At 72.6% G+C, this 57,671-nt stretch carries 47 protein-coding genes and 1 tRNA gene (2 of these 48 only partly in view); 22 read left to right on the top strand and 26 right to left on the bottom strand.

Going from position 1 to position 57,671, the window contains the following annotated elements; all coding sequences use genetic code 11:
* The 10 genes from prfA to B082_RS0101380 all read right to left on the bottom strand — a co-directional run.
* Positions 1-847, bottom strand: the 5' portion of a protein-coding gene (prfA, locus tag B082_RS0101425; protein WP_018550034.1) for a peptide chain release factor 1. Its footprint begins 230 nt before the window's first position; the window shows 847 of its 1,077 coding nt (coding positions 1-847); its start codon is at positions 845-847; the stop codon falls past the left edge of the window.
* A gap of 150 nt (positions 848-997) precedes the next feature.
* Positions 998-1,219: a 50S ribosomal protein L31 gene (rpmE, locus tag B082_RS0101420; RefSeq protein ID WP_018550033.1), complete on the bottom strand. Its 222-nt coding sequence runs from the start codon at positions 1,217-1,219 to the stop codon at positions 998-1,000.
* A 143-nt stretch (positions 1,220-1,362) separates the two neighbouring features.
* Positions 1,363-2,460: an LCP family protein gene (locus B082_RS0101415; RefSeq protein WP_018550032.1), complete on the bottom strand. Its 1,098-nt coding sequence runs from the start codon at positions 2,458-2,460 to the stop codon at positions 1,363-1,365.
* 355 nt (positions 2,461-2,815) lie between these two features.
* Positions 2,816-4,864, bottom strand: coding sequence for a transcription termination factor Rho (gene rho / locus B082_RS0101410; RefSeq protein WP_018550031.1), 2,049 nt, complete (start codon positions 4,862-4,864; stop codon positions 2,816-2,818).
* A gap of 404 nt (positions 4,865-5,268) precedes the next feature.
* Entirely contained in the window at positions 5,269-6,186 is a 918-nt protein-coding gene (thrB, locus tag B082_RS0101405; protein WP_018550030.1) for a homoserine kinase, read from the bottom strand.
* A gap of 306 nt (positions 6,187-6,492) precedes the next feature.
* Positions 6,493-7,563 carry a threonine synthase gene (thrC, locus tag B082_RS0101400; RefSeq protein ID WP_018550029.1) on the bottom strand — a complete coding sequence of 357 codons (1,071 nt, stop codon included), beginning with the start codon at positions 7,561-7,563 and terminating at the stop codon, positions 6,493-6,495.
* A 6-nt stretch (positions 7,564-7,569) separates the two neighbouring features.
* Positions 7,570-8,880 (bottom strand): homoserine dehydrogenase, encoded by a 1,311-nt coding sequence (locus B082_RS0101395; protein ID WP_018550028.1) that lies wholly within the window; start codon positions 8,878-8,880, stop codon positions 7,570-7,572.
* A 125-nt stretch (positions 8,881-9,005) separates the two neighbouring features.
* On the bottom strand, positions 9,006-10,397 hold the full coding sequence (gene lysA, locus B082_RS0101390; RefSeq protein WP_026249310.1) for a diaminopimelate decarboxylase: 1,392 nt from the start codon (positions 10,395-10,397) through the stop codon (positions 9,006-9,008).
* Positions 10,398-10,422: 25 nt separating this feature from the next.
* Positions 10,423-11,619, bottom strand: a complete 1,197-nt coding sequence (gene nrtL / locus B082_RS0101385; protein ID WP_018550026.1) for an ArgS-related anticodon-binding protein NrtL — start codon at positions 11,617-11,619, stop codon at positions 10,423-10,425.
* Positions 11,620-11,717: 98 nt separating this feature from the next.
* Positions 11,718-12,131 (bottom strand): response regulator transcription factor, encoded by a 414-nt coding sequence (locus B082_RS0101380; RefSeq protein ID WP_018550025.1) that lies wholly within the window; start codon positions 12,129-12,131, stop codon positions 11,718-11,720.
* Between the two features lie 216 nt (positions 12,132-12,347).
* On the opposite strand from B082_RS0101380, the gene B082_RS0101375 reads away from it, so the two are divergent.
* A tRNA-Arg gene (locus B082_RS0101375) sits at positions 12,348-12,419 on the top strand.
* A 102-nt stretch (positions 12,420-12,521) separates the two neighbouring features.
* Here B082_RS0101375 and B082_RS0101370 read toward each other — a convergent pair.
* From B082_RS0101370 to B082_RS0101355, 4 genes are all read right to left on the bottom strand, one after another.
* Positions 12,522-13,955 (bottom strand): ATP-binding protein, encoded by a 1,434-nt coding sequence (locus B082_RS0101370; RefSeq protein ID WP_018550024.1) that lies wholly within the window; start codon positions 13,953-13,955, stop codon positions 12,522-12,524.
* A gap of 177 nt (positions 13,956-14,132) precedes the next feature.
* Entirely contained in the window at positions 14,133-14,585 is a 453-nt protein-coding gene (locus tag B082_RS0101365) for an ATP-binding protein (RefSeq protein ID WP_026249309.1), read from the bottom strand.
* Between the two features lie 71 nt (positions 14,586-14,656).
* Complete coding sequence (locus tag B082_RS0101360; protein ID WP_018550022.1) at positions 14,657-15,595, bottom strand: hypothetical protein; 939 nt, start codon at positions 15,593-15,595, stop codon at positions 14,657-14,659.
* A gap of 316 nt (positions 15,596-15,911) precedes the next feature.
* A complete protein-coding gene (locus B082_RS0101355; protein WP_086023897.1) occupies positions 15,912-16,763 on the bottom strand; it encodes an EcsC family protein in 852 nt (283 codons plus the stop codon).
* A 197-nt stretch (positions 16,764-16,960) separates the two neighbouring features.
* On the opposite strand from B082_RS0101355, the gene B082_RS0101350 reads away from it, so the two are divergent.
* Both B082_RS0101350 and B082_RS0101345 read left to right on the top strand, forming a co-directional pair.
* Entirely contained in the window at positions 16,961-17,824 is an 864-nt protein-coding gene (locus tag B082_RS0101350; protein WP_018550020.1) for a helix-turn-helix domain-containing protein, read from the top strand.
* Positions 17,821-18,126 carry a DUF397 domain-containing protein gene (locus B082_RS0101345; protein ID WP_018550019.1) on the top strand — a complete coding sequence of 102 codons (306 nt, stop codon included), beginning with the start codon at positions 17,821-17,823 and terminating at the stop codon, positions 18,124-18,126. The genes B082_RS0101350 and B082_RS0101345 overlap by 4 nt, the downstream gene beginning before the upstream one ends.
* Positions 18,127-18,186: 60 nt before the next feature.
* Here B082_RS0101345 and glyA read toward each other — a convergent pair whose 3' ends face one another.
* The gene (gene glyA / locus B082_RS0101340) at positions 18,187-19,470 is read right to left on the bottom strand and encodes a serine hydroxymethyltransferase (RefSeq protein ID WP_018550018.1); all 1,284 of its coding nucleotides are present in this window, start codon (positions 19,468-19,470) and stop codon (positions 18,187-18,189) included.
* Positions 19,471-19,867: 397 nt separating this feature from the next.
* Between glyA and B082_RS0101335 the strand changes: the two genes are divergently transcribed.
* On the top strand, positions 19,868-22,102 hold the full coding sequence (locus B082_RS0101335; RefSeq protein WP_018550017.1) for an ATP-binding protein: 2,235 nt from the start codon (positions 19,868-19,870) through the stop codon (positions 22,100-22,102).
* Between the two features lie 463 nt (positions 22,103-22,565).
* Here the strand turns inward: B082_RS0101335 and B082_RS0101325 are convergent, their stop codons facing one another.
* Positions 22,566-23,813 (bottom strand): hypothetical protein, encoded by a 1,248-nt coding sequence (locus tag B082_RS0101325; protein ID WP_026249306.1) that lies wholly within the window; start codon positions 23,811-23,813, stop codon positions 22,566-22,568.
* A 272-nt stretch (positions 23,814-24,085) separates the two neighbouring features.
* Between B082_RS0101325 and B082_RS0101320 the strand changes: the two genes are divergently transcribed.
* Complete coding sequence (locus tag B082_RS0101320; RefSeq protein WP_026249305.1) at positions 24,086-27,313, top strand: AfsR/SARP family transcriptional regulator; 3,228 nt, start codon at positions 24,086-24,088, stop codon at positions 27,311-27,313.
* A gap of 369 nt (positions 27,314-27,682) precedes the next feature.
* Here B082_RS0101320 and B082_RS0101315 read toward each other — a convergent pair whose 3' ends face one another.
* Positions 27,683-28,840, bottom strand: a complete 1,158-nt coding sequence (locus tag B082_RS0101315; RefSeq protein ID WP_018550014.1) for a Ku protein — start codon at positions 28,838-28,840, stop codon at positions 27,683-27,685.
* A 61-nt stretch (positions 28,841-28,901) separates the two neighbouring features.
* Between B082_RS0101315 and ligD the strand changes: the two genes are divergently transcribed.
* From ligD to B082_RS0101270, 9 genes are all read left to right on the top strand, one after another.
* On the top strand, positions 28,902-29,798 hold the full coding sequence (gene ligD, locus B082_RS0101310; protein WP_018550013.1) for a non-homologous end-joining DNA ligase: 897 nt from the start codon (positions 28,902-28,904) through the stop codon (positions 29,796-29,798).
* Between the two features lie 148 nt (positions 29,799-29,946).
* Positions 29,947-32,061, top strand: coding sequence for a HEAT repeat domain-containing protein (locus tag B082_RS0101305; protein ID WP_018550012.1), 2,115 nt, complete (start codon positions 29,947-29,949; stop codon positions 32,059-32,061).
* The gene (locus tag B082_RS0101300; RefSeq protein ID WP_018550011.1) at positions 32,058-32,390 is read left to right on the top strand and encodes a zinc-ribbon domain-containing protein; all 333 of its coding nucleotides are present in this window, start codon (positions 32,058-32,060) and stop codon (positions 32,388-32,390) included. The genes B082_RS0101305 and B082_RS0101300 overlap by 4 nt, the downstream gene beginning before the upstream one ends.
* Before the next feature lie 127 nt (positions 32,391-32,517).
* Positions 32,518-33,255 carry a hypothetical protein gene (locus tag B082_RS0101295; RefSeq protein WP_018550010.1) on the top strand — a complete coding sequence of 246 codons (738 nt, stop codon included), beginning with the start codon at positions 32,518-32,520 and terminating at the stop codon, positions 33,253-33,255.
* Complete coding sequence (locus tag B082_RS0101290) at positions 33,252-34,565, top strand: sensor histidine kinase (RefSeq protein WP_018550009.1); 1,314 nt, start codon at positions 33,252-33,254, stop codon at positions 34,563-34,565. The genes B082_RS0101295 and B082_RS0101290 overlap by 4 nt, the downstream gene beginning before the upstream one ends.
* 70 nt (positions 34,566-34,635) lie before the next feature.
* A complete protein-coding gene (locus B082_RS0101285; protein WP_018550008.1) occupies positions 34,636-36,024 on the top strand; it encodes an FtsW/RodA/SpoVE family cell cycle protein in 1,389 nt (462 codons plus the stop codon).
* Positions 36,021-37,478 (top strand): penicillin-binding transpeptidase domain-containing protein, encoded by a 1,458-nt coding sequence (locus B082_RS0101280; protein WP_018550007.1) that lies wholly within the window; start codon positions 36,021-36,023, stop codon positions 37,476-37,478. The genes B082_RS0101285 and B082_RS0101280 overlap by 4 nt, the downstream gene beginning before the upstream one ends.
* 229 nt (positions 37,479-37,707) lie before the next feature.
* The gene (locus B082_RS35375; protein ID WP_018550006.1) at positions 37,708-38,727 is read left to right on the top strand and encodes an amidase family protein; all 1,020 of its coding nucleotides are present in this window, start codon (positions 37,708-37,710) and stop codon (positions 38,725-38,727) included.
* A gap of 119 nt (positions 38,728-38,846) precedes the next feature.
* Complete coding sequence (locus tag B082_RS0101270; protein WP_018550005.1) at positions 38,847-39,155, top strand: SCO0607 family lipoprotein; 309 nt, start codon at positions 38,847-38,849, stop codon at positions 39,153-39,155.
* 30 nt (positions 39,156-39,185) lie between these two features.
* Here the strand turns inward: B082_RS0101270 and B082_RS0101265 are convergent, their stop codons facing one another.
* The 3 genes from B082_RS0101265 to B082_RS0101255 are packed head-to-tail and all read right to left on the bottom strand — an operon-like array spanning position 39,186 to position 42,259.
* Positions 39,186-40,061, bottom strand: a complete 876-nt coding sequence (locus tag B082_RS0101265; protein WP_018550004.1) for a hypothetical protein — start codon at positions 40,059-40,061, stop codon at positions 39,186-39,188.
* A 46-nt stretch (positions 40,062-40,107) separates the two neighbouring features.
* Complete coding sequence (locus tag B082_RS0101260) at positions 40,108-41,157, bottom strand: hypothetical protein (RefSeq protein ID WP_018550003.1); 1,050 nt, start codon at positions 41,155-41,157, stop codon at positions 40,108-40,110.
* On the bottom strand, positions 41,141-42,259 hold the full coding sequence (locus tag B082_RS0101255) for a ferritin-like domain-containing protein (protein WP_018550002.1): 1,119 nt from the start codon (positions 42,257-42,259) through the stop codon (positions 41,141-41,143). The genes B082_RS0101260 and B082_RS0101255 overlap by 17 nt, the downstream gene beginning before the upstream one ends.
* Positions 42,260-42,436: 177 nt before the next feature.
* Between B082_RS0101255 and B082_RS0101250 the strand changes: the two genes are divergently transcribed.
* The 5 genes from B082_RS0101250 to B082_RS0101230 all read left to right on the top strand — a co-directional run bounded on the left by B082_RS0101250 (position 42,437) and on the right by B082_RS0101230 (position 48,550).
* Positions 42,437-43,372, top strand: a complete 936-nt coding sequence (locus B082_RS0101250) for an AurF N-oxygenase family protein (RefSeq protein WP_018550001.1) — start codon at positions 42,437-42,439, stop codon at positions 43,370-43,372.
* Positions 43,373-43,398: 26 nt separating this feature from the next.
* Entirely contained in the window at positions 43,399-44,148 is a 750-nt protein-coding gene (locus tag B082_RS0101245; protein ID WP_018550000.1) for a TetR/AcrR family transcriptional regulator, read from the top strand.
* Between the two features lie 17 nt (positions 44,149-44,165).
* Positions 44,166-44,468 (top strand): hypothetical protein, encoded by a 303-nt coding sequence (locus tag B082_RS0101240; RefSeq protein WP_018549999.1) that lies wholly within the window; start codon positions 44,166-44,168, stop codon positions 44,466-44,468.
* A gap of 52 nt (positions 44,469-44,520) precedes the next feature.
* Positions 44,521-47,223, top strand: a complete 2,703-nt coding sequence (locus B082_RS0101235) for a PQQ-binding-like beta-propeller repeat protein (RefSeq protein WP_018549998.1) — start codon at positions 44,521-44,523, stop codon at positions 47,221-47,223.
* A 169-nt stretch (positions 47,224-47,392) separates the two neighbouring features.
* Entirely contained in the window at positions 47,393-48,550 is a 1,158-nt protein-coding gene (locus tag B082_RS0101230) for a C40 family peptidase (protein ID WP_018549997.1), read from the top strand.
* Positions 48,551-48,581: 31 nt separating this feature from the next.
* Here B082_RS0101230 and B082_RS0101225 read toward each other — a convergent pair whose 3' ends face one another.
* Genes B082_RS0101225 through B082_RS0101205 form a run of 5 tightly spaced genes read right to left on the bottom strand, consistent with a single transcriptional unit; the run spans position 48,582 to position 54,506 of the window.
* The gene (locus tag B082_RS0101225) at positions 48,582-49,823 is read right to left on the bottom strand and encodes a styrene monooxygenase/indole monooxygenase family protein (RefSeq protein ID WP_018549996.1); all 1,242 of its coding nucleotides are present in this window, start codon (positions 49,821-49,823) and stop codon (positions 48,582-48,584) included.
* 28 nt (positions 49,824-49,851) lie between these two features.
* On the bottom strand, positions 49,852-50,502 hold the full coding sequence (locus tag B082_RS0101220; RefSeq protein ID WP_018549995.1) for a GTP-binding protein: 651 nt from the start codon (positions 50,500-50,502) through the stop codon (positions 49,852-49,854).
* Positions 50,483-50,899 carry a DUF742 domain-containing protein gene (locus B082_RS0101215; RefSeq protein WP_018549994.1) on the bottom strand — a complete coding sequence of 139 codons (417 nt, stop codon included), beginning with the start codon at positions 50,897-50,899 and terminating at the stop codon, positions 50,483-50,485. The genes B082_RS0101220 and B082_RS0101215 overlap by 20 nt, the downstream gene beginning before the upstream one ends.
* Positions 50,896-51,375 (bottom strand): roadblock/LC7 domain-containing protein, encoded by a 480-nt coding sequence (locus B082_RS0101210; protein ID WP_026249303.1) that lies wholly within the window; start codon positions 51,373-51,375, stop codon positions 50,896-50,898. Before B082_RS0101210 ends, B082_RS0101215 begins: the two co-directional genes overlap by 4 nt.
* Complete coding sequence (locus B082_RS0101205) at positions 51,372-54,506, bottom strand: nitrate- and nitrite sensing domain-containing protein (RefSeq protein ID WP_018549992.1); 3,135 nt, start codon at positions 54,504-54,506, stop codon at positions 51,372-51,374. Before B082_RS0101205 ends, B082_RS0101210 begins: the two co-directional genes overlap by 4 nt.
* 364 nt (positions 54,507-54,870) lie before the next feature.
* Between B082_RS0101205 and B082_RS0101200 the strand changes: the two genes are divergently transcribed.
* On the top strand, positions 54,871-55,656 hold the full coding sequence (locus B082_RS0101200; protein WP_018549991.1) for a protein phosphatase 2C domain-containing protein: 786 nt from the start codon (positions 54,871-54,873) through the stop codon (positions 55,654-55,656).
* Positions 55,657-55,693: 37 nt separating this feature from the next.
* Here B082_RS0101200 and B082_RS0101195 read toward each other — a convergent pair whose 3' ends face one another.
* On the bottom strand, positions 55,694-56,191 hold the full coding sequence (locus B082_RS0101195; protein ID WP_202453320.1) for a MarR family winged helix-turn-helix transcriptional regulator: 498 nt from the start codon (positions 56,189-56,191) through the stop codon (positions 55,694-55,696).
* Positions 56,192-56,417: 226 nt separating this feature from the next.
* Here B082_RS0101195 and B082_RS0101190 point away from each other — a divergent pair, with 226 nt between their 5' ends.
* Together B082_RS0101190 and B082_RS0101185 are read left to right on the top strand one after the other, a co-directional pair.
* Positions 56,418-57,260, top strand: coding sequence for a lysozyme (locus B082_RS0101190; RefSeq protein WP_018549989.1), 843 nt, complete (start codon positions 56,418-56,420; stop codon positions 57,258-57,260).
* A 274-nt stretch (positions 57,261-57,534) separates the two neighbouring features.
* A protein-coding gene (locus B082_RS0101185; protein ID WP_018549987.1) for a polysaccharide deacetylase family protein crosses the window boundary here: on the top strand, positions 57,535-57,671 show its 5' end (the start). Its footprint extends 544 nt past the window's final position; the window shows 137 of its 681 coding nt (coding positions 1-137); it begins with the start codon at positions 57,535-57,537; its stop codon lies off the right edge, out of view.

Below are 57,671 nucleotides of genomic sequence, written 5' to 3'. Positions count from 1 at the left end.
CGGCCAGCAGGCGGGAGCGCAGGATGCGCATGGCCTGCTCCTTGTTCTGGAGCTGGCTCTTCTCGTTCTGGCAGGAGGCGACGACGCCGGTCGGCAGGTGCGTGATGCGGACGGCGGAGTCGGTCGTGTTGACGGACTGGCCGCCGGGGCCCGACGAGCGGTAGACGTCGACGCGCAGGTCGTTGGCGTGGATCTCGACGTCCACCTCCTCGGCCTCGGGCGTCACGAGGACGCCGGCGGCGGAGGTGTGGATGCGGCCCTGGGACTCGGTGGAGGGCACGCGCTGCACGCGGTGCACACCGCCCTCGTACTTCATCCGGGCCCACACGCCTTGGCCGGGTTCGGTGGCCCCGTTGCCGCCCTTGGTCTTCACGGCGACCTGGACGTCCTTGTAGCCGCCGAGCTCGGACTCGGTGGAGTCGATGATCTCGGTCTTCCAGCCGACGCGCTCGGCGTAGCGCAGGTACATGCGCAGCAGATCGCCGGCGAACAGCGCGGACTCGTCGCCGCCCGCCCCGGCCTTGATCTCCAGGAGCACGTCCTTGTCGTCGCTGGGGTCCCGGGGTACGAGCAGGAGGCGGAGCTTCTCGGTGAGGTCCTCGCGCTCCTTCTCCAGGTCCTTCACCTCGGCGGCGAAGTCCGGGTCGTCGGCGGCGAGCTCGCGGGCGGTCTCGATGTCGTCACCGGTCTGCTTCCAGGAGCGGTACGTGGCGACGATCGGGGTCAGCTCGGCGTAGCGCTTGTTGAGCTTGCGCGCGTTTGCCTGGTCCGCGTGGACCGCCGGGTCCGCGAGCTGCTTCTCGAGATCGGCGTGCTCACCGATCAGTTCCTCGACCGCCTCGAACATTTTCGGGCTCCTGGTTCCTTCGCTGGTCGTACCTGCCGGCCGGCGGTTGCCTGCCGGGCGGGACGCGGAGGGTTCCGTGCCCCGGCCGGAAAAAACGCCGGCCACGGCGCCCCCGGGAAGAGGGCGCCGCGGACCGGCGCGGACGGCTCGCTACTTGCTGGCGGTGGCGGTCTTGCCGAAGCGGGCCTCGAAGCGGGCCACGCGGCCACCGGTGTCGAGGATCTTCTGCTTGCCCGTGTAGAACGGGTGGCACTCGGAGCAGACGTCGGCACGGATGGCGCCGCTGTCCAGCGTGGACCGGGTGGTGAACGACGCGCCACAGGTGCAGCTGACCTGCGTCTCGACGTACTGGGGGTGGATGTCGCGCTTCAAGGGTTTCTCCTAGGTTCGGGAGGGCGCCGGGTCGTACGCGCGGATTGCGCGTCCGTGAACCGGGGCCGACGTACCAGTCTGCCAGGACCGGCCGTATCTCCCAAAACCGGGGTGGACGGCCGGGTATTCCCCGGCCGTCCCGGTCACTGCACGATCTGCCCCGCGTCGCCCTTGTCGCCGGCCGACTGCTCGGTGGCGGACGCGGGAATCGGCCGGTCCCGGCGCAGCGCGTCCCACACCTGTTCGCCGGCCTTCTCCAGCGGGACGACGCGGTTGGGGTCGGCGGGGTCGTACTCCACGGGCAGGGTCACCATGTGGACGTCGTCGGAGCCGAGCCCCTTGAGACCGGTCGCGAAGCGCGCCAGCTCGGTGACCGAGCCGAGGTCGGAGTCGGTCGTGATGGCCTTGGTGGCGGTGTCGGCGATGCCGTAGAGCTTGGTGCCGTTGAGCAGTCCCACGCTCTTGGCCTGCTGCATCAGCGCCTTGATGAAGGCCTGCTGGAGCTGGATGCGGCCGAGGTCGCTGCCGTCGCCGACGCTCTTGCGGGTGCGGACCAGGCCGAGGGACTGCTCGCCGTCCAGGGTGTGGGTGCCGGGTTCGAGGTCCAGATGGCTCGCCGGGTCGTTGATCGCCCGCTTGGTGGTGATCTCGACGCCGCCGAGCTTGTCGACGAGCTTCTTGAAGCCGGTGAAGTCGACCTCGATGTAGTGGTCCATGCGGATGCCGGACATCGATTCCACGGTCTTGACCGCGCAGGCCGGTCCGCCGACCTCGTACGCCGTGTTGAACATCGCCCGCCGCTGTCCGGCGACGGGTTCGCCGCTCTCGTCGCCCGTGCAGTCGGGCCGGGTGACGAGGGTGTCGCGCGGGATGGAGACCACACTCGCGGACTTGTGGCCCTTGTTGACGTGGACGACCATCGCGGTGTCCGAGCGGGCCGCGCCCTCGTCGGTGCCGTACTCGCCGTTGGCGCCGGAGCGGGAGTCGGAGCCGAGGACGAGGATGTCCTCGGAGCCGTTGTCGACGTTGCTGGGGCGGTCCTTGCCGAGCGCGGTGTTGATGTCGACGGCCTGGAGGTTGCCGTTGAGGTGGACGTAGGCGTATCCGAGCCCCGCTCCGCCCACGACGACCACGCCGGCCAGGCCCCAGGCGGCTGTGCGGGTCGCTCTGCGGCGGCGGGAGGGCTTCTTCCGGCGCTTGCCGGTGGCCCGTATTCGGCTGCTCCCGCTCTGCTCGCTCATCCGTCTCCTCGTTCCGTCGGCTGCTTCCGGCTACCCCCTGCGGTGGCGAGCGGGCGTGTGTGCCGCTTTGTCGCTGTTGTTCGTCACTCCTGGGTACGACGCGGCGGCGACAAGAAGGGTTGCACAGCCCCCCGTGGCCTCCGGGTAAGCGCCGGACGGCCTCCGGGCGGGCCCGGACAGCCGGTGATCCCGCGTTCACCTGCGGTTTCGTGGCCGGTACAGGCAACTGTCCGGGCGCCCGGACACGGGCGGCCGTGTGGCGAAGGTCTCGGAACGGCAACGGCGTACAACACAGGGCCGCCCCCGCACCGGAGTGCGGGGGCGGCCCTGTGTGCTGCTGCCGGAGGGGCTACGACTAGTCGTTGTTGCCCGGGGCCGGCGTCGTCTTCTGGATCTGGAGCAGGAACTCCGCGTTGGACTGGGTCTTCTTCATCCGGTCCAGGAGCAGCTCGATGGCCTGCTGCTGGTCGAGCGCGTGCAGCACCCGGCGCAGCTTCCAGACGATCCCCAACTCCTCGCTGCCGAGCAGGATCTCCTCCTTGCGGGTGCTGGACGCGTCGACGTCCACCGCCGGGAAGATGCGCTTGTCGGAGAGCTTGCGGTCGAGCTTGAGCTCCATGTTGCCGGTGCCCTTGAACTCCTCGAAGATCACCTCGTCCATCCGCGAGCCGGTCTCGACCAGCGCGGTGGCCAGGATGGTCAGCGAGCCGCCGTCCTCGATGTTGCGCGCCGCACCGAAGAAGCGCTTCGGGGGGTAGAGCGCGGTCGAGTCGACACCACCGGACAGGATGCGGCCGGAGGCCGGGGCGGCGAGGTTGTACGCGCGTCCCAGACGGGTGATCGAGTCCAGCAGGACGACCACGTCGTGACCCAGCTCGACGAGGCGCTTGGCGCGCTCGATGGCCAGCTCGGCGACGGTGGTGTGGTCCTCGGCGGGACGGTCGAAGGTCGAGGAGATGACCTCGCCCTTCACCGACCGCTGCATGTCGGTGACCTCTTCCGGACGCTCGTCCACCAGGACGACCATCAGGTGGCACTCGGGGCTGTTGACCGTGATCGCGTTGGCGATGGCCTGGAGGATCATGGTCTTACCGGTCTTCGGCGGGGCCACGATCAGCCCTCGCTGGCCCTTGCCGATGGGGGCGACCAGGTCGATGATCCGCGTCGTCAGGATGTTGGAGTCGGTCTCCAGGCGGAGCCGGTCCTGCGGGTAGAGCGGCGTCAGCTTCTGGAACTCGGGACGGCCGCGGCCGGTCTCGGGCGCCATGCCGTTGACCGAGTCGAGGCGGACCAGCGCGTTGAACTTCTCGCGCCGCTCGCCGTCCTTGGGCTGGCGCACGGCACCGGTGACGTGGTCACCCTTGCGCAGGCCGTTCTTGCGGACCTGGGCCAGCGAGACGTACACGTCGTTCGGGCCCGGCAGGTAGCCGGAGGTCCGGATGAACGCGTAGTTGTCGAGGATGTCCAGGATGCCCGCGACGGGGATCAGGACGTCGTCGTCGCTGACCGGCGGGGCGTCGCCCGCGAAGTCCTCGCGCCCGCGCCGGCCGCGGCGGTCGCGGTAGCGCCCGCGCCGGCCGCGCCGGCCGCCCTCGTCGTCGAAGCCGTCGTCCTGCGGGCCGCCGCCGCCCTGGTTCTGGCTCTGGCCCTGGCCGCCGCCCTGGCGCCGGCCGCCCTGGCCGCCACCCTGGTCGTCGCCCTTGCCCCGGCGGTCGCGCTGGCGGTCACGGCGCTCGCCGCGGTCCCCCCGCTCACCGCGCTGGCCGCGCTCCTGGCGGTCCCCGCGGCGCCCCTCGGCGTTGTCCGCGGCGGCCTCCGCCTTGGGCTCGGAGCGGTGGTCGTCGGCGGGAGCCTCGTGCTTCTGCTCCTGCTTCGGCTCGTCCTGCGCCCGGTCCTTGGTCTGCGTCTGCGCCTTGGCGTCCGACTTGCTCTCCGGGCTGCCCGCCTGGGCGGTCGCGCGGCGGCGACGGCGCTCGCCCGTGGGCTGCTCGTCGCTGGCCGGCTGGCCGGGGATGTCGATCTGCTGCTGGGCCGCGGCCTTGTCGGCGGGAGCGGCGGCCGGGGTCTCGTCGCCCGCGCCGGTACGCGTCTTGGAGGTCGCGCGGCGCTTCGGCTTGGTCTCCGCCGCCTCGGCGGGGGCGGCCTTGGCCTTGGGCGCGGAGGACCCGGCGCCGGCCTGGGCCTCCTTGATGACCTCGATCAGCTGGCTCTTGCGCATCCGCGCGGTGCCCTTGATACCGAGGCCGGACGCGACCTGCTGCAGCTCGGCCAGGACCATGCCCTCAAGGCCGGTGCCGGAGCGGCGGCGCCGTGCGGTGGTGCCAGTGGCAGCACCTTCGGCGGGCGCGGCGCTGTCGACGTTCTTGTCGGCAGTCACGCCCATCAGATCGGTGGTGTCGCTCACGAAGGGTCCTTCCCTGGAGCGGACGTCGGCCTTCTGGCTCGGCGACCGGTTGTGCTGTCCGGCTTCGGTCCTCGGTGGTGCGGCCCGTGCCGGGGCGGTGGTCCGCCGGGTAGAACGGCGGAGAGATGAACGTGTGCATGGGCCCGGCGCGAGCATCCCCCTGCTCGGCCCACTCCTGGACGAGCGAGGGGTGTCGTGCCGGTTCCGGAGCGTGCTCGCAACTGCTCAGGCAGGCTGCTCAGGCAGTTGGGGAGGCTCCCGGAAGAATTGGTGGTCCCGAAGGGGACACGAAGCAACGCGCCTCATGGACGTCGATTGCAGACTTGAGGTTAACACTACCGGCTCCAACAAACATTCCCCCTCTCACTCACCGGCAATCACTTCTGGGGCAGCGGTCTCCCGCTCTAGGCCGCGAGCGGCAGGACGCTCGCACCCCGGGCGTCGAGAGTCAGCCGGTTGGCCGCCCACCCCTCGCCCGCCAGTCGGGCGACCTTGTCCGCCGCGCCGTCCCCGGCCAGGGCCAGCACCGTCGGTCCGGCACCGGAGATGACCGCGGGGACGCCCTCGGCGCGCAGCCGGCCCACGAGTTCCACGCTCTCGGGCATGGCCGGTGCGCGGTAGTCCTGGTGCAGCCGGTCCTCGGTGGCCGTGAGCAGCAGCTCGGGGCGCCTGGTCAGGGCCTCCACGAGGAGGGCGGCACGGCCCGCGTTGAAGGCGGCGTCGACGTGCGGGACGGTGCGCGGAAGCAGTCCGCGGGCGGTTTCGGTGAGCACCGGCTTGCCGGGTACGAAAACCACCGGAACGATGGAATCCGAGGGATCCATCCTGATGGCGCGGGCCGATGACCCGTCCATCCAGGCGAGCGTGAATCCGCCGAGGAGGCAGGCCGCGACGTTGTCGGGGTGACCCTCGATCTCGGTCGCGAGCTCCAGCAGGGCCGCGTCGTCCAGGCGGGTGTCGCCGCCGGTCGTCACGGCGCGGGCGGCGACGATGCCGGCGCAGATGGCGGCGGAGGAGGAGCCGAGGCCGCGGCCGTGCGGGATGCGGTTGGCGCAGACGATCTCCAGGCCGCGCGGCTGTCCGCCGAGCAGGTCGAAGGCGGTGCGCAGGGACCGTACGAGCAGGTGCTTCTCGTCGCGGGGCAGGGTGTCCGCGCCCTCACCGGCGATGTCGATGTGCAGTCCGGAGTCGGCGACGCGGACGACGACGTCGTCGTACAGGCCGAGCGACAGGCCGAGGGCGTCGAAACCGGGGCCCAGGTTGGCGCTGGTCGCGGGGACGCGCACCCGGACGGCGGCGGCTCGGAAGGCGGGACCGGCCATCGCTGTGACGACTCTCCTTGTGAGGCGGCGGGGATTCGGGGCGCTGCGACTACGGGAAATGGTTCGTGGGGAGCCGCAACGGCCCGGGGAACCCCGGCAGATGCGACGGGGCGGGTTGGGTACAGCTTATCGAAGGAAGGTTCTGTGGCGACATAGGGCGCACAGGAGGCGCACGATGCGTGTCGCACGCCCGCGATGCGCTCTCCGGCCGGGAATGGGCCGGTAGGGCGCTAATTCTGACGATGCGTTGCCACCGTCGCGCCCCGGGGCCCGTCGTGCGGACCGGGCCCCGGGTGCGCCGCGCTGTTACGCCAGGCCCAGCTTCTCGGCCGCGGTGGCCGCGTCGACCGGGACGGTGACCGGCTGCGGTGCGCCCGCGACGGCCCAGTCCGGGTCCTTGAGGCCGTTCCCGGTCACCGTGCAGACGATGCGCTGTCCGGGGTCGACCTTGCCCTCCTCGGCGGCCTTGAGCAGCCCGGCGACGGACGCGGCCGAGGCGGGCTCCACGAAGACGCCCTCCTGGGAGGCCAACAGCCGGTACGCGGAGAGGATCTGACGGTCCGTGACCTCGTCGATGAAGCCGCCCGACTCGTCCCGCGCGGCGAGCGCGTAGTTCCAGGAGGCCGGGTTGCCGATCCGGATCGCGGTGGCGATGGTCGACGGGTCCTTGACGACCTCGCCGCGCACGATGGGCGCGGAGCCGGAGGCCTGGAAGCCCCACATCCGCGGCTTGTGCGTGGAGACGCCGTCGCCCGCGTATTCGGTGTAGCCCTTCCAGTACGCGGTGATGTTGCCGGCGTTGCCGACCGGGAGGACGTGGATGTCGGGGGCGTCGCCGAGCGCGTCCACGATCTCGAACGCGGCGGTCTTCTGGCCCTCGATACGGACCGGGTTGACCGAATTGACCAGCGCCACCGGGTAGTTGTCCGAGAGCGAGCGGGCCAGCGTCAGGCAGTCGTCGAAGTTGCCGTCGACCTGGAGGATCTTGGCGCCGTGGACGAGCGCCTGGCCCATCTTGCCGAGCGCGATCTTGCCCTGCGGCACGAGGACGGCGCAGACCATCCCGGCCCGGACCGCGTACGCGGCGGCGGAGGCGGAGGTGTTGCCGGTGGAGGCGCAGATGACGGCCTGCGCGCCCTCCTCCTTGGCCCGGGTGATGGCCATGGTCATGCCGCGGTCCTTGAAGGACCCGGTGGGGTTGGCGCCCTCGACCTTGAGGTGCACCTCGCAGCCCGTGCGCTCGGAGAGGACCTGAGCGGGGACGAGCGGCGTACCACCCTCACGGAGCGTGACGACCGGCGTCGTGCTCGTGACCGGGAGACGGTCCCGGTACTCCTCGATGATGCCGCGCCACTGGTGGGTGCCCTTGGTGGTCATGGGTCCTTACTCCCCTTCAACACGCATGATGCTGGCGACACCGCGCACGGTGTCGAGCTTGCGCAGCGCCTCGACGGTCCCGGAGAGGGCGGCGTCGGGCGCGCGGTGGGTGACGACGACGAGGGAGGCCTCGCCGCCGGATTCCTGACTGTCCGGACGGCCCTTCTGACGGACCGTGTCGATGGATACGCCCTGCTCGGCGAAGACCGTGGCGACCTGGGCGAGCACGCCCGGCTTGTCGGCCACGTCGAGGCTGATGTGGTACCGCGTGACGACGTCGCCCATGGGGCTCACCGGCAGACGCGTGTACGCGGACTCACCGGGCCCGGGGGCCTCGTTGAGCTTGTTGCGGCAGACGGCGACGAGGTCGCCGAGGACCGCGGACGCGGTGGGCGCCCCGCCCGCGCCGGGACCGTAGAACATCAGCTGCCCGGCCGCCTCGGCCTCCACGAACACCGCGTTGTACGCCTCGCGGACCGAGGCCAGCGGGTGGCTGAGCGGGATCATCGCGGGGTGCACGCGGGCCGTCACGGACGCGCCGTCGGCGGCGCGCTCGCAGATGGCGAGGAGCTTGACCGTGCAGCCCATGCGGCGGGCGGAGGCGATGTCGGCGGCGGTGACCTCGGTGATGCCCTCGCGGTGCACGTCGCCGATCCGCACCCGGGTGTGGAAGGCGATGCCGGCCAGGATCGCGGCCTTGGCGGCAGCGTCGAAGCCCTCCACGTCGGCGGTGGGGTCGGCCTCCGCGTAGCCGAGGGCGGTGGCCTCGTCCAGCGCCTCGGAGTAGCCGGCGCCGCTGGTGTCCATCTTGTCGAGGATGAAGTTGGTGGTGCCGTTGACGATGCCGAGCACCCTGTTGACCTTGTCGCCGGCCAGGGACTCGCGCAGCGGGCGCACCAGCGGGATGGCTCCGGCGACGGCGGCCTCGTAGTAGAGGTCCCGGCCGTCGCGCTCGGCGGCGGCGTGCAGCGCGGCGCCGTCCTCGGCGAGCAGCGCCTTGTTGGCGGAGACGACGCTCGCGCCGTGCTCGAAGGCGGTGGTGATGAGCGTACGGGCGGGCTCGATGCCCCCGATGACCTCGATGACCACGTCGATGTCGCCCCGTTTGACCAGGGCGGTCGCGTCCGTGGTGATCAGTGCGGGGTCGATGCCCTCGCGCACCTTGGACGGGCGGCGCACGGCGACACCCGCGAGCTCCACCGGCGCGCCGATGCGTGCGGCGAGGTCGGCGGCGTGCGTCGTCATGATGCGCGCCACCTCTGAGCCGACCACTCCACAGCCCAGCAGCGCCACCTTCAGCGGACGCGTACGCATCATCCGACCTCGTTTCCTTTACATCTGTTGTACGGACCAGTCTCACTCACCGGACGGGCGTTCCCGCCACCCGTCCGGATCCTGAGATGTTTACGTGGCCCCGGTGGTACGGGCCGGGAAATACGGCATCAGCCGACATCGAGACGCAGGAGATCTTCCTCCGTCTCGCGCCGGACGATCACCCGTGCCGCGCCGTCCCGCACGGCGACGACCGGCGGGCGCAGGGCGTGGTTGTAGTTGCTCGCCATGGAACGGCAGTACGCGCCGGTGGCGGGCACGGCGATCAGGTCGCCGGGGGCCAGGTCGGACGGCAGGAAGGCGTCCTTGACCACGATGTCGCCGCTCTCGCAGTGCTTGCCGACGACCCGGACGAGCATCGGCTCGGCGTCCGAGGTGCGCGAGGCGAGCGTGACGCTGTACTCGGCGTCGTACAGCGCGGTGCGGATGTTGTCCGACATCCCGCCGTCCACGCTGACGTACGTCCGCAGCCCCTCCAGCGGCTTGATCGTGCCGACCTCGTAGAGCGTGAAGGCGGTCGGGCCGACGATGGCGCGGCCCGGCTCCACGGAGATGCGGGGGGTGGCGAGCCCGGCGGCCTCGCACTCGCGGGTGACGATGTCGCCGAGCGACTTGGCGATCTCGTGCGGCTCGCGCGGGTCGTCCTCGGAGGTGTACGCGATGCCGAGGCCGCCGCCGAGGTCGATCTCGGGCAGTTCGACGCCGTGCTCGTCGCGCACCTCGGCGAGCAGCTGCACGACGCGGCGGGCGGAGACCTCGAAGCCGGCCATGTCGAAGATCTGCGAGCCGATGTGGGAGTGGATGCCGATGAGTTCGAGCCCGTCCAGGGTGAGGGCGCGGCGCACCGCTTCGGCGGCCTGTCCCCCGGCCAGCGCGATGCCGAACTTCTGGTCCTCGTGGGCGGTGGCGATGAACTCGTGGGTGTGCGCCTCGACGCCGACGGTGACCCGGATCTGTACGGGCTGGCGCCTGCCGAGCCGCCGCGCGATGTGCGCGACGCGGACGATCTCCTGGAAGGAGTCGAGGACGATGCGCCCGACGCCCGCCCCGACGGCCCGCTCGATCTCCTCGACCGTCTTGTTGTTGCCGTGGAAGGCGATGCGCTCGGCCGGCATCCCGGCGTCCAGCGCGGTGGTCAGCTCGCCGCCCGAGCAGACGTCGAGGTTGAGCCCCTCCTCCTGGAGCCAGCGCACGACGGCCCGGGACAGGAACGCCTTGCCGGCGTAGAAGACGTCGGCGCCGGGCCCGAAGGCATCGGACCAGGCGCGGCAGCGGGCCCGGAAGTCGGCCTCGTCCAGGAAGTAGGCCGGGGTGCCGAACTCCTCGGCGAGACGGGAGACTTCGATCCCGCCGACGGTCAGGGCGCCGTGCTCGTCCCGGGTGACGGTGCTGGACCACACCTTCTCGTCCAGGGCGTTGAGGTCGTCGGCGGGGGCGGTGTAGTGGCCCTCCGACATGACGTCGGCGTGACGGGGCCCGGCGGGGTGTGCGGATCGGCTCATCGTGTGGCTCTGCTCTCTCGGGTCTTCAGAGGTGTTCGGGCGCGCTGACGCCGAGCAGGGACAGGCCGCCGGCCAGCACCGTCCCGGCGGCTTCGGCGATGGCCTGCCGGGAGCGGTGGGCGGCCGAGGGTTTCTCGTCCCCGACGGGCAGCGGTGGGGCGGCGTCGTGGAAGTCGAAGAAGGCGCCCGCGACCGCTTCGAGGTGCCGGGCGAGCCGGTCGGGCGCGCGGTGCCGGGCGGCGGCGGCGAGCACGTCGGGGTGGTCGGCGAGGAGGGCGAGGAGGGCGGCGGACGCCTCGGTGGCGTCGATGTCCTGGCTGGGCCCCGCGGCGGCCCCGGTGGCGTCGATGTCCTCGCCGTCTCCCGGGACGACGACACCGAGCCGTCCCGCCTCCCGGACCACGGCACGGGTGCGGGCGTACGCGTAGCGGACCCGGAAGAGGGCGTTGGCCTCGGTCTGCACGATCAGCTCGGGACCGAGGGGCGCGTGGTCGTGCCCGGCGGGCCGGAGCAGCCCCCAGCGGGCGGCGTCGGGGCCGAGCCGGGTGAGCAGGGTCGCGGCGGTGTCCCCTGCGGGGACGGGGCGCACCGGGACGAGCGGCGTCCCGGGGGCGTCGGGCCCGTCGGCGGCGGGCCCGTCGGCGGCGACGCCGGACGCCGGCCGGTCCGCGCCGGGCTCGGCCGGCGGCTTCCCGTACGCGTCGGTGGCGACCCCGAGCCGAGCCCAGTCCGCGTCCGGCTCCCCCTCGCAGCTGAGGCGTACGACGGCCCCCTGGGCGGTCAGCAGCCGGCGGACCGCGTCGGCGGTGACGGCGGCCCGGACCTCGCGGGCGTGGACGACGCCCAGCCGCTGTCCGGCGAGGTCGCCCCCGTACCCGTACCGCTCCCCCTCCTCCCGCACCCGACGCACGATGTCCCGGAGGGCGGCGGCGCCGGCCGAGGCGTCGAGCGTGAAGTTCAGGAAGCCGGGGCCGGTGATCTCGACGCGCGAGACGCCGGGCACTCCGGTGAGCCGGTCGCGGAGGATCTCGGCGACCTCGCGGGCGGGCAGTGCGGCGGGCCCGGCAAGTTGGAGCGCGACGGCGCTCGCGTAGTCTCCGCGACCGCCGGGCCGGGTCCTCTCCACCCGTACGCGCGCGGGCACGGGCGCGCGCAAGGCGTTCTCGCCGACCGCGCGGCGCACGGCGCGCAGCACGGTCGTGGAGAGGTCGACGGGGGTCACGGGACCAGCGTATGGGAGGAAGGGGGGCCTTTCGCGAACCGGTTTCGCCATGCGGTCAGCCATCGGGCCCGTCCGGCGGCCACGATCCCGCCGCACGGTCAGCCCGCGGCGCTCTCCGCCCGCCCGGCACCCGGCCCACCGTCCAGGACGGGCGGCCGCCCGCGCTCCATCAGCCGCCGCACGAGCCGCACCAGCTCGCTCGGTTCGAACGGCTTCGCCAGGAACGCGTCGACACCGGCCGCGACCCCGTTGTCCACCTCGTACGGCGTGCAGGCGCTGATGATCGCGAGGGGCAGATGGCCCGTGCGCGGATCGGACCGGAGTCTGGTGGCCGTCTGGAGACCGTCCAGCCGCGGCATGACGACATCGAGCGTGATCACATCGGGATGCACCCGGTGCACCAGATCCAGACACTCGACACCATCGCCCGCGGTCACGACCTCGAAGCCCTCAAGCTCAAGGTTGACCCTGATCAACTGCCGGATGACCTTGTTGTCGTCGACAACAAGCACGCGGCCGCATGCCCCTGACACCCTTCGAGAGTAGGCGTGGCGGAGGGGCTGCGTCCGGGTTTTGCCCACTTCCGTCCCCGGACACGGGGCGGCGAGGTTGGCTGGATGTGTGTGCGACGGGCGGTCGACCCCCGCGCGATGACGCGGAATACCTGTTCACGGGCACCCCGACGAAGCTGGTAGTGTTTCACCCGTCGCAGAGCAGCACAGCGATACGCCCCCGTAGCTCAGGGGATAGAGCATCGGCCTCCGGAGCCGGGTGCGCAGGTTCGAATCCTGCCGGGGGCACTTCGCGAGAAGTGCTAAAGAAGCCTCTGACCTGCAGAAATGCAAGTCAGAGGCTTTCTTGTTCCATGCCGGAGAATCCGTGGTCCCCGGCCTTTTCCCCGGCTACCGCCAGGCACGGACAAGGTCCTCCGGGCCCCAGTGCGCCGCCAGAGGCAGATCACCCTCGACACCGCAACGGGACACCGCGACCAGCGCCGTGTCCGGCCCGGCACCGGGCACGGCGAGCATGTCCCGTACCAGGGCGTCGTACTCACGACGGCCGAACGGCTGCGACTCCAGCCACTTCACCGAGCCGATGAAGTGGACCTGCCCCGCCACGGGTTCACGGTCGGCTCCGATCAGGTCGATCTCCGGGTTGTTCTGCCGGTTCCACCAGCCCCCGACCGCCTCCGTCTGCGGCCACCTCTCATCGGGCAGCAACCGCAGCAGCGACTCGCGGACGACCGGCTCGACGGCCCGGCCCCTCCAGGTCGTCCACGACCGCTCGATGCGCTCCAGCGCCAGATCACCACGGCCACGCTCGATGAGCGGGATCCCGCGCCGCAGGAAGGCCAGCCAGAACCGGAGATACGGATCGGCGATCCGGTAGCGCTTGTTCTTGCTGTCCGCCTTGACGGAGAGCGGCAGGTCAGCGGCCAGGACGCGTTTGGCCAGCAGCGTGTTCAACAACGGGGACAGCGTGCCCGAGGGCAGCGCGCCCACACCGCCGGCCTGTGCGGCGATGGTGGAAAAGGTCCGCTCGCCACTGCCGACCGCTTCCAGGATCGCGCGCGAGTGGGATGCCTCGGGAAACTCCCCCAGCAGCGACAGTTCGCCCGCCACCAACAGCGGCGAAAGCGGGTTGGACACAGCCTCGCGCAGGAAGTCTCCGGGGCCCGTCCCCGGACGCCAGGACTGAACGATCTCCGGGAACCCTCCGGTGATCAGCAGCGCGTCCACCGCTTCCGCCGCGTCAAGCCCGGTCATCGCCTGCACATCGGCCAGATGCAGCGGCTGTACGGTCATCTTCGCCGCCCGGCCGAAAAACGGGCGCCCATAGGACTGCAGCGCCTCCATCACCGACATGTCACTGCCGACCAGGATCAACAGGACGGGCTTGGCGGACAGGTGCCGGTCCCAGACCGTCTGCAGCGCCCCCTCGAACTCCCCGTCCTGCTCCACCAGCCACGGCACCTCGTCGAGCACCGCGATGCTCGGGACATCGTCCGGAACCGCGACCGCCAGGGAGCGCAGCGCCTGGTTCCAGTCGGAAGCCTGCAGCCCGGCCACCAGATCGGCCCCGGGAAGAGGGGAATGCGCCAGCGTCGCGGCGAAGTCCGCCCGCTCGGCCACGGCATTGCGTCCCCGGGTCGCTTGGAAGAGCACGTAGGGAAGCCCTGAACGGTCGCAGAACTCCTGGACCAGACGAGACTTGCCCACCCGGCGCCGGCCCGTCACGATCACAGCCTGGCCACGGGTGGCGCCCGTACCGCCGACCACCAGGCCCAGCTGCCGAGCCAGCTGATCCAGGTCGACGGACCTGCCCTTGAACTCCATCAGAGCCCCAACCCGATCTCCATGAAACATAGATTCGATATTACGTAGATTGAATCTTACTTAGACTAGCCCGCTTCTACCGCCGTCGTCGGCAGCCCCGCCGAGACGACGGGTCGGGAATCCGCGAGCACAGGGCCCCACCTCGCCGCGTGCGGCCCTCTGTCACGCAGTCCACCGTCAGAGCGGCAGGTCCAGTTCGGCCACGACCGTCTTGCCGACGCAGGCGCGGTCCAGCACCTCCCACCGGTCGGCGAGCGCGCCCACCAGGAGCAGCCCCCGGCCCTCCTCGGCGAGCGGGGCGGGCTCGGTCACGCCCCCGGCGGGCGGGCGGCGTTCGCCCCGGGCGTCGGAGACCTCGATGCGGAGGGTGCGGCCGGTGAGCCGGACGACCAGCTCGAAGTCGCGGCCGGGGACGCGGCCGTGCGTGACGGCGTTGGCGGCGAGTTCGGCAACGAGCACGGCGACGGTGTCGGATGCCGTGGTGCCGTGCGGCACGCCCCAGGCGTCGAGCTGGTGCAGGGCGAGCCGCCGGGCGAGCCGGGCACCGCGCGGGGTGGAGCTGAAGCGCTGGGTGAACACGCTTGCGGTGGCCGGAGCTTGGGGGGCGACCGCGATGGGCAGTGGTGTCATGCCACCAATCTGGCGGTACGCCCACACCGCGCACCAGTAATCAGCCGCGTACTCAGAGTGAGCGTACGCACTCAGGGTGTCCGCAGCAGTTCCCGGAGCCCGTCGACCCGGGCCGAGACCCCATGGGCGCCGTCCGGGGTCACGGACGGTGTGTGCGAGATCCGGCACGGGCGGCAGAGGCCGTCCGGGAGGGCGTCCGCCCGGCCGGGGCGGCCGCATTCGACGCACTCCACCCGGAGCCCGCTCGCGGGGCCCGTCGCGTCCGGCAGGTGCGGCGGCATCTTGTCGGCGAGGCGGCGGCGCACCAGGCCGAGCGGGTGCCTGACGGCCTCCGGCAGCCCGGCGGTGAGCGCCGACGTCAGGTGCTCGACGCCGACACCGCGTGCGAACCAGGCGGCGGCGAGCGGTTCCAGGGCGGCACAATCGGCGGCGGAGAGCGCCAGCCGGGGTTCACGGCGGCCGAGCCCGGCGAGGGCGAGGTAGGCGACGGAGAGCGGGGCGGCCGGGTCCGGCCGCGCGGGCGGCGGCTCGGGGGCGGGGCGCTCGGCGGGGCGCTCGGGGGCGGGGCGCTGCGGGGGCACGTCCACCGGGTCCGCGTCCGGGGCGGCGGCCGTGCCGGAGAGCGCGGTGATCCACCACTCGTTGTCGCGGGCGGTCCGGGACCAGTAGGTGTACGTCACCCACCGGCACGTGCCTTCCCCGTCGACCCGCCGCCGTACGCGGCGCAGGTGTCCGGCCACGGCGAGGGCGCGCAGGGCGGTGCCGATGGCCATCTGGCCGTACAGGGGGAGGTCCTTGGCCAGCGACTTGATGTCCATGGCGGCACCGTCGGGCAGGCGGTCGACGTAAGCCGCGACGTACCGCTCACGCTCGGGCAGGGCGGCGAAGTCGGCGGGTTGGGAGGGGCCTTGACCGGGGACGGCCTGCTTGCCGTAGCCGGAGTTGGCCGTGCGGTGCGGGCGCGAGGCTTCGGGCGCGGAGGGGGCGGGGCTAAAGTGCTGGGCAGCCATGAGATCGGTCTTTCATTGGGTGTCGATCTTGGGTCAGACCCCGGCCGGTGCGAGAACACCGCGTCGGGGTCGTTTCGTTGGGGGCACCGTAAGCAGTCGCGACTTTCCGCTGCAACTCGCTCACTATTAGTCATACTTGCTGGCCGTGACGGGGTCGGGAGGGTGGCAGGGTTTCCCCTTCCCGCCCTCCCCGCCGGATGGAAAACACCGCTCGGGTCTTGGATCTCGAAGCCCAAGGGCACCCCGAACACGCCGCCCGGGACCCAAGAGTCGAGACCCGAGACCCGAGAGCCAAGATCCGAGACCCGAGCGGCGATCACCCCTCGACTTCCTTCCGGCGGCGCACCAGCCGCCAGTCGCGGGCCTGCTTCGGGATGTTCACCTCGTCCGTGGCCGGCACGGTTTCACCCACGATGACCTGCCCGGTCGGCACTGCGAGTTCCAGGCTGGAAAGATGCTTCTTGAGTCTCTTCGCCATGGGGAGGAAGGTCGCCAGGGTGAACCCGCCGGACACCACGGCCCCGACGACGGGAACGGCCTTCGAGACGGACTTGGCGAACGTCTGCTTCGTCATCTTGACGCCGAGGTGTGCGGCGATCTTCTTCACGACCGGATAGACGACACCCTTGGTCAGCGCCTTCTGCGGCAACTTCTTGGCGACCTCCTTGGATATCGCCTCGGCCACCTTCCCCACGGCCATGTTCGCGGACTGGGTCCCAAACATCACCCCGAAGAAGAGCGTGAGCACACTCCTGGTCGCGTCATCGACGTCGTCTTCACCCGAGAACAGATCGGGCCAGCTGTAGAGGTAGGCGAGCTTCTGCGCGATGCGCAGCATGTGACCGACGTACTGGGCGAGATCGGCGGGCACCGTGGCGGGCATGGCGAGGGCACCAGGAAGCCCGGTGGCCGCCGAGAGCGCGCTCACCTTGGCGGTTTCGTAGCGGATCGCCTCGTTCGCCACCCGTTCCAGAACGTCCACAGAGACGCCCGCCGCCGCCGGGGTCTCCTCCACCGCCTTGCGTACGTCCTCCTCCGAGCAGTGACGGCGCAATGCCGTCCGGAGGTACGCCTGCCGGTCGATCCGCACGCCCGGAAGCCGCGCCGCACCGGCCAGGAGAGCGGAGAACCGCGACTCCGCGCTCTCGCTCGATTTGTCCATGTCCATGACGGGAACGTACAGGTGGTCGATGCCCCGGCACGGCACTTCGCACGCAACGCCGAAATCCCCGTTCACGCCAGGCTCGCAGCGCGTACGCTGCGTCAGCGTACGCACACGCCTGGTGGACAGTACGTAACCCTCGCCTGGACCATGACACCGAGTCAGAAGCGGTACGACGGGGTGCGGCGCGAAAGGTGGCCACGATGGCCTACGGAAACACGGACGGCGGTACGGGATCTGCGGGCGGTACGGAGCCGGGGGCTTCGGACAGTCTGCGCACGTTCGGCGCGGTCGTCCATGCCCTACGCGAACACGCGGGCCTGAGCCGCGAGGAGTTCGGCGCCCTCGTCGGCTACTCGAAGCACACGATCGCCTCCATCGAGCAGGGCCGCCGCATGCCAGACCGAGGCTTCGTGGAGAGCGCGGAGCCTGTGCTCGGTGACACGGGTGCCCTCCGCAAGGCCGCACCGCATCTGACCCGGCAGGCCGGTCTCGCGAGTTGGTTCGTGCAGTGGGCACGCCTGGAGGCGACGGCGATCAGCCTCTACACGTACGAATGCCGGTTGATCCCGGGCCTGTTGCAGACCGAGGCGTACGCACGGGCCGTCATCCTGAACGTTCCGCCCTTGCTGGACCCGGAAGAGGTGGAGGAGCGGGTCGCGGCCCGGATGGCTCGCCAGGAGGTGCTGTCCGTCAACCGGAAACCGCCGACAACGTTCAGCTTCATCGTGGAGCAGTCGGTGCTGGAGCGGCACACGGGCGGGGACGACGTCACGCGTGAACTCCTCGATCATCTGATCGAGTTGATCGAGGGGAACTGGAACGTGGAGTTTCAGGTCATGCCGACGCGACGGGTGACGCATGCGGGCACTGACGGCCCCATCGTGCTGGCCGAGACGCCCGAACACCGCTGGTTCGCCTACTCGGAGGGCCAAGAGAACGGGCGGCTGATCTCCGACCCGAAAGAGATCAGCGTCCTCCAGCAGCGGTATGCGAAACTGCGCTCACAGGCTCTGACCCCCGAGGACTCGCTGAGCCTGCTGAAGCGATTGCGAGGAGCGCTATGAGCACGTCCGGCCTGACCTGGTTCAAGAGCAGTTACAGCGGCTCTGCGGGAGACAACTGCGTCGAGGTGGCGATGGACTGGCGCAAGTCGAGCTACAGCGGTTCCGACGGCGACGCCTGCGTCGAGGTAGCGGCGGGCTGGCACAAGTCCAGCTACAGCGGCTCCCAGGGCGACGACTGCGTCGAGGTCGCCGCCTGCCCCGCCGCCGTTCACGTCCGGGACTCCAAGGACCAGCGCAGCCCCGAACTCGCCCTCTCCCCCGCCGCGTGGGGCGAGTTCATCACGTACGCCGCCCGGGGCTGAGCCCCGAACCGTGCCCCGCACCGGTCGACTCCGGTGCGGGGCACAGTCATGCGCGCCGCGTCAGGCGACCGGCAGCCCCGGCGCCGGGTATCCGGCCATCAGCTCCTTCACCTCCGCCCGCACCGCGACAATCGTGGACTCGTCGCCCGCGCGGGCGGCCGTGATCACGCGGTCGATCCAGGCCGCGACCGTGGCCATCTCCGACGTCGGGACGCCCCGGGACGTGAGCGCCGGGGTGCCGATGCGGATGCCCGACGGGTCGAAGGGCTTGCGGGGGTCGTAGGGAACGGCGTTGTAGTTGACGACGATGCCGGCGCGGTCGAGGGCCTTGGCGGCGGTCTTACCGGGGATGTCCTTGCTGGTGAGGTCCACCAGGAGCAGGTGGTTGTCGGTGCCGCCGGAGACCAGGTCGAAGCCCCTGGCGGCCAACTCCTCGCCCAGCGCGCGGGCGTTGGCGACCACCCTGTGGGCGTAGGAGCAGAACGCCGGGGTGGCCGCCTCGTTCAGGGCGACGCCGATCGCGGCCGTGGTCTGGTTGTGCGGGCCGCCCTGGAGGCCGGGGAAGACGGCGCGGTCCAGGGCGCGGGCGTGCTCGACGCGGCTGAGCAGCATCGCGCCGCGCGGGCCGCGCAGGGTCTTGTGGGTGGTGGTGGAGACGACGTCCACGTACGGGGCGGGCGAGGGGTGGGCGCCGCCCGCGATCAGGCCCGCGATGTGGGCGATATCGGCCACCAGGACCGCGCCCACCTCACGGGCGATCTCCGCGAAGCCCGCGAAGTCGATCTCGCGGGGCACGGCCGTACCGCCGCAGAAGATCAGCTTCGGCCGCTCGGCGAGGGCCAGATCGCGGACCTCGTCCAGGTCGACGCGGCCGGTGTCGCGGCGCACGCCGTACTGGACGCCGTTGAACCAGGTGCCGGTGGCGGAGACGCCCCAGCCGTGCGTGAGGTGGCCGCCCATCGGCAGGGACATCCCGAGCACGGTGTCGCCGGGCTTGAGGAAGGCCAGGTAGACGGCGAGGTTGGCGGGTGAGCCGGAGTACGGCTGGACGTTGGCGTGGTCCATGCCGAACAGGGCGCGGGCGCGCTCGGCGGTGAGGGTCTCGACCTGGTCGATGACCTGCTGGCCCTCGTAGTAGCGCTTGCCGGGGTACCCCTCGGAGTACTTGTTCTGGAGCACCGTGCCGGAGGCTTCGAGCACGGCGGCGGAGACGTAGTTCTCGCTGGGGATCAGGCGCAGGGTGTCGGCCTGGAGCTGTTCCTCGGCGGCCACGAGTGCGGCGAGCTCCGGATCGGCTGCCGCCAGGGCGGGGTGGCGGGGCTGTACGGGTACGGACGCGGTCACGGGGTTCCTCCCGGGTCGGTCGCATGGCTGCGGCGTGGACCCGGATGCCCAGGCGGACGGCTCTCCGGCATGACGCCCCCGGGCGTGCCCGGGGTGTGCCGCTCCCTCGTGGTCGATTCCACTGAGCACCCCGCGAGGGGATGCGCGCCAGTCGCGGCGTCTCGCACTTTACCGGGCGGACGTACACGGACCAAGGCCCGATTCCCGGTACCGGCGGCCTCTCGCGGCACTATGGTCACTCAGGCGTGCGCATATGCCTCCGGCATATGCGAAACGCCTTGACGCGACGCGGGATTCGGCAATCGGCCGCAGTCGGCCGGCGCGGGCCCGGGTATCGAGCGCACGTACGGAAAGGATGTCTGTGGAAGTCGGCACTCGGCTGTCCGGAGGGGGACGCATGCGGGGGCACGAGCACACCAACAACGATCTGAGCGGTACGGTGCACGGCTTCGTGGTGCAGGCGAGAAACGTGGACGGCGGCATCCATGTGTCGGGCGCCGCTCCTCGGGAAGAGGTGCCGCCGCCCTGGCAGTTACCGCCCTCGGTCCGCATCACGGACCGGACGGACGAACTCCGCACCCTTGAGGCGCACCGCTGCCGGGCCGCGGAGGGTGGCCACTCCACGCTGGCGGCGGTGAGCGGGCTGGGCGGGGTGGGGAAGACCGCCGTCGCGCTGGCCTGGCTGCACGCCCTGCGCCCGGACTTCCCCGGTGGTCAGCTGTACGCCGACCTGGGCGCCCAGGCTCCGGGCGGGCCCGTCGACCCCGGCGAGGTGGTGGGGCGGTTCCTGCGGGCGCTCGGCGTCCCCACCGGCCAGGTGCCGCCGACGCTGGGCGAACGGGTCGCGCTCTACCGGTCGTTGACCGCCGACCGGCGGCTCGTGGTCCTGCTCGACGACGCCGCGACCGCGGCCCAGGTGCGGCCCCTGTTGCCGGCGGGGCGGTGTGTGACGGCGGTGACCAGCCGTCGGCGGATGTCGGGGCTGAGCCTCGACGGGGGCCATGTGCTCCATCTGGAACCCCTCTCCACCGAGGCCGCGGTGGAACTGCTCGACGCGACCCTCGCCGACGGCCGGGTCGCCGCCCAGCCCGAGGAGGCGCGGGCTCTCGTCCTGCTCTGCGCGGGCCTGCCGCTCGCGGTACGCATCGCCGGGGCGCGGCTGGCGGCCCGCCCCCGGCAGGGCATCACCGCGATGGTCCGCGCCCTGTCCGAGGAGCACGAGCGGCTGAGGGGCCTGGCGATAGAGGGCGACCACGACGTCCGGGCGGCGCTGGACCTCTCCTACCAGAGCCTGCCCACCACGGCCGCCCGCCTCTACCGGCTGCTGGGGCTCCACCCGGGCCGGGAGTTCGGCGCCCCGGTGGCACACGCGCTGCTGGGCGGGGATGCCGTCGAGGCGCTCGACGCGCTGCACGACGCGAATCTGCTCGTCGACATCGCCGGGTCGTCGGGCGGCGAGCGCTACCGGTTCCACGACCTGGTGCGGCTGCACGCCGCCGCACGGGCGGCGCAGGAGGAGAGCGGTGAGGAACGGGCCGCCGCCCTGCTCCGCATCGGTCACCACTATCTCGCCAATACCCGCCGGGCCGAGGAGATCATCGAGCCGGGACGCTCGCGGCCCGCGCCGGACTGCGAGCCGGAGCCCGGCGTCCGGGAGGACCTCGGCCCGGTGGGCGGGCAGACGGAGCCGGAGGCCGCGCTGGACTGGCTGGAGCGGGAACTGCCCAACCTGATGGCGGTGATCCGCCTCGCGCGCCCGATGGGCGCCCCGGAACTCGCCTGGGGGCTCACCGACGCGCTGTGGCCGCTGTTCCCGCGCCGCAAGCTCTACGGGGAGTGGCGCGAGTCGCACGAGGAGGGGCTGCTCGCCGCCGAGGAGGCGGGGAACGAGGAGGCCGTCTGCCGGATGCTCACCTCCGGGGCCCTGGGGAAGCTCGCCACGGGGGACCACGCCGAGGGGCTCGCCATGTTCGAGCGGGCCTCCACCTCCTTCCTGGCGCGCGGCAACGCCCTCGGGCACGCCCGGACGCTGAACTACCGGGGACTGGCCCATCGGCGGCTCGGGCGGCTCGACCGCGCGGCCGAGCTGTTCGCCCTGGCCGCGGCCGAGCTTCCCGTCTGCGGGGACCTCCGGGCCGGCGCGCTGGCCCGGTTCAATCTGGCCGATGTCGCCCTGGCCGAGGAGCGGTACGAGGACGCCGTCGTCAACGCCGAGGCCGCCCGCCTCGCTCTGGAGGCGGCCGGCGACACGTACAACGCGGCGCGGGCCGCCGGTCTGACCGGGCGGGCCTGCGTGGGGCTGGGCAGGCTCGCCCGAGCGGAGTCGGAGCTGTCGACGGCACTGTCCGCGCTCCGGGCGGAGGGGGCCGGATTCGAGGCCGCCCACGTGCTCGGAGCCCTGGCCCGGCTCTCCGAGCGGCGCGGGCAGCCCCAGCAGGCCCGGCGGTACTACCGCAGGGCGCTGTCCCTGTACGCCTCCGCCGGCCGGTCACGGTCGGCGGAGGCGGACGAGGCGCGGGCACGGCTCGGCGCCCTGGAGCCGGCGGAGACGGAGCCCGGGGCTCCGGACGCCGAGGCCCCGGGTGCGGCCGGCCCCGAGGACCTGCGGGACGGCGGGGACGCCGGCCCGTAGCCGCGTACGGTCCTGACGACCCGGATGGCGGCCGGGTCGAATCCGTCCGGGTCCAGGCCCGCCACCAGCCAGACGTGTGCGACCGAGGCCCAGACCGCCCAGGACTGCGCCGGCCACCCCCGGCCGTGGACGAGCAGCCGTGGCCGGCCGCCGCACCGCAGCCAGCAGTGCGTCCCCCGGTACACGGCCACCACCAGGGCGCCGGGGTGGCGGTCGGCGAGTCCGGCCGCGTACCGGACGGGGCCCTCGTGCCGCGCACACCCCGTCAGAAGGCCGGCGCTGGAGGGGAGTTCCGCGACCAGGACGTCGGCCAGCAGGGGCATCGGGGGCGGCGCGGCGAACCGGACGCGCAGATGCTCGTCGACGTCCCGCAGCGCGCGGCCGGCATGCAGCAGGGTGGCTCCGGTGCGGCGGACACCCCGCTGCTGGACGTCCTCGGTGAGACGCACCGTCGTCGCGCTCATCAGGCCGGCCCGCGTTCGTCGGGCCGCACGGTCACCGGCAGTGGGGCGTGGTCCGTATGCGGCCGGGCCGCGGGGGCGCGCAGTCGGAGCTTGCGGTAGATCAGGGCGCGCATCCTGACGGCGAACCGCCCCGGCTCCGAGGTGATCCGGGCCGCCACCTGTTCGTAGCGCTCGGCACGGTGGGCCGAGGCGGCGCGGGCGAGCTGGCGGTCCAGGGGGCGGCCGGTGTGCAGTCTGGGGGCGAAGGAGGCCAGTTCGGCGGCGGGCGAGGCGGGGTCCAGATCACCCTCCGGGTCACTGCCCATGAAGACGGGAACGCCCGTCATGGCCCCGTAGAGGGTGAGCGAACCGTGGTCCCCGACGATGTGGTCGGCGGCCACCAGCGCCCCGACCCAGTCGGCGTACTGGCTGATCAGCAACAGCCCGGAGCGTCCGAACCCCGCGAGCCAGCTGCGTATCTGCCAGGCGCCGTGGGCGTTCCAGACGTGCGGGTGGAGCAGGAGCGCGACCCGGAAGCCTTCCCGGGGCAGCTCCGCGACCAGTCGTTCCAGCAGTTCCCACTGCCGGCCGAGGAGGGAACCCGGCCCCCAGGTGGAGCAGGCCGTGACCAGTCGCTGCCGCGGCCCGACGCCCAGGGCGTCGCGGTAGAGGGCCCGTTGGGGCAGGCTCGCCGTGATCCGGTCGAAGCAGGGGTCGCCGACCACCTCGGCCGCGGGCAGGGCCTCGGGGCATTCACGGCCGAGCCGCGTCATGTCCTCGTGGTGGGCGAGCACGATCGATTCGGGCACCAGCCGGCCGTCCTGGATCAGCCACTGCCTGTCGAGTCCGTAGATCCCGCGTCCGGCGACCCGGCGGCCGCGTTGGCCGGCGGGGATCAGCTTGTTGTGCCCGGCGCCGTGCGGCAGCACGATCACCGGGGCGTGCAGTTCGCCCAGTCCGCCATGGGCCGCGGCCAGTGCCAGATCGAACGGCGTCTGCACCGCCTGGTGCCAGGGCAGCACGAGGCCGCCCAGCTGTTCCAGGAAGTGGGCCACCCCGTGGCTGAACACGTCGGGCGCCTGAGTGAAGAACACCTGCAACCGCGCGTCGCCCTCCAGCAGACGTACGGCTTCGAGCAGTCGCTGCCCCGCGGTGACCGTGTGCACCACGGCCAGCACTCTCCTGCGGGTCCGCCGGGTGGCCCAGCGGTCGACGTCCAGGCGCACAGGCACGAGAGGCCGGTGCGCGTCCGGCATGGTCAAGCTCATCTGATCAGTCCCCGTTTCGTCGCCGCGGACCGGCGGCCCGCGAGGGCCGCGACTGGTGGCGGCCCGGCACGCTTCTGCCCATGGACGTGGACGGACGGCTTGCAGGAATCCTGCGTTCCAGCTGTACGAAGAAATGCGCCGCGTCATGCGCCCCGGACACGCCCCTGTGCGCTCTGGTCCGGGTCGGTGGGTCAGGGAAGAGTGGACTGTTCCGCACAGACGTGCGGACGCTGCCGACGGCGGCAGGAAGTGGCGCACCCATCGGGGGCGATATGGATCTTCTTGCTCTGGGACCTCTCGAACTGTGGCACGGAGAACAGCAGCACATGCTCGGTTCGGTGAAACACCGCGCCGTGCTCGCGGTTCTGGTACACGCGCGCGGGGAACCCGTCGCCGTGGACACGTTGATGGAGCGGGTCTGGGGCGACGAGCCGCCGCTCAAGGGCCCCACCACGCTCCAGACCTACCTCTCCAAACTGCGCGGCTGTCTGCGCGACGCGGTGGGGCCGCTCGTGCAGGTGGACCACGTGCCGCCCCGGCTCTACCGGCTCCGGATGAGCGAACCGGACGACCTGGACCTGATCCGCTTCCAGCGGTTTCGCACCGAGGCCGCAGCGGCGGCGGAAGAGGGCCGGACGGACTGGGCGATCGGTCTGCTGCGTACCGCCGAGAGCATGTGGCGGGGCGAGCCGCTGGCGGAGAACTCCGGAGAGTGGGCGGCGTCGGTGCGCGCCCGCCTGCTGGAGGACCACCGCCATGTACGCGAGGAGCGCATCCGGCTGGAACTGGAGCTCGGGCACCATGCCGATCTCATCGGTGAGCTGCGGGAACTGGCGGCGGAGAGCCCGCTGGCCGAGGGGATCATCGGCTCCCTGATGCTGGCGCTCCACCGCAGCGGAAGGCACAGCGAGGCGCTGGAGCTGTACCGGACGACGCACGCCCGGCTGCGCGAGGCGCTGGGCATGGAACCCGGGCCCGGCCTTCGGACACTCCATCAGCGGATTCTGGAACAGGACCGGGCCCTGACGCGGCCCGAGGTGGTCGCCGCCACCGCCGGGCCCCCGCCCGAGCCGCCCCCTCCCCCGCCCGAGCCATCCTCTGCCCCGCCCGCGCGTCCTGCGGCCGGCCCCCCGGTACGTAACAACCTCCCCCGTGACACCCGGGACTTCACCGGCCGCACCCGGGAGCTGGCGCTCCTGCGCGACGGGCTCGCCGGCGCCGACGAGTACGCGCTGCCGCTCACGGTGCTGCACGGAATGCCCGGCATCGGCAAGACCGCGCTGGCGGTGCACGCGGCGCACCGGCTGGCCGACGCGTATCCCGACGGTCAGCTGTACGTGGATCTGCACGGGTTCAGCGGGCGGCGGCCCTTCGACCCGGCGGAGGCCCTGGCGCTCCTGCTGCACGCGGCCGGCGCGGGCGCCGCGATACCGGCCACGCTCGATGAGCGGGCGGCCAAGTGGCGGGAGTGGACGGCACGCCACCGGGTGCTGGTGGTCCTCGACAACGCGAGGGACGCCGCCCAGGTCGGAGCGCTGTTGCCCGGCTCGGCCGGCTGCATGGCGATCGTGACGAGCCGCAACCGTCTCTCCGCGCTGGACGGGGCGACCTCCCTGCTCGTGGACGCGCTGCCGGCCCGGGAGGCGGCGGCCCTGTTCACCCGCGTGGCGGGCACCGCCCGTACGGCGCGTGATCCGGAGGCGCTGCGGCTGCTCGTGGAGGCGTGCGGCCGCCATCCGCTGGCCACGACTCTGCTGGCCGGACGGTTCCGGCACCGGGAGATCTGGGACTTGCGCCACCTCCTGGACCGTCTGGCGCAGTCGAGCGATCCGCTGGACGAACTCGACGAGGAGGTGTTCGTCTCCGCGTTCCGGTTCTCCTACGCGGAGCTGGCTCCCGGCACCCGCCGGCTGCTGCGCCTGCTGGCGCTGCACCCCGGCCCCGACATCACGGCGGCGGCGGCAGCCGCGCTGGCGGGAGACCAGTCCGGTCCCCGGCCCGGCGGCGGAGCCGGGGGCGCGCGGCGCAGCATAGAGGAGCTACTGGACTGCCACCTCCTCACCGAGCCGGCGCTCGGCCGCTATCAGCTCCACGACCTCACCCGGGCTTTCGCGCTCCGCATGTCCACGGCCACGGACTCTCAGAACGCGCGCGGCGCGGCCGTCGACAGGCTCCTCGGGTACTACCTCACTTCCGCGCACCGGGCCCACCGCCTCACCCACCCGCGCCGGCGGACGCTGGAGCCCGAGCACCCGTCGGTGTACGCGGCCGAGTTCGACGACGACGCGCAGGCGACGGTCTGGCTGAACGCCGAGCGGGCCAACCTGCTGGCCGCCGCCCGTACCGCCGCCGCCGAGGGCACGGACCACGCGCCGCTCTTCCCGCACGCGCTGGCCCCCTCCTTACGGATCTGGGGCAGCTGGGCGGTCACCAACGAGCTGTACGGCGCGGCCGTGGAAGCGCTGCGCCCCCGGGGGAACCCGGTACTGCTGGCGCAGACACTGGTTGAGGCGGCGGACGTGCTGGCTCAGACAGGGCCCGGGGAGGCGCTGAGCTGCGCCTCGGAGGCGCTGACGCTGTTCCAGGGCCTGAACGACCTCGCGGGGTGCGCCGACAGCTCCTTCCAGGCGAGCCGCGCCCACCTGGGCGCCGGCCACACCGGTCCGGCGCTGCACATGGTGGACCGGGCGCTGGCGCTCTACCGCGGGCTGGGGGACGTGTACGGCGAGGCGGACTGCCTCAACGTCGAGGGGGCAGCGCTGTATTACGAGGGCCGGTACGACGAGGCACTCACCCGGGCGCGCGTCACGCTCCGGATCCACGAGGGCACGGGGGACCTGCTGGGGCAGATCCGCGCGCACAACAACATCGGCGAGATCCACCAGCTCCAGGGACGCATCGAGCAGGCCCGCGACCACCTCGAACGGTCGCGGATACTGGCCCACCTGCACAGCGGGGCGCAAGAACTGGCCATCCTGGACACCAACATGGGCGCGGTGCACCAGGCCATGGGAGACACCCAGCAGGCGCTGGCGGGCTTCCGTCGGGCGCTGGAGAGCCACCGGGCCCGGGGGGACGCGCTGGGCGAGGCGAACGCCCTGATCAGCATGGGTGCCGCGCTCACCACGAATGGTGACAGCGAGGAAGCGCTGCTCCACTTCACCTGGGCGGAGCAGGTCGCGTGCAGGATCGGCAGCGCCTACGAACGCACCAGGGCCCTGCTCGGGGTGGCCGATATACATCGCTCGACGGGCCGGCCGGAGGTGGCCCTGGAGGTCTACGGACAGGCGCTCGCCCTGGCCGAACACACCGGCGCCCGCCCCGCCGCGGCGCGGGCGCTGGCCGGTCTCGCGCGCGCGGCCCTGAGCACGCGCCGCGACCGCCTGGCCCTGGAGTACGCGGGAAGGGCGGAGGAGGTGTACCGGAGCCTGGGCGCCGAGGCCGAGGCGGAGAGCCTTCGGCGACTGCTCCAGGAGGACGAGAAGAGGGCCGGTGACTGAGCCTCGCTCAGGCGCCGGCCCGTTCAGCCGTGAGGCGGGTCAACCGCCGGCCGCCTGCCTCGTCGAGGCAGGCGCGGTCACCACATCCACTGGAGCAGTTTCAGCATTGAGGGCACAACTTCCTTTGCTCTGAACTTAGTTGGGCGTTATTTCGATGCCGGTGGACCGACGCAGTGATCATGACACGAACTCACCCCGAAAATATCCGTACTTGATCACTCGTTTGAGTGATTTCTGCGGAATCACCCCCGGAACTCCCCCGACAGACAGGCACTTTCACCGCCAAAACCGCGGATTCGCCTGATACATTCGATACGGTCGCAACAGCTAACAACCCGGGGCGGACGACCGGCCCCCGCGCCTGCCCGGTCAGGCCGAGGCGCGCTTGCGCGAGGTGCCGCTCTTGGCGGCGGACTGCTTCTTGGCCGGCGACTTCTTGGCGGCCGTCTTCTTGGCCGTTCCCTTGTTGGAGGCCGCCTTCTTCGCGGACGCCTTCTTGGCCGTGCTCTTGGCGGCGGACTTCTTGGCCGCGCCGGAGCCGGAGCCGGAGCCGGAGCCGCCGGAACCCGAACCGGAGCCGCCCGAGCCCGAACCGCCCGAGCCGGAGCCGCCGGAGCCCGAGCCGGACGCCGCCTTCTTGCGGGAGCCGCCCGACGCCTTGCGGTCCGAGATCGAGGTGACGCCGGCGACGGGCCGCTCACCCTCGTCGTCCTCCCCGCCGTTCCCCTCCCCGCCCTCGTCGCCCTCGCCCCGGGCCTCCTTCGCGGCCCGGACGCTGCTCTCCAGGGCGGCGATCAGGTCGATGACCTTGCCGCCGCCGGAGGCGCCCTTCTCGGCCGGCTCCGGGACCTCACCGGACGCCTTGGCGGCGATCATCTCCTCGACCGCCTCGCGGTAGTCGTCGTGCAGCGAGTCCATGTCGACCTCGCCGAGGGTGTCCATCAGGGCGTCCGCGAGGTCGAGCTCGGCGTCGCGCACCGTCACGTCGGACTCCGGCGCGACGCCCTCGGGGGCCCGGATCTCGTCCGGCCAGAGCAGGCCGTGCATGGCGATCACGTCGTCGACCACCCGCAGCATGCCCAGCCGCTCGCGCCCGCGCAGCGCGTACTTGGCCAGCGCCACCTTCCGGCTCCGCTTCAGGGCCTCGCGCAGCAGGGTGTACGGCTTCGCGGCCGGGACCCCGTTGGCGGAGAGGTAGTACGCCGCGTCCATCTGGAGCGGGTCGATCGCGTCGGCCGGCACGAAGGCGACGATCTCGATCGTCTTGGCGGTGGGCAGCGGCAGCTTGCCCAGGTCCTCGTCGGTGATCGGGATCATCGTGCCGTCGGCGTCCTCGTACGCCTTGCCGATCTCGGCCGGGGTCACCTCCTCCCCGTCCAGCTCGCACACCTTGCGGTAGCGGATGCGGCCGCCGTCCTCGACGTGGATCTGCCGGAAGGAGACCGAGTGGTTCTCCGTGGCGTTGACCAGCTTGATCGGGATGCTGACCAGCCCGAAGGAGATGGCGCCGTTCCAGATGGACCTCACCGCTTCACCCCTTACATCCGCAATATCCGTAGAAATCGCTTTTGCGTGTGATTCTTATCGTATGACGCCGATCACGGAGGTGGAGGGGCGACGGCTGTCGCTGAGCAATCTGGACAAGGTGCTCTACCCGGCCACCGGCACCACCAAGGGCGAGGTACTGCACTACTACGCGGCCACGGCGTCCGAGGTGCTGCTCCCGCAGCTGCGGGACCGGCCGGTGTCGTTCCTGCGCTACCCGGACGGGCCGGACGGGCAGCTGTTCTTCACGAAGAACCCGCCGCCCGGTACTCCGTCCTGGGTACACAGGACCCCGGTGCCGCACCGCGAGAGCGAGCCGTCCGAGCAGGTGGTCGTCCAGGATCTGGCGTCCCTGATGTGGGCCGCGAACCTGGTGGTGGAGTTCCACACCCCGCAGTGGCGGGCGAGGACGCCCGCGGTGGCCGACCGGCTGGTGTTCGACCTGGACCCGGGGGCGCCCGCCACGGTCGTGGAGTGCTGCCGGGTCGCGCTGTGGCTGCGCGAGCGGCTGGCCGACGACGGGCTCGACGCGTACGGGAAGACCTCGGGGTCCAAGGGCCTGCATCTGCTGGTGCCAATCGCCCCCACGGACTCGGCGGCGGTCTCCGCGTACGCGAAGGGGCTGGCCGTCCGGGCGGAGCGGGAGCTCGCGGACCTGGTGGTGCACCGGATGCGGCGGGCGCTGCGGCCGGGCAAGGTGTTCGTCGACTTCAGCCAGAACGCCGCCGCCAAGACCACCGCCACGCCCTACACCCTGCGCGCGCGGGCCGAGCCGTCCGTCTCGGCGCCGGTCACCTGGACGGAGATCGAGCAGTGCCGCAGCCCCGGTGAGCTGGTCTTCCTGGCGGGCGACATGGCCGGGCGGCTGCACCGGCACGGCGATCTGCTCGCCCCGCTGAACGAACCCGGCCGGGGCCGGCCGATTCCGGATACCGCGTAGCCGTACGCGCCGGGCACCCCTACCTCACAGACGCGAGTTTTGTCATGTCCAAGGGCAAATGGGTACGGGGGGTGGTCGGATTGTCCGAGCCGTGGTGCACACTCTGCGCAGACACTGCTTTCGTGGACGTCGGTGGGGAGGCGATGGCGTGTTCGCGGGGATCGAAGAGGTCGACTGGGCCTCGATGGAGCATGCCTACGGGCCGGCCGACGACGTGCCGGCGCTGCTGCGGGGCCTGGCGTCCCCCGATCCGGCGGAGCGTGAAGGCGCCCTGGACGGGATGTACGGCGCGGTGCACCACCAGGGCGACGTCTACGCGTGCACGCTCGCCTGCATTCCCTTCCTCTTCGAGCTGGTGGCCGATCCGGCGGTCCCGGACCGGGGCGACATAGTCGAGCTGCTCACCAGCATCGGCGGCATCGACCTGGGCGAGGACGACGAGGAGGAGATCGACGAGGACGAGGCGGAGGGCGCGGCGAACTACGCGATGGCGGCGGCCGCCGTCTCCGCCGGCGCCGGGGTCTTCTTCCCGCTGATGGCCGACCCGGACCAGGGCCTGCGGCTCTCCTCCCCGCTCGCCCTGGCCACCCTGCACGACGACCCGGCCCGGGTGCTGGCCCTGCTGCGGGAGCGGCTGGCGGTGGAGGCGGACGAGGAGGTGCGGCTCGCGCTGGTCGAGGCGGCCGGGCGGCTCGCGCTGCGCCACCGGCCGCTGGCCGGGCCGGTCGCCGACTGGCTGAGCCGGCTGGCCGCCGAGGCCAATCCGCCGGGGCTGCGGCTGGCGGCCCTGGCCCAGCTGGCGCGCTGCGCGCCGCGCTCGCTGCCGGGCGATGTGGTGCCGCTGGTGACGGGGCTGCTGCGGCAGCTGCGTACGCTCCCGGACCCGGCGGGCGCCCGGCCCTGCGGTGCCGAGCCGGCCAAGCCCGCCGCCCCCGAGGCCGCCCCGGTGGCGCTGCTGGGGCAGCTGCGGGCGCCGGCCGCCGAGGAGAGCGCGGGGCGGACCGCGCCCTGGACGGCCGATCTGCTGCGCACCCTGCACGTCGGGCTCGACGACCGCGTCACCGAACGCACGGAGCTGCTGACCGATCAGCTGCGCAGCCCCGACCCCTGGCAGCGCGTCGACGCCGTGCGCATGAGCGGCGGGCTCATAGGCGACTGGCGGGGTTCCTACGCGGAGCTGGTCGGGCTGGTGGGCGAGCAGCTCGCCTCGCCCGACCCGAAGCTCGCGGAGGCCGCTTCGCACCTGTTGGAGGGCCTGTTCGGCCTGGCCGCGCCCGCGGCGGACGCGCTGGCGGCGCGGGTCGCGGCGGACCCCGGGGCATGGGTGCGGGAGTGGGCGGGCGGGCGGCCGACGCTCGGCAGCGCGGTGAGGGCCCTGGCCCGGCTGGGCGACGCCCGCGCACTGCCCGCCCTGGCCGCGGCGCTCGACCGCCCGGACGTGCCGTACGACGTGGGGCCCGGCATCGGCTTCCTGGGCGAGGCGGCCCGGCCGCTGGCCGGCGCGCTGCGGAACCGGCTGGGCGAGGTGGTGCTCGACGAGCAGGCGTACGACCGGGCGGGCCCGCTGCTGACCGGGCTGACCGCGCTGCGGGTGGGCGAGGCCGCGCCGGAGGTGCTGCGGGTGCTGCGCGGCACCGAGGCGTTCCGGGGTGAGTGGCTGCGTACGGCGGCGCTGCGGGCGCTGGCCTCCTTCGGGCCGGCCGCCGGCTGCGCGGTGCCCGAGCTGCGGGCGCTGGTGCGGCACACCGGGACGACGGAGTCGGTCGAGGCGGCCGAGGCGCTGTGGGCGGTGGAGGGGGACGCCGGCGCGGTGCTCCCGGTGCTCGTCGAGGGGCTCGCGACCCAGAACGTGTACGTGGCGCGTGCGGCGGCGAGCGCGCTGGGGCGGCTGGGCGGGCGGGCGGCGGCGACCGCGCCGGGGCTCCGGGCGCTGCTGCGCCACGAGGAGCTGTGGCTGCGGGTGGACGCGGCGAGCGCGCTGTGGGAGGTTTCCGGGCGGGCCGGGGAGTCCGTCCCGGTGCTGCTGGCGGCCTGGGAGCAGAATCGTCACGTCCGGGTCCGGGTGGCGGAATGCCTGGCGCGGATGGGGCCCGCTGACGCAGGGTCGGACGCGGCGCACGTGCTCTTCGCCGAGCTCACCTCCGTACGCCGGCACAACGCGATGGACGGCGGGTACGGCAGCCACGACACGTACACCGACGAAAAGCTGCTGGCGCTCTGCCGCCGGGCGCTCCTGGGGAACACGGGGAAGGAACCCACATGATCATCTTTGGCACGCGAGGCTATCTCTACCAGTTGGCCGTCCTGACACTGGTCTGCGGCTGGTGCGGGAATCCGGCCGCGCACACGCTGCGCAAGCGGGTCACGAAGTTCACGCTGTTCTTCGTGCCGCTGTTCCCCTTCTCCACCAAGTTCGCCACGCAGTGCACGTTCTGCGGCGGTGAGCAGCAGATACCCAAGGAGCAGGCCGACCAGCTGCTGGCCCAGCACATGGCGGCGCAGGGCGGCAACCCGTACGGACAGGCCCAGCAGCCGGGTTACGCACCGGGCGCGCCGGGGCAGGGCCAGGGCCAGAACCCGTACCAGCACTGACCGCGGCAGGCTGCCTGGCTGCGCATCAGCACTAAATACACATAAGAGACTTCCTTCCGAATAGGGTCGACGGGGCGGACGGGCCTTCCCTGGTCCGCCCCCCCGGACACCCGGATCGGAGGAAGTCATGCGGCGCCCGCGGCTGCTGCCCGCCCTCGTGGCCGTCGCCGGTGCCGCGCTGCTGGCCGGCTGCGGCACGGGCGGGGAACTGCGGAGCGCCGGCCGGGCGCCGGCCGCGGTCGGTCCGGTGCGCCTGTGGCCGACGCTGCCCCCGGCGTCCGCCGCCCCGTACGACTACGGCGAGGGCGAGACCGCGCGCATCCCCGGCATCCGGGTCCCGGGCGGCGATGTGCGCCGGCTGGACCCGGTGGCGGTGGTGCGGGCCGGGCTGAAGGCGCTGCCCGACCGGTCCAGCGGGGTCGACGAGCTGCCGGACCGGACGGTGGAGCAGATCAACGCCTGCCGCGACGCGCCCCGTTCCTGCCCGGTGCTGCCGCCCTACTTCCGGGACCTCACCGGGGACGGCAAGGACGAGATGGTCCTCGCGATCCGGCTGGCCGGCCGTCAGCTCTCGGTCCGGGTCTACATGCCGGACGCGGGCGCGCTGATCCGCATCATGTCCACGTCGGACGCGGTGATCAGCGTGGAGCTGGCCGGCCGGGACCTGATCATGCGGGCGCCATCGGCGATCACGGGCTACGAGTACCGCACGGCGTGGTCCTGGGACGACCGGCAGCGCGCGATGCTGCCCACGCAGGACGAGATCCTGCGCATCGGGCAGGACAGGGGGCACCCGCCGAGCCCGCGCCCCTCCGCCCCGCGCACACCCCGGCCCACGGCTTCCGTCCCGGCGGAGCGCCGGTGAGCCGCCGGGTGGGGACGCCGAGGCTCCGGCGCCGGCTGCGGCTGCCCGCCTGGACCGCGACGCTCACCTGGAAGTCGGCGGTCTTCATCACCGTGATGTGCTGCGTGCTGGCCGCCCTCCTCGGCGTGCTGGTCCACACCGCGGTCACCCGCCAGACGGTCGGCCACGCCCGCGAGAAGGCGCTCGCCCGGCTCACCGAGGTGTCCCGCGCCTACGAGGGGGGCGAGGCGCTCCCGCCGCGCTCCGGGGTGGACCCGCCGGGGCTGCCCGCGCAGCTTCGGGCCCTGGCGGCGGGCGGGCGGCGCGGCACCATGGTCGCCGGGCACCTGGGGCGCCCGGCGATGTGGGCGGCCACCCCGGCGGACGACGGACGGGCGCTGGCCGCCTGGACCGACTACAGCCAGAGCGCCCGCACGATCAACGGCCTGGACGGGGCGATCCTCGGCTCCTCGCTGCTGGCGATCGGCGCCACCCTGCTGGTCGGCGCGTTCGCCGTCACCCGGGTCACCCGGCGGCTGCACCAGACCGCGCGGGTGGCCCGGCGGATCGGGGCGGGCGATCTGGACGCCCGCGTCAACGACCCGCGTACGGCGGACCCCGCGCGCCGGCAGGACGAGGTCGCCGTCGTCGCCGGGGCGCTCGACACGATGGCGTCGGCGCTCCAGCGCAAGCTCCAGGCCGAGCAGCGCTTCACCGCCGACGTGGCACACGAGCTGCGCACCCCGCTGACCGGTCTCTCGGCCGCCGCCGAACTGCTGCCGCCGGGCCGCCCTTCCGAGCTGGTGCAGGACCGGGCCCGAGCCCTGCGCGCCCTGACCGAGGACCTGCTGGAGATCTCACGCCTCGACGCCCGTACCGAACACGTCGATCTCGATGTGCACGAACTGGCCCCGCTCGTCACGGGCGTGGTGCGGGCCTCGGGCACGGACACCGAGGTCGTCGTCACCGGGGATCCGGTGCGCGTCGAGACGGACCGGCGGCGCCTGGAACGGGTGCTGGGCAACCTGATCAGCAACGCGCACCGGCACGGCGGGCCGCCCGTGGTGGTGACCGTCGACGGGCCGGTGGTGACCGTACGCGACCACGGCGACGGCTTCCCCGAGTACCTGACGGCGGGCGGCCCGCAGCGCTTCCGCACCGAGGGCGGCGGCAAGGGGCACGGCCTCGGGCTGACCATCGCGGCCGGGCAGGCCGAGGTGATGGGCGCCGCGCTGTCCTTCGGGAACGCGCCGGACGGCGGGGCGGTGGCCCGGCTGACGCTGCCGCACTACGTACGCCTCGACGAGGAGGAGTCCCCGGGCTCCGCCTGAGGGCTCCCCCGCAAACCTCCACACCGGAACATAAGGGAAATACCACCCGCCTCTTGCTACGTTGCGGGGCATGACCGCATCGACGGCGGACGCACCCCCGCCCGTGCTGCGCCTGCCCAAGCGGCGCGGCGTGGAACTCTCGCTCCTCATCGGGGCCGTCCTCATCTCCGTCTACGGCTACGCCGCGGTCGGGCTGGCCCACGACGACGCGGTCCCGCCCGACGTCGCCGGATACGGCGGCGGCCTCGGGCTGCTCGCGCTGCTCGCCCATCTCGCGGTCCGCTTCCGCGCCCCGTACGCCGATCCGCTGCTGCTGCCCATCGCCGTCCTGCTCAACGGCCTCGGCCTGGTGCTGATCTACCGGCTGGACCTGGAGACGCCGGGCGACCGGGCGGCGACGACCCAGCTGATCTGGTCCACGCTCGGCGTCGCGTTCTTCATCGCGGTGGTGGTGTTCCTGCGCGACCACCGGGTACTCCAGCGCTACGCGTACCTCTCGGTCGCCGCCGCGCTCGTCCTGATGATCGTGCCGATCTTCTTCCCGGCGGTGAACGGGGCGAAGATCTGGATCAGGGTCGCCGGATTCTCCTTCCAGCCCGGCGAGTTCGCCAAGATCCTGCTCGCGGTGTTCTTCGCCGCCTACCTCGCGGCGAACCACAACGCCCTCGCGTACACCGGCCGCAGGATCTGGAAGCTCCAGCTGCCCACCGGGCGGGTGCTCGGGCCGATCGTGGCGATCTGGCTGCTCAGCGTCGGCGTCCTGGTCCTGGAACGCGATCTCGGCACCTCGCTGCTGTTCTTCGGGCTGTTCGTGATCCTGCTGTACGTGGCGACCGGGCGGACCGGCTGGATCGCGGTCGGGCTGCTGCTCGCGGCGGTCGGCGCGTTCGTCGTGGGCTCCTTCGAACCGCATGTGCACAGCCGGGTGCAGGACTGGCTCGACCCGTTCGCCTCGATCGACGCCGGCCGGGGACCGGGCCAGCTCGCCCAGTCGCTGTTCGCCTTCGCCGCCGGCGGGATGCTCGGCACCGGCCTCGGGCTCGGCCACTCGGTCCTCATCGGGTTCGCCGCCAAGTCCGACTTCATCCTGGCGACGGCCGGCGAGGAGCTGGGCCTCGCCGGGCTGACCGCCGTCTTCCTGCTGTACGCGCTGCTGGTGGCGCGCGGTTTCCGGGCCGGGCTGGCGCTGCGCGACGCGTTCGGGCGGCTGCTGTCGATCGGGCTCGCCTCGATCCTGGCGCTCCAGGTGTTCGTGATCGCGGGCGGGGTGATGGGGCTGATCCCGCTGACGGGGATGGCGATGCCGTTCCTCGCGCAGGGCGGTTCGTCCGTGGTCACCAACTGGATCATCGTGGCGCTGCTGATCCGGGTCAGCGATGTCGCCCGCCGGCCGCCGCCGGACGAGGTGGAGGCCGGGGTCGTCGCCCCGGCCCCGTCCCTCCCGGAGGGCGAGCGGTGATCCGCCACATCCGGCACGCCGCCGCGTTCTGCCTGCTGCTGCTCGTCGCGCTGCTGGTGAACGCCGCCCGCGTCCAGGTCTTCGAGGCCGACGAGCTGGACGACAACCCCGCCAACCGCCGTAACACCATCGCCCGTTACGACCAGCCGCGCGGGAACATCCTGGTCGACGGCCGGCCCGTCACCGGCTCGAAGGACACCGGCGAGCAGCTCGCCCACGAGCGGACCTACCGCTACGGCCCGCTGTACGCCCCGGTGACCGGATACGCCTCGCAGACGTACGGCACCACGCTCATCGAGAACGCCGAGGACGCGGTCCTCTCCGGCACGGACCCGCTGCTCGCCCCACTCCCCCTGTGGAACGAGGTCACCCGGGACCGGCAGCCGGGCGGTGACGTCGTCACCACCGTCAAGGACGCGATGCAGCGGGCCGCCTACCGGGGGCTCGGCAACCGGCGGGGCGCGGTCGCGGCCATCGAGCCGTCGACGGGCCGCGTCCTCGCGCTGGTCTCGACCCCGTCGTACGACCCCGGGCGGCTGTCCGGCACCGGCTCGTCGGTCACCGAAGCCTGGCGGGAGCTGAACGCGGCGGACAGCCGGCCCATGCTCAACCGGGCGATCCGGCAGACCTATCCGCCCGGCTCCACGTTCAAGATCGTGACAGCGGCCGCGGCCCTGGACGCGGAGGTCGTCACCGATCCGGACGCGGCGACCGACACCCCGTCGCCCTATGTGCTGCCGGGCACCTCCACCGTCCTGCCCAACGAGTCGCGCGGCTGCGCCAAGGCGTCGCTGGCGGACGCGATCCGGGTCTCGTGCAACACCGTGATGGCGCATCTGGGGGTGGAGGTCGGGCTCGACGGGATGGTGGCGGCGGCCGGCCGGTTCGGCTTCAACGACACGGACCTGAAGATCCCGTCGGGGGTGGCGAAGAGCAACTTCGACCGCAAGATGAGCGACGACCAGCTGGCGCAGTCCTCGATCGGGCAGTTCGACACCACGGCGACCCCGCTCCAGATGGCGATGGTGGCGGCGGCCGTCGCCAACGGCGGGGAGCTGATGTACCCGCACCTGGTGGAGCGGACGACCAAGCACAGCGGCGCGACGGTGCGGACGACCGGTCCGCGCACCTACCACCGGGCGATGGAACCGACGACGGCGATGCGGCTGCGGCAGATGATGGTCGACGTGGTGGAGGACGGTACGGGCACGAACGCGGCGATCGACGGGGCGACGGTCGGCGGCAAGACCGGCACCGCCCAGCACGGCGTGGACAACTCGGACCTGCCGTACGCCTGGTTCATCTCCTGGGCGCAGGCCGACGGCGCGGCCCGCCCGGCGGTGGCGGTCGCCGTGGTCGTCGAGGACGCCGAGGCCGACCGGGCCGACATCAGCGGCGGCGGCAGCGCGGCGCCGATCGCGCGGGCCGTGATGGAAGCGGCCCTGGAAGACTGAGCCGGTGACGGAATCCTGGGACGTGCGCGGGGCGCTGGCCGCGATCGGGCGCGAGGACCCGCGGCTGTGCGCGTTCCTCGACGTCTGGCCCGAGGGCCTGTCGTCACATTCCCGTCGTTCGCCCGGAGGGCGGGCCGGCCGGCGTCAGGTGCGTGCTCTCGGCGTGCCGGCCCCAGACCCTCGTACTGGATGTACTTGGGTCTGGGGCCGGTGCGGCGAGAGTGCGTGCATGGCGTCGGCCGGCAGACGGGAATGTGACGACAGGCCCGAGGAGGCGCTCGCCCGGCTCCCGGCCGCGTCCCGCCTCCCCCTGGCCGGGCTCCCGTTCGCGGTGAAGGGCCCGGCCGGTATCCGCGGGTACGCGGCCCGGCGGCTGATCGCGGCCGGTGGCGTCCCGGTCGGCTCGGCCTCCGTGCCCGGCCCGGGGACTCACTGGCAGACCTGGGGGCTCGGCGCGCACGGGCGCACCGTCAACCCGTGGCGGCCGGACCGGACCCCGGGCGGTTCGTCGGCCGGCTCGGCGGTGGCGGTCGCGGCGGGCCTGGTCCCGCTGGCGACCGGCAGCGACGGGGCGGGGTCGGTGCGCATCCCGGCCGCCTGGTGCGGGGTGTTCGGGCTGAAGACGACGAACGGGCTGCTGCCCTCGCCGGACCGGTCGGGGCTCGCGTCGGCCGGGGTGCTGGCGGCATCGGCGGCCGGTGCGCAGACGTATCTGCGCCACGTCCTGGACGGCTACGCGCCGGTGGCCCCCGTGCTGCCCCTGTCCGCCGCCTACAGCCCGGACCTGGGGTTCGCGGAGACCGACCCGGAGGTGGCGGCCGTGGTGCGGGGCGCGGTGCGGCGGCTGGTGGCGGCCGGGGTGGTGCGGCTCACCGGGGGCGGGTGCGAGCTGCTGGACCCGGCGGCGGCCTGGCAGGCGGTACGCGGCGGGGACGTGCCGCCGCCGGAGGCGGAGCTGCGCGGGGAGAACGACCGCCGGCTGGACGCCTTCTTCGCCCGCACCCCGCTGCTCCTGACCCCCGTCACCCCGAACCGCCCGCACGGCCACGAGGGTCCGGGCGATACCTACTCCACGTCGCTGACCTGGGCGTTCAACCTGAGCGGACATCCGGCGGCGAGCGTCCCCGCCGGGTTCACCGGGGACGGCTGCCCGGTCGGGCTCCAGCTGGTGGCCGACCGGGGCCGGGACGCGGAGCTGCTGGGCGCGGCCGGGGCGGTGGAGCGTGTTCTGCCGCCGGTCGCGGGGTGAGGGAGACGAATGGCCCGTACTCGTACCCGAGTACCGCACCCGAGTACGGGTACTCAGGACCGCGCCGGACCGAGGCAGCAGCCTGGACACCGACAGCCACCCCCAGAAGGAGCCCCACCGTGCGCACAGCCCGTCGCCCCCGCCGCCTCCGGACCGCCACCGCCGCCCTCGCCGTCACGGGCGCGGCCCTGGCCGTGCTCACGTCCGCCTGTTCCACGGCGGACGCGGTGTGTTCCGGCGGCGAGTACCCGGTGCTGTACGTGGGCAGTACCGGAAGCGCCTGTGTGCCGGACGGCCAGGAGCCGCCCAAGGGGTACGCGCGCTACCCGGAGGGCAAGGTTCCGGAGCACGTGGACGACAAGTGGTGGACGTACTGGAACACCCACACCCTGGACGCCGACGGGAACATCATCGAAGTCTCGGACTGACCGGCTGACCGGCTGACCGGCTGCCGGACGTCAGCCCGCCCGCGCGGCCTCGATCGGCTTGCGCATCTCCTCGCGCACCCGGGCCGTTTCGAGCGCCGCCCGGTCGAGGTCGACCTTCTCCGGGTCCTGCGAGGCGCTCTCGGCGGTGACGACGGCGACGAAGGAGGCGGTGTTGCTGTCGCCCCACGCGCACATCGGGAGCGTGGTGGTGACGGCCCCCTCCTTCGAACTGACGACCTGGCAGGAGACGGTGATGTCGTAGCCCTCGGGGGTGAACTCCCGGGCGGGCACGGCCATGGTCATCCCGTCCGCCTCGGCGGCCCCCTCAAGGATCTTGTCGCGGGAGAACTCCGGTGACTTGATGCGTCCCCACATCCCGGAGACGACCAGGGTGCCGCCGCTCTCGGAGGTGTACTGGGTGACCACCGCCTTCGGGTTGCGGATGGTCGGGTCGTAGGTGTCCTCGATGTCCTTCCCGTCCGTGGCCGAGGTGTCCTCGAACAGGGTGTACTCGTCGTCCAGCAGGGTCTTCGGCACGGTCAGCCGGTATTCGGCCGGGGGGAAGCTCCCGGCCGTCGGCAGCTTGCCGTCGTCCGCCCCGTCCATCAGCCGCACGACCCCGAAGGCGACGCCGCCGGCCACCACGAGCGCCCCCGCGACGGCCGCGGCGATCAGGCCGGCCCTGTTCCGCCGGGGCGGCGGCATCCCCGGGAACCCGGGCCCGCCGGGCACCGCGCCCCAGGGCGAGGGCGGCGTCGGGGCGCCCTGCGGATATCCGTACGGGGGCGGCTGCTGTCCGGGCAGCGGCTGCTGGGCGTACGGATTCTGCTGGGGCCGCGGCGGGCCGTAGGGGCCCTGGGGCGCGCCGTACGGGCCCTGCGGCGGCGGGGGCGGGGGCGTGGTCATGGCGCCCAAGCTACGGCATCGGGGCGAACACGATTTCGAGGCCCGGTCAGTGTCCGGCCGCGCTGTCGATGGCGGCGGACGGGTAGGGCGTACGCCTGCTCACCGTCAGCAGGCCGCGGTGGAATCCGTCCAGGACGACGGCGGGCGCGGCATGCCGGTCGACGAGCGCGGCCACCTCGGGCGGTACGCCGCCGGGCCGGTCGCCCGCGATCCAGTCGCGCAGGAAGGCCGCGTCGCGCACCCCGTCGAAGAGGTGGTGGCGCAGCAGGTGGCCGGCGACGTAGTGCCGGTCGTAGGCGAGGTGACCGGCCAGGAACGCGGACTCCTCGTCGGAGAGGTCGAACGTGGAGCTCAGGGCGAGGCCGAAGTCGGCGAAGCGGATCGCGTGCCCGTCGGTCAGGACGTTGTGGAAGTGCGCGTCGAAGTGGACGAACCCGTGCGCGCCCATGAAGCCGGCGCCGCGCGCGAGGGCCGCGTCCAGCCGGGCGTACGGCGGGTCCTCGCCGCCCTTCGCGGCGGCCTCGCGGCGCTCGCCGAGCCAGGCGGCGAGGGTGTGCGGCACGTGTTCCAGGAAGAGCACCAGGCTCGCCGCGGACCGGCCGATGGCCTCCAGCCGTTCGCGGACGGCCGGGTGGCCCTCCCAGTGGGCCACCGCTCCTTCGATGCCGCCGAATTCGTCGGTGAAGCCCTCGGGCGGGGAGTCGGGCAGGACCCGCCAGTGGTACATCAGCGGGAAGTCCGGGTACGCGCCGGTGCGGACCCAGTCGGTGGTGAGGACGTGCGCGGCCAGCTCCCGCCAGGCTCCGAAGCCGGCCGAGCCGATCCCGTACTGGTAGAAGACCGGCAGCCCGAAGAGGTTGGCGGTCGAGCGTACGTTGCTCGGGCGCAGTTCGAGTTCGGTCAGGGGCACCCGCTTGACGAAGACCCGGGTGCCGCCCACGTCCAGCTGCGCCGACCTGCCGCCAAGACCGGAGCCCAGCGGGGCGGCCGAGGCGACGGCCTCGCCGATCCGGCGGTCGCTCATCCGGGAGAGCCGGGCCGAGGCCCGGTCGTGGGCGGCCAGGCGTGCGCGATGGCGTTCAGACTCCTGCCGCATCCACCCCGCCCTGGCTGATCGCCTCGGCCACTTCCGCCACCCGTGCCCGCTCCTCCGCCTCGAAGCGGTCCTTGTCCAGCTGCTCGGCTATTTCCTCGTCCCTCGCCATGAGGAGGTCCAGGTCGGAGTCGCCGAGTTCGAGGACGCCCATGTCGACATAGGCCTTCTGCAGCCGCTCGCCCCACAGGCCGATGTCCTTGACGCACGGGACTATCCGGCTGAACAGCAGCTTACGGAAGAGCTGGAGGTATTCGGAGTGCTCGGAGAGATCCTTCGCCTCCTGCTTGCCGATGCCGAAGTTCTCCAGGACCTCCACCCCGCTGAGCCGGTCGCGCATCAGGTAGCAGCCCTCGATGACGAACTCCTCGCGCTCGCGCAGTTCCGCGTCGCTGAGCTGCCGGTAGTAGTCGCGCAGCGCCATCCGCCCGAAGGCGACGTGCCGGGCCTCGTCCTGCATGACGTACGCGAGGATCTGCTTGGGCAGCGGCTTGGTCGTGGTGTCGCGGATCATGCCGAACGCGGCCAGGGCCAGGCCCTCGATGAGGACCTGCATGCCGAGGTAGGGCATGTCCCAGCGGGAGTCGCGCAGGGTGTCGCCGAGCAGCCCCTGGAGGTTGTCGTTGACCGGGTAGAGCATCCCGATCTTCTCGTGCAGGAACCGGCTGTAGATCTCCGCGTGCCGGGCCTCGTCCATGGCCTGGGTCGCGGAGTAGAACTTGGCGTCCAGGTCGGGGACGGACTCGGTGATCCGGGCGGCGCAGATCATCGCGCCCTGCTCACCGTGCAGGAACTGGCTGAACTGCCAGGCGGTGTAGTGCTTGCGCAGCTCGCCCCGGTCCCTCTCGGTCATCTTCGTCCAGTGCGGGGTGCCGTACAGGGTCAGCGCCTCGTCGGGGGTGCCGAGCGGGTCCGCCGGGTCGACCTCCAGACTCCAGTCGATGCGCTTGTTGCCGTCCCACTGCTTGTCCTTGCCCTTCTGGTACAGGGCGAGGAGGCGCTCGCGGCCGTCGTCGTAGTCCCAGCTGAAGCGTGCGGCGCCGGAGGCGGGCACCGCCCACAGCGGCTGTTCGGGGGCGGTGGTGTAGAGGTCGTGGGTCGACACGGACGGCTCCTTCGCCTCGCGTACGTCGTAACACAGCGCGTTACCGGCTCAGTTGGCAGGTTCACACGTTGGTAGACGCGGGGTCAACAAGTCGTGCGCAGGGGATTGACTGCCTTGCTGACACGCAGTCTCATAATGGGTGACCGTCGGTAACCCATGTGTGAGGTGCCCCCAGCCATGACGACCGTGACCGAAAGCGATCTGCAGACCCTCCGTGACGCGCTCGGCCCGCTGCGCGGCCGGGAACAGATCGCGGAACGACTGCTGGAGGCGTCGGCCAAGCACTCCTTCGACCCGGACAAGGAGCTCGACTGGGACTCGCCGCCCGAGGACGGCAAGTGGTTCTGGCCGCCGGAGCTGGTCTCCCTCTACGACACCCCGCTGTGGAAGCGCATGGGGCACGACCAGCGGCTCGAACTGGCCCGGCACGAGGCCGCGTCGCTGGCCTCGCTGGGCATCTGGTTCGAGATCATCCTCATGCAGCTGCTGGTCCGGCACATCTACGACAAGCCCGCGACCAGCAACCACGTCCGCTACGCGCTCACCGAGATAGCCGACGAGTGCCGGCACTCGATGATGTTCGGCCGGATGATCACCTGGGGCGACGGGCCCACCTACTCCGTACCGCGCAGGTACCACAACATGGCCCGCGTCCTGAAGAGCGTCTCCACGACGCCCGGTTCGTTCGCCGGCACGCTCCTCGGCGAGGAGATCCTCGACTGGATGCAGCGGCTCACCTTCCCCGACGAGCGCGTCCAGCCCCTGGTGCGCGGGGTGACCCGCATCCATGTGATCGAGGAGGCCCGGCATGTGCGCTACGCCCGCGAGGAGCTGCGCCGCCAGATGGTGACCGCCCCGCGCTGGGAACGCGAACTGGCCCGGCTGAGCTGCGGCGAGGCGGCCCGCGTCTTCTCCGTCTGCTTCGTCAACCCGCGGGTGTACGAGAACGTCGGGCTGGACCGCCACGAGGCGGTCGCCCAGGTACGGGCCAGCGGCCACCGGGCCGAGGTCATGCAGACGGGTGCCAAGCGGCTGACCGACTTCTTCGAGGACATCGGGGTCCTCAACGGCGTGGGACGCAGGCTGTGGAAGAGCTCGGGACTGCTGGCCTGAGGGCGACAGCCCTTACGCTTGCCGGTATGACTGCCGCAGCCGCGCCGCCCGCGCGCGCGTACCGAAGGCTCAGCGTCGAGGAGCGCCGCACCCAGCTGCTCGGTGCGGCGCTCACCCTCTTCGCCCACCGGGCCCCCGACGAGGTCTCGCTCGACGAGGTCGCGACGGTGGCCGGGGTGTCCCGCCCGCTGGTCTACCGCTACTTCCCCGGCGGACGGCAGCAGTTGTACGAGGCGGCGCTCAGGTCGGCGGCGGAGCAGCTGAAGCTGTGCTTCGCCGAGCCGGCCGAGGGCCCGCCGACCGAGCGGGTGATGCGCGTCCTGGACCGCTATCTGGCCTTCGTGGACGAGCACGACGCCGGCTTCAGCGCCCTGCTGCGGGGCGGCAGCGTCGCCGAGACGTCCCGGACGGGCACCATCGTGGACGAGGTCCGGCGGGCGGCGGCCGAGCAGATCCTCCTGCACCTGGGCCACGACGGGCGGAGCGAGCCCGCGCCCCGGCTGAGCATGATGGTGCGCACCTGGATCGCGGCGGTCGAGGCGGCCTCGCTGATCTGGCTCGACGAGGGCAAGCGGCCGGACGCGTCCGAGCTGCGCGACTGGCTGGTCGACCAGTTCATCGGCCTCCTCGCCGTCACCTCGGCCTCCGACCCGCAGACCGCCTCCGCCGTGGCCGCGCTGCTGCCCCTGGAGAACATCACGGGCCCGGCCGGCCGGCTGGCGGACCGGCTCGCCCCGCTCGTCGGGGTGGCCGCGCATCTGCTGCCGCCGGACTGATCGGTCAGACTGGCCGGGTGAGAAGCGAGAACACCGCCTTCGTCGGCGGCCCGCTGGACGGCCGGGTCCTGCCCGTCCTCACGGGCGCGACCGGCCACCCGCCCAAGTGGTACGAGGTCCCCGTCCCGGACGCCGCCGGCGGGCCCGCCACCGTGTACGCGTACCGCAGGGCCCCGGCCGGATACACGAAACGGCTGGGCATCCAGCGGGGCTGGGTGTACGAGTACGTCCCCGAGGGCCGCGAACGCCACAAGCCCCGGTGGCCCTGGTCTAAACCGGGGAACGATGGCGGAAAGGGGCAGCGGGAACTGCCCGACTAGGATCGGCCGTCTGGTCCAGGGACGGCCGGACGGTCACAAAAGGGGGGTCGCCATGGAGGCGCTGCGTCAGGACGATCCGGGGCGCTTCGGGCCGTACACCGTGCTGGCCCGCCTGCGGGAGACGGCCGCTTCGGTGCTGTACCTCGCGCGCGGCGAGACGGCGCAGGACCTCGTCGTCGTCACCGCGGCCCGGCCCGAGCTCGCCGCGCTGCCCGCCTTCCGGCACCGCTTCGACGCGGAGGCGCGCATCGCCGACCGGCTGGCCGGCGGCTGGGTCGCCGAGGTGCTCGACGCCCCCGCGGACGGCTCCGGCGAGGACGACCGCCCGTGGACCGCGTCGGCGTACGTGCCCGCGCTGACCCTGACCGAGGCGATCGGGACCGTGGGCCCGCTGCCCGAGCGGGCCGTGCGGATACTGGGCGCCGGCATCGCCGAGACCCTCTCCCGCGTGCACGCCACCGGGACGGTGTTCCAGGGCCTCTCCCCCCGGACCGTGCTGCTCGCCGAGGACGGCCCCTGGCTCACCGCGTTCGGCCCGCTGGGCGCGGCGGCCGAGGCCGAGGCCGGTCCGGGCGGCGGGCTCTCCGTACGGCTCGGCCATCTGACCCCGGAACAGCTCGCGGGCCAGGCGGCGGGCCCGGCCTCCGACCTCTTCGTGCTCGGTCTGCTGCTCGCCTACGCGGCGACCGGGACCACCCCACTGGCGGACGCCGAGCGCATCGCCCGGGGCGAACCCGAACTCGGGGACGTCCCGGAGGCGTTGCGCGACCTGATCGCCCGGTGCCTGGCGAAGGACCCGGCCGCCCGCCCCGGCGCGGGGACCGTGGCCGCCGAACTGGCGCTGGAGGGCGCCGCCGGTCTCGCTGCGGGCGGCTGGCTGCCGGGCCGGCTGTCGGCCGCCGTGGCCACGCAGGGTGTCAGGGCCGGCCGCCTGGCGGCCGGGGCCGAGCCGGGCGGGCCCGTCCCCGCGCCCGTGAATGAATCCGTTTCCGTCAAGAACGTGTCTGTGGAGAACCCCGTGCCCGATCAACTTCCGGCGTCCGAAGAGAACCCCTCGGGTGCCCAGGGCGCGAACGCCCCGAAGTCCTACGGTGACGTCTGGGACGCCGTGGCCCCCGCGCCGCCCCCCATACAGGACGCGGTGCCCGGCGTCTTTGATGCCGTACCCCCGCACCACCAGGCGCCGCCCCCGCCCGCCCGGCAGCAGCCGACCGTCGCCGCGCCGGGCCCCATCCCCTCCACCCCGGCGCCGCCGCCCGACACCCACACCACGCAGCTCAAGGCCATCGGCGGCCCCGCCGCCCCCTGGCCGAACCCGGGGACGTACGAGCAGCAGCCGTACGCCCAGGCCGCGCCGCCCCCGCAGCCGCTGCCCGTGCCCCTGCCTCCGGCGCCCATCCCCAACATCGCCCCGCCCGCCGAGCCCCGCCGGGGCGGCATGGGCCGGCGGGGCCTGCTGATCGGGGCCGCCGCGGGTGTGGCCGGACTGCTGGCCGGGGGCGGGACCCTGTACGCGCTCACGTCCGGCGACGACGACAAGCCGAAGGACGACCCCAAGCCCGCGCCCACCACCGCCGGGCCCAGCCTCTCCGGAGTCGCCCCGCAGCCGCTCTGGATCCACACCCATCCGGCGGACGAGCCGCCGCCGCTGACCGCCGCGCTCTGGAACGACCGGCTGCTGGTGCTGACGGACCAGAGCCATGTGAGCGCCGTCGATCTGCGCACCGGACGCCGGCTCTGGGAGAACGCGGACGGCGCCAAGGGGCAGGCCGCCCTCGCGGCGGGCGAGGAGCACTGCTTCGTGGCGGGCCCCTCGGAATTCCTGTGGCTCTCGGCGAAGGACGGCCGGGTGGCCCACCGGGTGGCGTACGCCGACGGCTTCGAGGACGCGCCGGACCTGTCGGTGCGCACGCTCGTCGGATCGGCCGGGACGACCATCTGGTTCACCGGCTCGCACAAGGCCACCGTGAAGGCGCCCGCGCCCAAGAAGGGCGAGAAGCGGGGCAAGGACAAGCAGGTGGTGAGGTCGTACCTGTTCGCGTACGACATCGTGGGGCGCAAGGAGCTGTGGCGGACGCCGGTGCCCAACGGCCGCGGCCCGATCGCGCCCGTCTTCCGGCTGATCGCGGTCCGGCCGGACGCCGTCATCGTGCGGCAGGACCATCTGACGCTCACCCCCGCGGCCCTGAAGGCGGCCAAGAAGAAGGGCATCTTCCGCAGCTTCGACCGGGAGACCGGCAAGGCCCAGTGGAGCCGCAGGTTCGGCAGCGTCACCCTCGACGGGGCGGCCGTGGGCGACGCGGAAGGCGTGCTGTACGCGGCGAACGGCACCGGCCTGCGCGCCTTCGAGACGCCCGCGGGCAAGGCGAAGTGGACGCTGAAGGGCACCGGCAAGACGGTCTTCGGGCCCTCGGTCGTGACGGGCGACCTGCTGCACACCACCAACAGCAACCAGGAGGTGGGGGCCGTCGACCGCAGGAACGGCAAGCTGAAGTGGCGCCGGTCAACGGAGTCGACGGAGACCAAGGCACCCGCGGTCACCGTCACCAGGAGCGGCGACACCGTGTTCGCGGCGGGCTACGGCCAGGTCACCGCGTTCTCGGGGGCCGACGGGCGGCGGCTGTGGAAGTTCCAGGACATCGGCAACCAGGATCCGGACGGCGAGACGGTGAAGGCCGGCTACCAGGTGCTGACGTACGGGAAGACGGCGATCGTGCGGCGCGGGCGCACGGTCTACGCGTTCCCGGTGGCCTGACCGCGCCGGCCGGAGGGCGGGCCGCCGCCTTCCGGGGGAATCCGGGGGCGCGGGCCCGCCGCCACGCCCCCCGGGTTCTTGCATCGCCCGGCGCCGGGTGAGCGTATGGATGGATTGCGCTCACTCATGGGGTAGTCGCACGATTCGCCCCGGTCGTGGAGGTGAAGTCGTGTCGGGCACTTGGCTGCGTTCCCTCGGCACGGCGGCGCTGGCCGCCGTCGTCGTGACCTCCCCGGGCACCGCCGTCGCGGCGCCCTCGCCCGGTCCCGGGGAGCCGTCCGGTGCGGCGTCGGCCTCCGGGGCCGCCGGGCTGCTGAGCGAGTTGCAGCGGCTGTACCAGCAGGCGGAGGAGGCCACCGAGGCCTACAACGGCACGGCGGCCGAGCTGAAGAAGCGGGCCGCGAAGGCGAAGAAGCTCGACGCCGCACTCGTCACCGCCCGGCTCGCGCTCTCCCGCAGCCGTGACGCCGCCGGCCGGCTGGCCCGCGAGCAGTACCAGGGCCGGTCCGACCTCTCCGCGTATCTGCGGCTGCTGCTGATGCGCGACCCCGAACACGCCCTGGACCAGGGGCAGGTCATCCAGCGGCTGGCCGCCGGGCGGGCGGCGACCGTCCGGCGGCTCGGTACGGCCGAGAAGCGGGCCGACGAGCTGGCGGAGGAGTCCCGCAAGGTGCTGGACGAGCAGCAGGTGCTCGCCACCCGGCAGAAGAAGGAACGCGACACTGTGCGGACCCGGCTGAAGGAGGTGGAGGCCAAGCTCGCCACCCTCTCCGCGGACCAGCTCGCCGAGGTCTCCGGTCTCGAACAGAAGACCACCGACCAGGCGCAGAGCGCCCTGGTCGCCTCCGGCGCGCTCTCCTCGGCCCGCCCGCCGTCCGCACAGGGCGCCGCGGCCGTCCGGTACGCGGTCCGGCAGATCGGCAAGCCGTACGTGTGGGGCGCCCAGGGACCGGATTCGTTCGACTGCTCCGGGCTGACCTCGCAGGCCTGGGCGAACGCCGGACGTGCCATTGCGCGCACTTCGCAGGAGCAGTGGCGGCAGCTGCCCCGGGTACCGATGAACGCGCTGCGCCCCGGCGACCTGGTGGTCTACTTCCCGAAGGCGACCCATGTGGCGCTGTACATCGGCAACGGCCAGGTGGTGCAGGCGCCCCGGCCGGGCTCACGGGTGAAGGTCTCCCCCGTGGCGTCCAACCCGGTCCTGGGCGCGGTGCGGCCGGACCCGGAGAGCGCCGCGCTGGCCACGTACCGGGCGCCCGAGCTGCCCGCAGGCTCGTCCGCCGGCTCCGACGAGGGATACGCCTCCTCCTCGGCCCCGGCCTCGTAGCGGCCGGGGCTCGGGAGTCCGCAGGGCCTGCTCAGGCGGCGGGTCCCGTGACCGAGGCCAGGTAGGCGTTCGTCTTCTCCGGCTCGTAGAAGAAGTTCTCGAAGTCCGCCGGGTCGTTGAAGCCGTTGGCGAAGCGGTCCGCGACCGGCTGGAGCTGTCCGCCCGCACCGATGAGGTTCAGGACGTGCTCCGGCGGGACCCCGAGCATGGCGTTCGTCCACTTCGTGACGTGCTGGGCGGTGTCCCAGTAGCGGTCGAAGGTGGCCTGCATCCAGGTCTCGTCGAACTCCCGGTCGCCGTGCTCGACGATCGCGTCCAGGTAGGCGTTGGCGCACTTGGAGGCCGAGTTGGAGCCCTGGCCTGTGATCGGGTCGTTGGCGACGACGACGTCCGCCACTCCGAGGACCAGGCCGCCGCCGGGCAGCCGGCCGACAGGCTTGCGGACGGTCGGGGCGTAGCGGCCCGCGAGGGTGCCGTTGGCGTCGGTCAGCTCGACCTTGGTGGCGCGGGCGTACTCCCAGGGGGTGAACCGCTCCATCAGCTCCAGCGTCTTGGCCAGGTGCTCGGAGGGGTCCTTGATGCCCTGGAACGCGTCGAGCGGCCCGCCCGGGACGCCTTCCCAGAACAGGATGTCCGCGCGGCCCGATGTGGTCAGGGTCGGCATCACGAAGAGTTCGCCGACGCCGGGGACCAGGTTGCAGCGGACCGCGTCGAAGTCGGGGTGCTCGGGGCGCGGGCCCATGCCGTGGACGTACGCCACGGACAGCGCGCGCTGCGGGGCGTCGTACGGCGAGCGGGACGCGTCCCGGCCGAACATCGAGACCAGCTCGCCCTTGCCGGCCGCGACCATCACCAGGTCGTAGGCGCGGGAGAAGTAGTCGAGGTCCGAGACGGCAGCGCCGTGGATGACGAGCTGGCCGCCGCGCTGGGCGAAGGTCTCCATCCAGCCGGCCATCTTGACCCGCTGGTCCACGGACTGGGCGTAGCCGTCCAGCTTGCCGACCCAGTCGACGGCCCGCGAGGAGTCGGGGGCGGCGACCGAGACGCCGAGGCCCTCGATGCGCGGGGCCTGCGACTCCCAGAAGTTCAGCTGGTAGTCCCGCTCGTGCTGGAGCGCGGTGTGGAACATGCACTGCGTCGACATGACCCGGCCGGAGCGGATCTCGTCGGCCGTGCGGTTGGACATGAGGGTGACTTCGTACCCCTTGGACTGAAGTCCGAGGGCGAGCTGGAGCCCGGACTGACCGGCTCCGACTATGAGTATCTTCCGCATCGCGGTTCTCCGTTGTGTGTGGCTGGGGCTACCCGGGGCTGGCGTCGAGTGCGTGGCCGACCAGGGCCAGCAGCGACTCGACGACGGTGATCCTGCTGCGCGCGTCCATGATCACCACGGGGACGTGCGCGGGGACGGTCAGGGCCTCCCGGACGTCCTCCGCCTCGAACCCAGGCGTGCCCTCGAAGTGGTTGACGGCCACGATGTACGGGAGTCCGCAGCTCTCGAAGTAGTCGAGGGCGGGGAAGCAGTCGGCGAGCCGCCGGGTGTCGGCCATGACGACCGCGCCGATCGCGCCGCGCACCAGGTCGTCCCACATGAACCAGAAGCGCTGCTGGCCCGGGGTGCCGAAGACGTACAGCACGAGGTCGTCGTCCAGCGTGAGCCGGCCGAAGTCCATGGCGACGGTCGTCGTGGTCTTGTCGGGCGTGGCGTCGAGGTCGTCGGTGCCCTCGCTGGCCCGGGTCATCATCGCCTCGGTCTGGAGCGGGGTGATCTCCGAGACCGAGGTCACGAAGGTGGTCTTGCCGACGCCGAAGCCGCCCGCGACCACGATCTTGGTGGCGATCGGGGCCCTGGTGCGGTCCAGCTGCCAGGGCTGGAGCTTCTCCTCGGGCCGGCTCTCCGGCCCCGGCTGCCGCGGGGCGAACAGCGGCGACTCAGAGACGACGGAGTCCATCGAGCACCCTTTCGAGCAGTGCGCGGTCGGGCTGGCCGGTGCCGTGACCGGTCCCGTACACGCGGATCTTTCCCTGGTCGGCCAAGTCGCTGAGCAGCACCCGGACCACACCGAGCGGCATCTTCAGCAGGGCCGAGATCTCCGCGACGGTACGCATCCGCCGGCAGATCTCGACAATGGCCCTGAGCTCCGGCATCAGCCGCGATGCCAGGTTTCCGCCGGTGAGTTCGCGGCGCTCGTCGGGCGCCTCCAGCGCGGCGACGAACGTCTCGACCAGCAGCACGTGCCCGAAGCGGGTGCGGCCACCGGTCAGCGAGTACGGGCGGACCCGCGCGGGCCGTTTGCCGGCCCCCCGGACGGGAAGATTGCGGGCCGGTCCGGCGGCGGCATGGCTCACTGGGCGCTCTCCATCGATTTGCGCAGTTCACTGCGGAGTTCGGGGGTGAGTACGTGTCCGGCCCGGCCGACGAACAGCGCCATGTGGTACGCGATGACGCTCATGTCGCAGTCGGGTGCGGCATGCACCCCGAGCAGCGAGCCGTCGCTGATCGACATGACGAAGACGCTGCCCTCCTCCATCGCGACCATGGTCTGCTTGACGCCGCCGCCCTCCATCAGCTTCGCGGCACCGACCGTGAGGCTGCCGATGCCGGAGACGATGGTCGCCAGGTCTGCGCTGGAGCCGCGCGGCCCGCTGGGCTTTCCCTGCTCGGGGGCGCTGAGGTGGCCGGGGTCGGAGGAGAGCAGCATCAGCCCGTCGGACGAGACGACGGTGACCGAGTGGACCCCTGGCACCTCCTCCACGAGATTGCTCAGCAACCAGTGAAGGTTGCGAGCCTCGGTGCTCAGCCCGAATGTGCTGGGCGCAGTCAACTGCGTGCCTCCTCGACTGTGTCCCCCGTCTCTCCGGTCCGGCCGTCGCTACGGCCTGCCGGCTCGGCATGCTCGGTGCGTGTGGTGCCTCCCGCCGGTCCTGTGCCCTCGGCGATCTCCGCCTCGACGTCGCGGCGGCCGTCCTTCGCGCCCTGGTGGAAGCCGCCGAGCCGGCGCCTCAGGGCCTCCTTGTCGACGCTCCCCCTGCGCTCGGCGGCGGGAGCCCCGGCGGGCCGGACGATCTTGGGGGTCCGCTTGGGGAGGCCCTTGTCGGTGATCCGTCCGGCCTCGGGCTCGCGGGGGCCGGGGACGGTGCCGGCGGTTTCCCGGGCCTCGGCCGCCTCGGGTTCCGCCGTCGGAGTGCCGCTGTGCGGGCCCTCGTCGGGGGCGCGCTCGTGGCGGTCGGGGCCGATGGCGTACGGGCCGCCGGCGGTCGTGGGCTCGGGGACCTCGGCGGAGCGCGGCGGGCGCGGCAGGCGCACCTGGAGGGTGGCTTCGGGGTCGTTCTCGGGGGCGGGGTCGGGAGCGGCGGGCTCGGAGGCGGTGGGCTCGGAGGCGAACTGCGCGGCCGGGAGGGGCTCGGAGGCGGAGGCCGCTTCCGGGGTCTCCGTGGACTCGTCGGGGGTCTCCGTGGACTCGTGGGGCTCGTCGAACTCGTCGGGCTCGTCGGACTCGGGCTCCGGGGCGGCGGGGGCCTCAGCGGCCTGCGGGACCTCCGGGGCCTCAGCGGGCTCCGGGGCTGCGGGGGCCTCAGGGGCCTCCGGGGCTGCGGCGGCCTCCAGGGCGGCGGGGGCCTCAGCGGCCTCCCGAGCCTCGGCGTCCGTCGTGGCCCCGGCGTCCGCCGTGGCCTCGGCGTCCGCCGTGGTCTCCGTAACCTCGGCCGCCCCCGACGCGGCGATCGCGCGTTCCGCCGCCGCGATCATCGGATCGTCGGACGTCGACGGGCCGCGCCCCGGCAGCGTGTTGGAGTTGGCCTCGGCCACCGAGCCCGGCAGGTTCAGCGCGGGCGCCTCACCGGCCGTGGTGACGGGCGGCGGGGTGGCGGCCGGGAGCGCCTTCGGCAGCAGGGCCTCGGGGAGCACGACGACCGCCGTCACCCCGCTGCTCTTCTGCTCGCGCAGCTCCACCCGCACACCGTGGCGCGCGGCGAGCAGCGAGGTCACCTGGAGGCCGAGTCCTGCCCCGTCCGCGTTCTGCTCGCCGGCCTCGAAGAGCGTCGGATCGGCGAGGCGGGTGTTCAGCTCGCCCATGCGTACCGAGGACATGCCGATGCCCTCGTCCTGGACGGAGAGCATGACCTCGCCGGTCTCCAGCAGCCAGCCGGAGAGCTGGACGTGGGAGTCGGGCGGGGAGAAGGAGGTCGCGTTCTCCAGGAGTTCCGCGACCAGGTGGCTGAGGTCGTCGGCGGCGAACCCGGCGACCTGGGCGTGCGGCGGGAGGGACTGGATGGTGACCCGCTCGTACCGCTCGATCTCGCTGACGGCCGCGCGCAGGACGTCGACCAGCGGGATCGGGCCCGGGTGCCCGTGGCCGTGCTCGGCGCCCGCGAGGACCAGCATGTTCTCGCTGTGGCGGCGCATGACCGTGGCCATGTGGTCGAGCTTGAAGAGCGTGCCGAGCCGCTCCGGGTCCTGCTCGCGCTCCTCCAGGGACTCGATGACGCCGAGCTGGCGCTCGACCAGGCCCAGGGTGCGCAGCGAGAGGTTGACGAAGGTGTGGTGGACGGTGTTCTTCAGCTTCTCCAGCTGGGCCGTGAGGTCGGCGGTGCGGACCTGGAGTTCGGCGCGCTGGACGGTGAGGGCCTCGCGTCCGGCGATCAGCTCGGCGCGCTCGGATTCCAGGGACTCGAAGCGCCCGTTGAACTCCGTCAGCAGTTCGCGCAGCTGACCGTGCAGGGCGTTGATGGAGCGGACGACCTGGGCGAACTCGTCGTTGCGGCCGGTGTAGCGGACCGGCTCGGCGGTGGCGGGCTCCGCCGCGAGCCGGGCGGCGCCGATGCGCAGTACGGCCAGCGGCTGGGTGAGGGTGCGGGCGACGGCGGTGGAGACGCCGACGGCGACGAGCAGACAGCCGCCGAGGAGCGCGATGCGCAGTTCGAGGGCCGTGACGTCGTCGTCGCGGAGCTGTCCGAGCCGCTGGACCTGTGTGGTGCCGAGGGCGGACTCCACCGAGCGCATCCGGTCGACCCGGGCGGAGAGCGCAGCGGCGACCTTCTTGGTGCTCACCTTCAGGTCGTTGTCGGACAGCTCGGGGCGGTCGGTGAGTTCGGCGAGGTACTTCTCGGCGCTGTTGACCTCGGGGCCGGTGACAATGGAGGCCAGCTTGTCGCGGGCGGTCGTGCCGGCGGACTGGTCGAACTCGGCGAGCGCGGACAGCTCGCCGACCCGGGCCTGCTGGGCGGCGGCGCTCAGCGCGTCGCGGGTGCGGTCCTCCTTGGTCTCGCCCTCGTCCTCGGTCTGGACGGGGAGACCGGTGAACGGGTCGATCCGGGGGGCCTCCGGCTCCGGGCGGGGCACGGCGAGCGCGGCGAGCAGCAGCCCGCGGGTGGCGGCGGCCTGTTCGGTGGCACGGCCGAGGGCCTGCGGGGTGCGGGTCTCCTCCGCGGCGCGCGGCGGGGTGTCCCTGGCCAGCTCGTCGGCGAGGCCGTGGAGCTTGGCGATGACCTCGGAGTACGCCTGGTGGGCCTCCAGCGCCGTGCCCTTGCCGCTGACCGCGTCGCGGCGCAGGGAGGGGATGGTGGACAGGTCGCGGCGGAGGTCGGCGGGGGCCGCGTCCCTGATCTCGTCCACCTGCTGGTCGACACGGGCGCTGCGGCTGCCCGGCTCGCCCTCACGGCCGCCGGCGATGTAGGTGGTGACCTCGTCGCGCTCGTCGGCGAGGGAGTGGGCGAGCGAGATGGCCTGCTGGTTCAGCTCGGCGAGGGTGACCAGCTGCTGCGCGTCGGTGAGGTCGGACGAGGCGGCGAGCACCGCGGGCGTCCCGGCGGCTATGACGGTGATCCCGACGACGGCGACACCCGCGACCAGCCTGGTGCGGACGCGTACGGTGCGGCCGCTCCCGGCCCCGGCAGTCGGCGCCGCCTCGGAACCGCTGTTGCTGCCGCCCTTGCTCCGAGGCCGCTTCTTCTGCACCGGTGCTCGCAATCTTGACTCGTCCGCCCTTGAAGCAGAGGTGACGCACGGTCACAAGAACGAGCGCCCCGCCCCCTGGTACGGCTTCCGACCATTCCAGTGCTTTTGCGCAGGGGGCGCGCATCAACCGCTCCGCCACTCGAACGAGTGAACATCACTCCCGAGTTGGCGAACAAGTCACGCCGCCGGGCGCCGGCGCGCCCCACGGGCACCGGCTGGAACTTCCGGGCAGGCTTTGGCAGGATGCCCGCCCGCATCCCGGGGCGGAGGACACCCTTCCGCCCCGCCCACCCGTCTGACCTGCTGGTACGCACCAATCCCGGTGCCGTGCAGGTGCGGTGAAGGCATCGTGCAGACTGGCCGCATGCGCATCGAACTCGCCACCGCCGCCGGCACGCCCGGACGTCCGAACGAGGACTGGACCGCCACGGTCCTTCCCGCTTCCGGCCAGGGCGGAGGACTGGTGCTGCTGGACGGCGTCACGCCCCCGCAGGGCGACGACGGCTGTGTGCACTCGGTTCCCTGGTTCACCGCGAGACTGGGCGGCGCCCTGGTCGAACTGTCCGGTTCGCGACGGGATCTGACCCTGCGCGAGGTCCTGGCGGAGTCCATCCGGCGCACCGCGGACAGCCATCGCTCCCTGTGTGACCTTTCTCACGTGCGTACGCCACAGGCAACCGTCGTCGTGGTGCGTTGGGACGAGACCTGGGTCGAGCACCTGGTGCTGTCCGATTCGGTGCTGCTGTTCGAGTCGCCCGGCGGGGATGTACACGCTGTGCTGGACGACCGGCTCGACCGGCTGCCGCCGGAGCTTCTGGTCTCGGAGGCGGTGGCCGACGCCCGCGCGCGCAACAAGGAGGGCGGCTTCTTCACGGCCGCCGCCGATCCGGACGTGGCGGACCGCGCGGTGACCGGGCGGACGCCGCGCGCGGAGGTGCGGGCCCTGGTGGCGATGACGGACGGGGCGAGCCGCTGGACGGAGATGTTCGGCGAGGGCGACTGGGCGGACTGCCTCGCGCTCCTGGAGAAGGAGGGGCCGCAGGGGCTGATCGACCGTGTCCGCGCCCTGGAGGACGCGGACACGGAGCGCAGGCGCCTGCGGCGGGGCAAGACGCACGACGACGCGACGGCGGTCTACGCCCGGCTGTGAGGCGGCACGAAGGCGGCGGGGCGGCCGCCCGCCACCGTCAGTCCTCGGCGCGGGCGTTCAAGTGGTGGAGCAGCCGGGCCAGTTCCGCCACCTCGGCGCGGTCCCAGTCGGCGAGCTTGCGCACATAGCGGTCGCGGCGCGCGTCGCGGACGCTGCGGAACCGGGCGAGGCCCTCCTCGGTGAGGTGGACGAGGAAGGCGCGCCCGTCGGCCGGATCGGGCTCCCGCGCCACCAGTCCGAGCGCTTCCAGGGCACGGAGTTGACGGCTCATGGTGGCCTTGCCGACGCCGAAGTACGAGGCGAGATCGGTGGCGCGCTGGCGCCCGGCGGATTCCAGGCGTACGAACAGGCCGTAGGCGGCGGCCTCCAGCTCGGGGTGCACCTCGCGCGCCATTTCGCCGGAATTGGCCCGTGCGCGGCGCAGGAAGACGGCCAACTCCAGCTCCAGGGCGAGGAATTCGTGGTCCACACCACTTCCTCCGGTTGCGCCGGGTTCACGCCCGCTTTCGCTCCCGTGCACGTCAACACCCCTCATGAGCTTTCCTGCCGCTGAAAGTTTCCTCCGCCGCCGGTCATCGCCGCAGCTCGGTCAGTATTTCGCAGGAGTAGACCAACGGCACAGCCGAGGCCCTCTTCCGTCACACGGGTCTACGTGCGTAGCGTCATGCGTGACATGTTCACACCATGGCATGTCTCCGGGGTCGCCACGCCGCGTTCCCCGGGTCGGCAGATCCCCTCACTGAGGCCTCGGAGGCACGCACATGCCCGTGCACAGATCCGGCTCCACGAAGTCCCGCCGCTCCCGCTTCGCGGCCGCGGGCACCCTGCTCGCAGCCCTCTCGCTCCTCATCGCCCTGCCGGGTGCCTCGAACGCCGCCGGCGGAAGCCCGGCCGGACCGGCCCGCGGCACCGCCACCATGGGCATGGGCGTCGTCGCCCACGACGGCCAGGGCGGCCTGCCGATCGGCACCCGCGCCGTCCAGACCGAGGGCGTGGACGTCGCCAGCTACCAGGGCAACGTCGCCTGGGCGACTCTCTGGAACAGCGGCGTCAAGTGGGCCTACACCAAGGCCACCGAGGGCACGTACTACACGAACCCCTACTTCGCCCAGCAGTACAACGGCTCGTACAACGTGGGCATGATCCGCGGCGCGTACCACTTCGCGACGCCCGACACCACGAGCGGCGCCGCCCAGGCCAACTACTTCGTGGACCACGGGGGCGGCTGGTCCAAGGACGGCAAGACCCTGCCGGGCGTGCTCGACATCGAGTGGAACCCGTACGGGGCGCAGTGCTACGGCAAGACCGCGGCCCAGATGGTCGCGTGGATCCGTGACTTCGTGAACACGTACAAGGCGCGCACCGGGCGGGACGCGGTCATCTACACCGCGACCAGCTGGTGGAAGGACTGCACCGGCAACAACGCGGGCTTCGCCACCACCAACCCGCTGTGGGTGGCTCGTTACAGCTCAGCGGTCGGCGAACTCCCGGCCGGCTGGGGCTTCTACACGATCTGGCAGTACACGTCGTCCGGCCCGACCGTCGGCGACCACAACCACTTCAACGGCGCCCTCGACCGCGTACAGGCGCTGGCCAACGGATAGACCCAGCCGCACCCTTCTCGCACGGAGCCCGGTGACGTACCCCGTCGCCGGGCCTCGTCGCGTTCACACCCCGGCCGGCCCGGCCTTTCACGAGGCACCCCCGCTATACATTCGATGTATACGCCACATGTATAGTCGCCGCTCCAGGTCGCACACCAGTGCGGCTGTTCACGCGAGGGAGTGGCGAGCCGTGCCCAGTAGGACGAAGTCGATCGGTACGGGGTTGGCCGTCGCCCTTGTGACAGCGCTCACGCTGACGTTGAGCGGCTGCTCGATGGAGACCACGGCGCCAGGCTCCGCGCGCGCCGACGCCGACTCGGACGCCAAGGGCTCGTTCGGCCCGGTGGACTGCCGCAAGGCCAAGTGCATAGCCCTGACCTTCGACGCGGGCCCCGCCGAGGACACCCCCCA

Source organism: Streptomyces sp. ATexAB-D23 (assembly GCF_000373645.1).
In the GTDB taxonomy this organism is placed as follows: Bacteria; Actinomycetota; Actinomycetes; order Streptomycetales; family Streptomycetaceae; genus Streptomyces; species Streptomyces castrisilvae.
Note: the sequence above shows the minus strand (reverse complement) of the source record. Positions and strands in the feature narration are given on the sequence as shown.

Bases quoted from the DNA above. Each gene is read 5' to 3' on its own strand.
- B082_RS0101335 (WP_018550017.1), top strand. From the start codon at position 19,868: ATGCGGGGGCACGAGCACACCAACAACGATCTGAGCGGTACGGTGCAC.
- B082_RS0101395 (WP_018550028.1), bottom strand. From the start codon at position 8,880: ATGATGCGTACGCGTCCGCTGAAGGTGGCGCTGCTGGGCTGTGGAGTG.
- B082_RS0101345 (WP_018550019.1), top strand. From the start codon at position 17,821: ATGAGCACGTCCGGCCTGACCTGGTTCAAGAGCAGTTACAGCGGCTCT.
- B082_RS0101320 (WP_026249305.1), top strand. From the start codon at position 24,086: ATGGATCTTCTTGCTCTGGGACCTCTCGAACTGTGGCACGGAGAACAG.
- B082_RS0101250 (WP_018550001.1), top strand. From the start codon at position 42,437: ATGACGACCGTGACCGAAAGCGATCTGCAGACCCTCCGTGACGCGCTC.
- ligD (WP_018550013.1), top strand. From the start codon at position 28,902: ATGACGCCGATCACGGAGGTGGAGGGGCGACGGCTGTCGCTGAGCAAT.
- B082_RS0101260 (WP_018550003.1), bottom strand. From the start codon at position 41,157: ATGCGGCAGGAGTCTGAACGCCATCGCGCACGCCTGGCCGCCCACGAC.
- B082_RS35375 (WP_018550006.1), top strand. From the start codon at position 37,708: ATGGCGTCGGCCGGCAGACGGGAATGTGACGACAGGCCCGAGGAGGCG.
- B082_RS0101365 (WP_026249309.1), bottom strand. From the start codon at position 14,585: ATGACACCACTGCCCATCGCGGTCGCCCCCCAAGCTCCGGCCACCGCA.
- B082_RS0101220 (WP_018549995.1), bottom strand. From the start codon at position 50,502: ATGGACTCCGTCGTCTCTGAGTCGCCGCTGTTCGCCCCGCGGCAGCCG.
- B082_RS0101325 (WP_026249306.1), bottom strand. From the start codon at position 23,813: ATGAGCTTGACCATGCCGGACGCGCACCGGCCTCTCGTGCCTGTGCGC.
- B082_RS0101370 (WP_018550024.1), bottom strand. From the start codon at position 13,955: ATGGAGTTCAAGGGCAGGTCCGTCGACCTGGATCAGCTGGCTCGGCAG.
- thrC (WP_018550029.1), bottom strand. From the start codon at position 7,563: ATGACCACCAAGGGCACCCACCAGTGGCGCGGCATCATCGAGGAGTAC.
- B082_RS0101225 (WP_018549996.1), bottom strand. From the start codon at position 49,823: ATGCGGAAGATACTCATAGTCGGAGCCGGTCAGTCCGGGCTCCAGCTC.
- B082_RS0101360 (WP_018550022.1), bottom strand. From the start codon at position 15,595: ATGGCTGCCCAGCACTTTAGCCCCGCCCCCTCCGCGCCCGAAGCCTCG.
- B082_RS0101200 (WP_018549991.1), top strand. From the start codon at position 54,871: ATGCGCATCGAACTCGCCACCGCCGCCGGCACGCCCGGACGTCCGAAC.
- B082_RS0101300 (WP_018550011.1), top strand. From the start codon at position 32,058: ATGATCATCTTTGGCACGCGAGGCTATCTCTACCAGTTGGCCGTCCTG.
- B082_RS0101190 (WP_018549989.1), top strand. From the start codon at position 56,418: ATGCCCGTGCACAGATCCGGCTCCACGAAGTCCCGCCGCTCCCGCTTC.
- B082_RS0101285 (WP_018550008.1), top strand. From the start codon at position 34,636: ATGACCGCATCGACGGCGGACGCACCCCCGCCCGTGCTGCGCCTGCCC.
- B082_RS0101350 (WP_018550020.1), top strand. From the start codon at position 16,961: ATGGCCTACGGAAACACGGACGGCGGTACGGGATCTGCGGGCGGTACG.
- thrB (WP_018550030.1), bottom strand. From the start codon at position 6,186: ATGGCCGGTCCCGCCTTCCGAGCCGCCGCCGTCCGGGTGCGCGTCCCC.
- lysA (WP_026249310.1), bottom strand. From the start codon at position 10,397: ATGAGCCGATCCGCACACCCCGCCGGGCCCCGTCACGCCGACGTCATG.
- B082_RS0101235 (WP_018549998.1), top strand. From the start codon at position 44,521: ATGGAGGCGCTGCGTCAGGACGATCCGGGGCGCTTCGGGCCGTACACC.
- B082_RS0101245 (WP_018550000.1), top strand. From the start codon at position 43,399: ATGACTGCCGCAGCCGCGCCGCCCGCGCGCGCGTACCGAAGGCTCAGC.
- B082_RS0101355 (WP_086023897.1), bottom strand. From the start codon at position 16,763: ATGGACATGGACAAATCGAGCGAGAGCGCGGAGTCGCGGTTCTCCGCT.
- B082_RS0101195 (WP_202453320.1), bottom strand. From the start codon at position 56,191: ATGAGGGGTGTTGACGTGCACGGGAGCGAAAGCGGGCGTGAACCCGGC.
- B082_RS0101295 (WP_018550010.1), top strand. From the start codon at position 32,518: ATGCGGCGCCCGCGGCTGCTGCCCGCCCTCGTGGCCGTCGCCGGTGCC.
- B082_RS0101415 (WP_018550032.1), bottom strand. From the start codon at position 2,460: ATGAGCGAGCAGAGCGGGAGCAGCCGAATACGGGCCACCGGCAAGCGC.
- B082_RS0101265 (WP_018550004.1), bottom strand. From the start codon at position 40,061: ATGACCACGCCCCCGCCCCCGCCGCCGCAGGGCCCGTACGGCGCGCCC.